The 56088-nt window shown below is 48.4% G+C and carries 62 protein-coding genes, 1 tRNA gene and 2 riboswitches (2 of these 65 only partly in view); of the genes, 27 read left to right on the plus strand and 36 right to left on the minus strand.

All coding sequences use genetic code 11. The features are described 5' to 3' along the window. The 4 genes from AC3QL0_RS09205 to AC3QL0_RS09220 all read left to right on the plus strand — a co-directional run. Positions 1–122, plus strand: partial view of an XdhC family protein gene (locus AC3QL0_RS09205; RefSeq protein WP_493008210.1) — the 3' portion only. The gene continues 844 nt to the left of window position 1, outside the view; 122 of the gene's 966 nt are visible here — the last part of the coding sequence; the start codon falls outside the window, past its left edge; it ends in the stop codon at positions 120–122. Positions 123–193: 71 nt separating this feature from the next. After that, positions 194–270 (plus strand) — tRNA-Val (locus AC3QL0_RS09210). Between the two features lie 266 nt (positions 271–536). Continuing rightward, complete coding sequence (locus AC3QL0_RS09215; RefSeq protein ID WP_493008211.1) at positions 537–1043, plus strand: tetratricopeptide repeat protein; 507 nt, start codon at positions 537–539, stop codon at positions 1041–1043. A gap of 369 nt (positions 1044–1412) precedes the next feature. Beyond that, a complete protein-coding gene (locus tag AC3QL0_RS09220) occupies positions 1413–1757 on the plus strand; it encodes a hypothetical protein (protein WP_493008212.1) in 345 nt (114 codons plus the stop codon). 179 nt (positions 1758–1936) lie between these two features. Here AC3QL0_RS09220 and AC3QL0_RS09225 read toward each other — a convergent pair whose 3' ends face one another. From AC3QL0_RS09225 to AC3QL0_RS09235, 3 genes are all read right to left on the minus strand, one after another. After that, the gene (locus AC3QL0_RS09225; protein ID WP_493008213.1) at positions 1937–2137 is read right to left on the minus strand and encodes a hypothetical protein; all 201 of its coding nucleotides are present in this window, start codon (positions 2135–2137) and stop codon (positions 1937–1939) included. A 280-nt stretch (positions 2138–2417) separates the two neighbouring features. Then, positions 2418–2630 carry a cold-shock protein gene (locus AC3QL0_RS09230; RefSeq protein ID WP_493010969.1) on the minus strand — a complete coding sequence of 71 codons (213 nt, stop codon included), beginning with the start codon at positions 2628–2630 and terminating at the stop codon, positions 2418–2420. Positions 2631–3414: 784 nt separating this feature from the next. After that, positions 3415–3639 carry a hypothetical protein gene (locus tag AC3QL0_RS09235; protein WP_493008214.1) on the minus strand — a complete coding sequence of 75 codons (225 nt, stop codon included), beginning with the start codon at positions 3637–3639 and terminating at the stop codon, positions 3415–3417. A gap of 568 nt (positions 3640–4207) precedes the next feature. Between AC3QL0_RS09235 and AC3QL0_RS09240 the strand changes: the two genes are divergently transcribed. The 3 genes from AC3QL0_RS09240 (at position 4208) to AC3QL0_RS09250 (ending at position 7816) form a co-directional block, all read left to right on the plus strand. Further along, complete coding sequence (locus tag AC3QL0_RS09240; protein ID WP_493008215.1) at positions 4208–4489, plus strand: hypothetical protein; 282 nt, start codon at positions 4208–4210, stop codon at positions 4487–4489. Between the two features lie 1001 nt (positions 4490–5490). Then, complete coding sequence (locus AC3QL0_RS09245; RefSeq protein ID WP_493008216.1) at positions 5491–6564, plus strand: YkvI family membrane protein; 1074 nt, start codon at positions 5491–5493, stop codon at positions 6562–6564. 70 nt (positions 6565–6634) lie between these two features. Next, the gene (locus AC3QL0_RS09250; RefSeq protein ID WP_493008217.1) at positions 6635–7816 is read left to right on the plus strand and encodes an HPP family protein; all 1182 of its coding nucleotides are present in this window, start codon (positions 6635–6637) and stop codon (positions 7814–7816) included. Here AC3QL0_RS09250 and AC3QL0_RS09255 read toward each other — a convergent pair. After that, positions 7806–8126: a hypothetical protein gene (locus AC3QL0_RS09255; RefSeq protein ID WP_493008218.1), complete on the minus strand. Its 321-nt coding sequence runs from the start codon at positions 8124–8126 to the stop codon at positions 7806–7808. The two genes, AC3QL0_RS09250 and AC3QL0_RS09255, sit on opposite strands and share 11 nt — an antisense overlap. Positions 8127–8203: 77 nt before the next feature. Here AC3QL0_RS09255 and AC3QL0_RS09260 point away from each other — a divergent pair, with 77 nt between their 5' ends. From AC3QL0_RS09260 to AC3QL0_RS09285, 6 genes are all read left to right on the plus strand, one after another. Next, positions 8204–8383: a hypothetical protein gene (locus tag AC3QL0_RS09260; protein WP_493008219.1), complete on the plus strand. Its 180-nt coding sequence runs from the start codon at positions 8204–8206 to the stop codon at positions 8381–8383. 289 nt (positions 8384–8672) lie between these two features. Beyond that, positions 8673–9047 (plus strand): COG4315 family predicted lipoprotein, encoded by a 375-nt coding sequence (locus tag AC3QL0_RS09265; RefSeq protein ID WP_493008220.1) that lies wholly within the window; start codon positions 8673–8675, stop codon positions 9045–9047. A 21-nt stretch (positions 9048–9068) separates the two neighbouring features. Then, positions 9069–9584 (plus strand): RNA polymerase sigma factor, encoded by a 516-nt coding sequence (locus tag AC3QL0_RS09270; protein WP_493008221.1) that lies wholly within the window; start codon positions 9069–9071, stop codon positions 9582–9584. 2 nt (positions 9585–9586) lie between these two features. Further along, a complete protein-coding gene (locus AC3QL0_RS09275; RefSeq protein ID WP_493008222.1) occupies positions 9587–10444 on the plus strand; it encodes an anti-sigma factor family protein in 858 nt (285 codons plus the stop codon). Between the two features lie 177 nt (positions 10445–10621). Beyond that, positions 10622–10894: a hypothetical protein gene (locus tag AC3QL0_RS09280; RefSeq protein ID WP_493008223.1), complete on the plus strand. Its 273-nt coding sequence runs from the start codon at positions 10622–10624 to the stop codon at positions 10892–10894. 238 nt (positions 10895–11132) lie between these two features. Continuing rightward, positions 11133–11309 carry a hypothetical protein gene (locus AC3QL0_RS09285; RefSeq protein ID WP_493008224.1) on the plus strand — a complete coding sequence of 59 codons (177 nt, stop codon included), beginning with the start codon at positions 11133–11135 and terminating at the stop codon, positions 11307–11309. Here AC3QL0_RS09285 and AC3QL0_RS09290 read toward each other — a convergent pair. From AC3QL0_RS09290 to AC3QL0_RS09310, 5 genes are all read right to left on the minus strand, one after another. After that, on the minus strand, positions 11306–12031 hold the full coding sequence (locus AC3QL0_RS09290; RefSeq protein ID WP_493008225.1) for an LrgB family protein: 726 nt from the start codon (positions 12029–12031) through the stop codon (positions 11306–11308). The genes AC3QL0_RS09285 and AC3QL0_RS09290 overlap by 4 nt on opposite strands. Then, positions 12024–12401 (minus strand): CidA/LrgA family protein, encoded by a 378-nt coding sequence (locus AC3QL0_RS09295; RefSeq protein ID WP_493008226.1) that lies wholly within the window; start codon positions 12399–12401, stop codon positions 12024–12026. The genes AC3QL0_RS09290 and AC3QL0_RS09295 overlap by 8 nt, the downstream gene beginning before the upstream one ends. A gap of 147 nt (positions 12402–12548) precedes the next feature. Next, entirely contained in the window at positions 12549–13169 is a 621-nt protein-coding gene (gene ycaC / locus AC3QL0_RS09300) for an isochorismate family cysteine hydrolase YcaC (RefSeq protein ID WP_493008227.1), read from the minus strand. A 223-nt stretch (positions 13170–13392) separates the two neighbouring features. After that, positions 13393–13950, minus strand: coding sequence for a cysteine hydrolase family protein (locus tag AC3QL0_RS09305; RefSeq protein ID WP_493008228.1), 558 nt, complete (start codon positions 13948–13950; stop codon positions 13393–13395). 140 nt (positions 13951–14090) lie between these two features. Further along, complete coding sequence (locus tag AC3QL0_RS09310; protein WP_493008229.1) at positions 14091–15074, minus strand: GlxA family transcriptional regulator; 984 nt, start codon at positions 15072–15074, stop codon at positions 14091–14093. Between the two features lie 203 nt (positions 15075–15277). On the opposite strand from AC3QL0_RS09310, the gene AC3QL0_RS09315 reads away from it, so the two are divergent. Further along, positions 15278–15667, plus strand: a complete 390-nt coding sequence (locus AC3QL0_RS09315) for a tetratricopeptide repeat protein (protein ID WP_493008230.1) — start codon at positions 15278–15280, stop codon at positions 15665–15667. A 98-nt stretch (positions 15668–15765) separates the two neighbouring features. Here AC3QL0_RS09315 and AC3QL0_RS09320 read toward each other — a convergent pair whose 3' ends face one another. The 5 genes from AC3QL0_RS09320 to AC3QL0_RS09340 all read right to left on the minus strand — a co-directional run bounded on the left by AC3QL0_RS09320 (position 15766) and on the right by AC3QL0_RS09340 (position 18207). Continuing rightward, entirely contained in the window at positions 15766–16239 is a 474-nt protein-coding gene (locus AC3QL0_RS09320) for a DUF2501 domain-containing protein (RefSeq protein WP_493008231.1), read from the minus strand. 168 nt (positions 16240–16407) lie between these two features. After that, the gene (locus tag AC3QL0_RS09325; RefSeq protein WP_493008232.1) at positions 16408–16782 is read right to left on the minus strand and encodes a DUF488 domain-containing protein; all 375 of its coding nucleotides are present in this window, start codon (positions 16780–16782) and stop codon (positions 16408–16410) included. 97 nt (positions 16783–16879) lie between these two features. Continuing rightward, positions 16880–17044, minus strand: a complete 165-nt coding sequence (locus tag AC3QL0_RS09330) for a DUF3955 domain-containing protein (protein ID WP_493010970.1) — start codon at positions 17042–17044, stop codon at positions 16880–16882. A gap of 80 nt (positions 17045–17124) precedes the next feature. Then, positions 17125–17751 (minus strand): CatB-related O-acetyltransferase, encoded by a 627-nt coding sequence (locus AC3QL0_RS09335; RefSeq protein ID WP_493008233.1) that lies wholly within the window; start codon positions 17749–17751, stop codon positions 17125–17127. A gap of 99 nt (positions 17752–17850) precedes the next feature. Next, positions 17851–18207, minus strand: coding sequence for a hypothetical protein (locus AC3QL0_RS09340; RefSeq protein ID WP_493008234.1), 357 nt, complete (start codon positions 18205–18207; stop codon positions 17851–17853). A gap of 403 nt (positions 18208–18610) precedes the next feature. Here AC3QL0_RS09340 and AC3QL0_RS09345 point away from each other — a divergent pair, with 403 nt between their 5' ends. Next, positions 18611–18775, plus strand: a complete 165-nt coding sequence (locus tag AC3QL0_RS09345) for a hypothetical protein (protein ID WP_493008235.1) — start codon at positions 18611–18613, stop codon at positions 18773–18775. 85 nt (positions 18776–18860) lie between these two features. Here the strand turns inward: AC3QL0_RS09345 and AC3QL0_RS09350 are convergent, their stop codons facing one another. After that, a complete protein-coding gene (locus tag AC3QL0_RS09350) occupies positions 18861–19706 on the minus strand; it encodes a hypothetical protein (protein ID WP_493008236.1) in 846 nt (281 codons plus the stop codon). A 347-nt stretch (positions 19707–20053) separates the two neighbouring features. On the opposite strand from AC3QL0_RS09350, the gene AC3QL0_RS09355 reads away from it, so the two are divergent. The 4 genes from AC3QL0_RS09355 to AC3QL0_RS09370 all read left to right on the plus strand — a co-directional run bounded on the left by AC3QL0_RS09355 (position 20054) and on the right by AC3QL0_RS09370 (position 23884). Next, the gene (locus tag AC3QL0_RS09355) at positions 20054–21199 is read left to right on the plus strand and encodes an MFS transporter (protein ID WP_493008237.1); all 1146 of its coding nucleotides are present in this window, start codon (positions 20054–20056) and stop codon (positions 21197–21199) included. Positions 21200–21334: 135 nt separating this feature from the next. Then, positions 21335–21592: a DUF2164 domain-containing protein gene (locus AC3QL0_RS09360; RefSeq protein WP_493008238.1), complete on the plus strand. Its 258-nt coding sequence runs from the start codon at positions 21335–21337 to the stop codon at positions 21590–21592. A 302-nt stretch (positions 21593–21894) separates the two neighbouring features. Then, the gene (locus tag AC3QL0_RS09365) at positions 21895–22344 is read left to right on the plus strand and encodes a YkgJ family cysteine cluster protein (RefSeq protein ID WP_493008239.1); all 450 of its coding nucleotides are present in this window, start codon (positions 21895–21897) and stop codon (positions 22342–22344) included. A gap of 72 nt (positions 22345–22416) precedes the next feature. Continuing rightward, a riboswitch (glycine riboswitch) is annotated at positions 22417–22502 on the plus strand. 143 nt (positions 22503–22645) lie between these two features. Next, positions 22646–23884 carry a D-amino acid dehydrogenase gene (locus AC3QL0_RS09370; protein WP_493008240.1) on the plus strand — a complete coding sequence of 413 codons (1239 nt, stop codon included), beginning with the start codon at positions 22646–22648 and terminating at the stop codon, positions 23882–23884. Positions 23885–24018: 134 nt separating this feature from the next. Here AC3QL0_RS09370 and AC3QL0_RS09375 read toward each other — a convergent pair whose 3' ends face one another. The 5 genes from AC3QL0_RS09375 to AC3QL0_RS09395 form a co-directional block, all read right to left on the minus strand. Next, complete coding sequence (locus AC3QL0_RS09375) at positions 24019–24792, minus strand: cache domain-containing protein (RefSeq protein ID WP_493008241.1); 774 nt, start codon at positions 24790–24792, stop codon at positions 24019–24021. A gap of 31 nt (positions 24793–24823) precedes the next feature. Then, the gene (locus AC3QL0_RS09380) at positions 24824–25576 is read right to left on the minus strand and encodes a FadR/GntR family transcriptional regulator (protein ID WP_493008242.1); all 753 of its coding nucleotides are present in this window, start codon (positions 25574–25576) and stop codon (positions 24824–24826) included. Between the two features lie 50 nt (positions 25577–25626). After that, positions 25627–26397, minus strand: a complete 771-nt coding sequence (locus tag AC3QL0_RS09385; RefSeq protein ID WP_493008243.1) for a nuclear transport factor 2 family protein — start codon at positions 26395–26397, stop codon at positions 25627–25629. 10 nt (positions 26398–26407) lie between these two features. Beyond that, on the minus strand, positions 26408–27838 hold the full coding sequence (locus tag AC3QL0_RS09390; RefSeq protein WP_493008244.1) for a gamma-aminobutyraldehyde dehydrogenase: 1431 nt from the start codon (positions 27836–27838) through the stop codon (positions 26408–26410). Positions 27839–27985: 147 nt separating this feature from the next. Further along, entirely contained in the window at positions 27986–29920 is a 1935-nt protein-coding gene (locus AC3QL0_RS09395) for a methyl-accepting chemotaxis protein (RefSeq protein WP_493008245.1), read from the minus strand. A gap of 142 nt (positions 29921–30062) precedes the next feature. After that, a riboswitch (glycine riboswitch) is annotated at positions 30063–30153 on the plus strand. A 387-nt stretch (positions 30154–30540) separates the two neighbouring features. Here AC3QL0_RS09395 and AC3QL0_RS09400 point away from each other — a divergent pair. From AC3QL0_RS09400 to AC3QL0_RS09425, 6 genes are all read left to right on the plus strand, one after another. Then, entirely contained in the window at positions 30541–31950 is a 1410-nt protein-coding gene (locus AC3QL0_RS09400; RefSeq protein WP_493008246.1) for an amino acid permease, read from the plus strand. A gap of 370 nt (positions 31951–32320) precedes the next feature. Then, on the plus strand, positions 32321–33742 hold the full coding sequence (locus tag AC3QL0_RS09405) for a cytochrome ubiquinol oxidase subunit I (RefSeq protein ID WP_493008247.1): 1422 nt from the start codon (positions 32321–32323) through the stop codon (positions 33740–33742). Between the two features lie 2 nt (positions 33743–33744). After that, positions 33745–34743, plus strand: a complete 999-nt coding sequence (cydB, locus tag AC3QL0_RS09410; RefSeq protein WP_493008248.1) for a cytochrome d ubiquinol oxidase subunit II — start codon at positions 33745–33747, stop codon at positions 34741–34743. Further along, positions 34740–34895, plus strand: coding sequence for a DUF2474 domain-containing protein (locus AC3QL0_RS09415; protein WP_493008249.1), 156 nt, complete (start codon positions 34740–34742; stop codon positions 34893–34895). Before cydB (AC3QL0_RS09410) ends, AC3QL0_RS09415 begins: the two co-directional genes overlap by 4 nt. A 102-nt stretch (positions 34896–34997) precedes the next feature. Further along, positions 34998–36416, plus strand: coding sequence for a pre-peptidase C-terminal domain-containing protein (locus tag AC3QL0_RS09420; RefSeq protein WP_493008250.1), 1419 nt, complete (start codon positions 34998–35000; stop codon positions 36414–36416). A gap of 283 nt (positions 36417–36699) precedes the next feature. Next, positions 36700–38091 carry a hypothetical protein gene (locus AC3QL0_RS09425; protein ID WP_493008251.1) on the plus strand — a complete coding sequence of 464 codons (1392 nt, stop codon included), beginning with the start codon at positions 36700–36702 and terminating at the stop codon, positions 38089–38091. 105 nt (positions 38092–38196) lie between these two features. Here AC3QL0_RS09425 and AC3QL0_RS09430 read toward each other — a convergent pair whose 3' ends face one another. The 4 genes from AC3QL0_RS09430 to AC3QL0_RS09445 all read right to left on the minus strand — a co-directional run bounded on the left by AC3QL0_RS09430 (position 38197) and on the right by AC3QL0_RS09445 (position 41413). Further along, positions 38197–39405, minus strand: coding sequence for a cyanate transporter (locus AC3QL0_RS09430; protein WP_493008252.1), 1209 nt, complete (start codon positions 39403–39405; stop codon positions 38197–38199). 9 nt (positions 39406–39414) lie between these two features. Then, complete coding sequence (locus tag AC3QL0_RS09435) at positions 39415–39888, minus strand: nucleoside deaminase (RefSeq protein ID WP_493008253.1); 474 nt, start codon at positions 39886–39888, stop codon at positions 39415–39417. Between the two features lie 12 nt (positions 39889–39900). Further along, positions 39901–40569, minus strand: coding sequence for an ankyrin repeat domain-containing protein (locus AC3QL0_RS09440; RefSeq protein ID WP_493008254.1), 669 nt, complete (start codon positions 40567–40569; stop codon positions 39901–39903). Between the two features lie 142 nt (positions 40570–40711). After that, a complete protein-coding gene (locus AC3QL0_RS09445; protein WP_493008255.1) occupies positions 40712–41413 on the minus strand; it encodes a DUF421 domain-containing protein in 702 nt (233 codons plus the stop codon). Between the two features lie 164 nt (positions 41414–41577). Between AC3QL0_RS09445 and AC3QL0_RS09450 the strand changes: the two genes are divergently transcribed. Then, positions 41578–41880: an antibiotic biosynthesis monooxygenase family protein gene (locus AC3QL0_RS09450; RefSeq protein WP_493008256.1), complete on the plus strand. Its 303-nt coding sequence runs from the start codon at positions 41578–41580 to the stop codon at positions 41878–41880. A gap of 5 nt (positions 41881–41885) precedes the next feature. Here the strand turns inward: AC3QL0_RS09450 and AC3QL0_RS09455 are convergent, their stop codons facing one another. The 6 genes from AC3QL0_RS09455 to AC3QL0_RS09480 all read right to left on the minus strand — a co-directional run bounded on the left by AC3QL0_RS09455 (position 41886) and on the right by AC3QL0_RS09480 (position 48621). Continuing rightward, a complete protein-coding gene (locus AC3QL0_RS09455; RefSeq protein WP_493008257.1) occupies positions 41886–42107 on the minus strand; it encodes a hypothetical protein in 222 nt (73 codons plus the stop codon). A 13-nt stretch (positions 42108–42120) separates the two neighbouring features. Next, positions 42121–43254 (minus strand): cytochrome d ubiquinol oxidase subunit II, encoded by a 1134-nt coding sequence (gene cydB, locus AC3QL0_RS09460; protein ID WP_493008258.1) that lies wholly within the window; start codon positions 43252–43254, stop codon positions 42121–42123. A 15-nt stretch (positions 43255–43269) separates the two neighbouring features. Continuing rightward, positions 43270–44844, minus strand: coding sequence for a cytochrome ubiquinol oxidase subunit I (locus AC3QL0_RS09465; protein WP_493008259.1), 1575 nt, complete (start codon positions 44842–44844; stop codon positions 43270–43272). Positions 44845–44962: 118 nt separating this feature from the next. Beyond that, the gene (poxB, locus tag AC3QL0_RS09470) at positions 44963–46696 is read right to left on the minus strand and encodes a ubiquinone-dependent pyruvate dehydrogenase (protein WP_493008260.1); all 1734 of its coding nucleotides are present in this window, start codon (positions 46694–46696) and stop codon (positions 44963–44965) included. A gap of 12 nt (positions 46697–46708) precedes the next feature. Then, complete coding sequence (gene mqo, locus AC3QL0_RS09475) at positions 46709–48211, minus strand: malate dehydrogenase (quinone) (protein WP_493008261.1); 1503 nt, start codon at positions 48209–48211, stop codon at positions 46709–46711. 23 nt (positions 48212–48234) lie between these two features. Continuing rightward, a complete protein-coding gene (locus AC3QL0_RS09480; RefSeq protein ID WP_135866221.1) occupies positions 48235–48621 on the minus strand; it encodes a cupin domain-containing protein in 387 nt (128 codons plus the stop codon). Between the two features lie 298 nt (positions 48622–48919). Between AC3QL0_RS09480 and AC3QL0_RS09485 the strand changes: the two genes are divergently transcribed. Beyond that, complete coding sequence (locus AC3QL0_RS09485) at positions 48920–49849, plus strand: AEC family transporter (protein WP_493008262.1); 930 nt, start codon at positions 48920–48922, stop codon at positions 49847–49849. 94 nt (positions 49850–49943) lie between these two features. Here AC3QL0_RS09485 and AC3QL0_RS09490 read toward each other — a convergent pair whose 3' ends face one another. From AC3QL0_RS09490 to AC3QL0_RS09515, 6 genes are all read right to left on the minus strand, one after another. Then, a complete protein-coding gene (locus tag AC3QL0_RS09490; protein ID WP_493008263.1) occupies positions 49944–51140 on the minus strand; it encodes a benzoate/H(+) symporter BenE family transporter in 1197 nt (398 codons plus the stop codon). Positions 51141–51332: 192 nt separating this feature from the next. Continuing rightward, entirely contained in the window at positions 51333–52148 is an 816-nt protein-coding gene (gene hutG / locus AC3QL0_RS09495) for an N-formylglutamate deformylase (RefSeq protein ID WP_493008264.1), read from the minus strand. A 19-nt stretch (positions 52149–52167) separates the two neighbouring features. After that, on the minus strand, positions 52168–52992 hold the full coding sequence (locus tag AC3QL0_RS09500) for a carbon-nitrogen hydrolase family protein (RefSeq protein ID WP_135864608.1): 825 nt from the start codon (positions 52990–52992) through the stop codon (positions 52168–52170). A 65-nt stretch (positions 52993–53057) separates the two neighbouring features. Continuing rightward, entirely contained in the window at positions 53058–53903 is an 846-nt protein-coding gene (locus AC3QL0_RS09505) for a serine hydrolase (protein ID WP_135864610.1), read from the minus strand. Between the two features lie 16 nt (positions 53904–53919). Next, positions 53920–55326, minus strand: coding sequence for a gluconate:proton symporter (locus tag AC3QL0_RS09510; RefSeq protein ID WP_493008265.1), 1407 nt, complete (start codon positions 55324–55326; stop codon positions 53920–53922). Positions 55327–55458: 132 nt separating this feature from the next. Continuing rightward, on the minus strand, positions 55459–56088 hold the final stretch of the coding sequence (locus tag AC3QL0_RS09515) for an N-acyl-D-amino-acid deacylase family protein (protein ID WP_493008266.1). It continues 846 nt past the right edge of the window; 630 of the gene's 1476 nt are visible here — the last part of the coding sequence; the start codon falls outside the window, past its right edge; it ends in the stop codon at positions 55459–55461.

Below are 56088 nucleotides of genomic sequence, written 5' to 3' on the forward strand. Positions count from 1 at the left end.
ACGGCCCTGTTGGGTTGCCTATCTCTAGTCGCACACCCGCAGAAATAGCCGTTGCCATTGCAGCAGAACTTATACAAGTACGAAATAGGTTGCCGGTAGAGTCACAGAAATCTGGCACTTAGCGTCAAGAGGGAATGATTAATCCCCCATCACTTGACGCCGTTACAAAAACCGTCGTATTATTACGTTCTTTAGGCGGTTAGCTCAGTTGGTTAGAGCGCTACGTTGACATCGTAGAGGTCGCTGGTTCGACTCCAGTACCGCCTACCAAAGCACTTCCAAACAGTGCCTAGGACTGCCAAGCAAAGCCGCATATCACAATGATCTGCGGCTTTTTTGTTGCTCAGAGCTACCAGCCTTGCCCAGAACTTTTAGGGGCATCCTAAACCGGCAAAACATCACCAACCCACTGATCCATACCTATCTGAACGCGGCAGCCCCCTATCATCCTGGAACTAAATCTCACTTTACTCCGTCACGTAAATTGCTATGATCGGGCTTTGTCGAATATCTGTTCAGTGCTTCTGGAATCAATAATGAAAAAACAGGGACGCAACTTCTCACTTGTTTGCTTATTGCTACTCTCTCTTGGTGTCAGTTCTTTTTCTATCGCTGAGTCTAGAGCTATAGATGAAGATTTTTTTAAAAGCATTCGACTTGAAGCAGAACAAAGAAGCAGCCCTAATGCACAATACAATCTAGGCCTACTTTATTACTGGATGAACTACTACGAAAATGCACGCGAGTGGTTCGAGAAAGCCGCTGAACAAGGACTTGCCCAAGCACAGTTTAGTCTAGGGGTTATGTACGACCAAGGTCGGGGAGTTCCTCAAAACGACGCAAAAGCGTTTGAGTGGTACGAAAAAGCTGCCCAACAAGGGGATGTTGATGCTCAGTTGAGTCTAGGGGTTATGTACATGATCGGTCAGGGGGTTGCTCAGAACCAAGCCACTGCAAAAGAGCTTTTCAAACAAGCTTGTGATAACGGTGACAAAACTGGTTGTAATAACTATCGCCTCCTGATGAATAAGCTTGCTGAGTAACCCCCTTGAGACGATACTCATTTCAAACATCTTGTCGTCTTAGTAGCGCATCAAAGCCCCTTATCGGGGCTTTTCCTTTATCACCCCCCACCTAATCAAAAGACACTTCATACGTTAATCCAGAGACTCTCGCAGCATCCCCGTACTCAGCCAACTCTCCAGCAACTTCGCTAAGCCTGCCGAGCATGTAGCCAGACATAGAGTTTAAAGACAGTCGGGAGCTGGGGGTAATGACTTAAATCCTGATTAATGGATACGTCACTATCCATTACATTTTAAAAACCTATTTTTCTCTTAACGTAATATAGTTCTAAAGGTGATAGCTTCCCTCATGCTGGAACACAATACTATTCTGACGGAGAACTACCGATGACACTCAACAGAACCATAGTAAAAAAACTTCTCACCTCAACAGAGCTAGAGTTATTTGATGTAGCGTCCTCTCCTACAGAAATAGAAAAGCTCACCAAACCACAATTACGAAGCATGCTTGAGCGCAGCCGTAAGCTACGTGATAAATACCGTGACCTTTATCGCCACCAACGACTCGCTACACGCTCAGAGGAAGGAGGGAAAGATGGAGTGACAGGTAACGCAAACGAACGAACCAGCCAAAAAGAAGAGCTTATGGCTGAGGTTGTTATCAAGTTTGAGGCTCGTATGGCACATATAGAATCAGCTGAAGATATAGAGTTTGCCAAAACACAACCGTAACGGGCATTTTCGTTTCAAAAGAAAACTCGCCGATCCTTCGACTGGACGACGCCAAGGGCTGGAGTGAATCTTGGCGAAAAACACCCATTAGCTGGGCAGGTGAGAAATGCCAAGAAACCTGAACCAAGCAAAAGCCGCCTAAAAAGGCGGCTTGGTGGCAAGCTGTTCTTACTTGCTAACTAGTAGGGCAGTCCTGGGAACCTGTTTTTGAGGTTGCGGACAAAGTTACGGCGGATTTCAGTAAGTCGCCTTTCTTGAGCTTGTTCTTCTTGCTGTTTAGCAGTTTGTTTAGGTTCAAGCAAAGGGGATACGTGCAGGGGGCTCATGCCACCCTGATTCAGTTTTTGGTAAATCATTAAGATCTCCAACGCTTCTTTCATATTGATCATTGAGAGCGGTCGGGAGCTGGTGCTGCCAAAAGCGTAGCGTAGAAAAAAGTGAACGCGTAGTAAAAGTTATAGGCGAGCGAGGGTGCTGGCCTTTTTATGATTGTTGTAGTTGTGTGTTAACGCACTAAGCCACTATGAGGCCTAGGGCCATCAAAGTACACCTATACTTTGTAACAGTGTTCTGAGTAGTAAGCACAAAAAAACCGGCACTTTGTAAAGTTACCGGTCTTTGCTCTTTTATGTTCTTGCTGTGTTACGCAAGAACAGCTGTTTAGACAGCTTGAATCCTTGTAGCACATGGCCCTTTTTGACCTTGGCCAACAACGTATGATACCCGTTGGTTTTCATCAAGCGATTTGTGATATCCATCACCTTGGATTTCACTATGGTGTGCGAAGAGGTCTTTACTCCCATCTTCTGGAGCAATAAAGCCGAAGCCTTTTTCGTTACTAAACCACTTCACAATACCGATTTCTGTTTTCAATATAAATCCTAAATAATCAGGGAAAAATATCCCTGCATTCATAGTGTCATGTATGAGCAGTTAAAGATAGGTATAGTTTGTAACAACACAATCTCACCTGACACTACTCTATCTACCCCTGCCTGAGCCCCGATTAACTGGCTTACGGGAATGAGCAAAATTTGCTCTTTTTATACCAGTGCTAGGCGGTTGTGCAGGCCAACCTGACTTGTTCGGGACAAGGCCTGAGCCTTGTACTCGCGCCTTCTTCGGCGCCTTATCGCTTTTGTTCATTACAACCCTTATTAGTAAAACTCTGCACCAGTAAAACTGCTGAAAGCCACTTACAGCATAGGACACTTCGCATCAAATAGCTCGTTAAAACTGGCGACACTAAGCAATCAAACCGTTTCGTCTAGGTTTTGCGCTGAGGCGCACCAGGAATCCACCTAAACCCCTTCTCTGGGATTTTTTTGAGTCTATTGATTCTGAAAAGGTGCGTGACGCACTGCGTAAACGGATCAACAAATCCATTCGCGATCTAGCCAAAGAGACTGTCGATGCAATGGACGCAGGCGAAATTCGGGAGCTTATCTATGGATGACTACCCCATCAAAGGCGGGGCTGAAAAGCACGAGAGGTTGGCGACCTTGATACTGAAACCATCAGCCCTCAACAATTGGCCAACTCGGAGTCTGAACAATGAAAAACAAGTAGGAAAACAGTAACTAAAAAAACAATACAAAATAGTTTAGTAAATCACTGCTTCCTAGCTCCCATATAAAACATCAATCAAATAAAAACTTTACGTTTCTATCTCATTCTTTATTTTTTTATTTAATATTAAATTTTGGATTTTCTCTTTGTATGCATAGTATGTTGATAGGCAATCATCAGAATTCAGCTCCCTTCCTGCAAGCTCCTCTAGGCTTCCCCTAGAAATCCAGCCCCAAACTTTTTCATCTGAATGAAAAAAATTAAAAACCACCCCTCTAAGGTCTTCCTCGTATCTAGCAATTGATGTATGCAAATCAATCTCCTATAAAGATCCCCCCTTATAGTCGACACTTTCATCAAAGAAGTGTTTTTTACACTTTACAAACATCATACCCAGCGGCAGCAATCGACACATGGGTGTAAACACTTAGGGTTTACAGAGAGCTTCCCTGTACCACGCACCCACGGCACACCGAATTCCAAATGGGATGCAACACAGAATCAGTACGTGATATTCTGGCTTGCTCTGACGTGTTACCAATCTCTGGAACTGCCTGACGTAGACATATAGCAGAACGCAAGGCTCCCTCGCCTATTACGCTCAGTAGACGTTGCACTTTATGGCGCGGCTGCTGTATTGGAAGCGTTAAAATATCCAGTGCCCATCACATAAAATCATTCAAAAAACAATAAAACACATCAAATTAATCTTATTTTCCTGTTATTTACAAAAACAGAATAAGTTACAAAATATGATGGTGCGTATTTTCAAAACAAGTCTAGTATGAAGTTGTGCTTTCAGGTTCATACCTAAAGCACCTGACGCCGCTAAAGATCAGATTTTCTGAAAATTACTGCGTCAGTATATTTAGGAGTACCGTATGACACGTAGTCTCCAAAGCACAGGAAGGCAAACAGAAATCCCCCACTTCCCTGCACAACTCATGTCCTCAAGCTCTGATCCTGATACAACGGACCCGCGGGATAAGCGTCCTACAGAAATAGAACGGATCAATGACGCAGATCAGTCATCTCCACCAACCGAACCTCCTATTGGTGACCAAGAGCCTCAGACTCCCGCCTCTTCTCCCTTCGTGGGAAAAACTGAAGCATTCAATGTGTGGAAAAAAGAAAATACTGAAAAGCCAAGCCAAGACAAGTAAATAGCAATCTTTTCCTCACGTAAACTAAGTTTCAGCCCGCCTAGAGCGGGCAATGACCGTTAGATTAAGTAATAGAACAACTCAGGAAAAACCCACCTCTCACGTAGGAATCCTGAACCATAAAAGCCGACTCACAGGTCAACCCAACTGCTCTATGGCAGTAGTGGCAAGTGCAACGTCCCGCACGCGCTGAAACTCACTCAAAACCTGCCAATCAGAATCCATACTGCCCCTTGGCATTCATAGCTCCCGAACTAAAAGCATAAGCCTCTAACCTCTAACGTTACGTCATACATCGTGGCTGTACTTCTTATATTTACGATATGGAATACTGCATTGAATTTCTATAACAGCCTACGTTCTTCTGCTCTACGTGTAAACCCTGACACTCCTCTTACTCCCCGAAAAAATCAGTCGGTTATTAAACGCATCTGGTTTTCAGGTAAGAGAGGATTAGAGCCCTCAAGATCTCAACCACCGTTATTTCTCTTTGCGTAAAGAAGGGTTGGTTGCAAATTACTAGGTCAGGGTTTTGTTACACTGCTCAACCAAGCAATAAAAAAAAACGTCACCAGGCTCAGATAAACCATGGTGACGTAAGGCTTTCTCATTCTCTTAAGTATGAAAAAACATGCATTCAGAAGATAGCTCGAAAACCACGCCAAAAAAATAAGAAACTTCTGATTATCTCTTTTCCTCTGTACTTGTTCACCTAATCGTACACATGTCCACATACCTGACACACAAAACTTAAACCATCAACAACGTCATATATCCCAATAATCTGCGTCTTCTTTATTGTCTAGGGTCTTAGCTCTCAGCAAGGTGGTGGTGGCATTCAAGCACTAGCATTGGTATGCTTACCAGCTACGTATTTTTGCAGAACCTTGTCTCCCTTTACCACACTCCGAAACGCCTGAAGATTATCCCTAACCTACAGCACTCATTCAGTCGCCTCCACTTACGCTAACAATCACAATTAACTCCTCGGAGAAAAATGCATGTCAAATATTAAAAACATCCTAGGCATAGCAATGGCTTTTGTAGGAGTCGTTGTGGGTGCTGGTTTTGCTTCAGGGCAAGAGGTATTGCAATTCTTTAGTAGTTTTGGCTATTGGGGACTTCTGGGTGGAGTGATCAGTGGCTTGTGTTTTGCTGTACTGGGAATGGCGGTTGGTGAGTTAAGCCAAGTGTCGGTATCGCATTCTTTTAAAGAAGGTTTGTATTTAATCTGTGGGCCACGACTAGGAGTTGTAGCTGACATCATGATCACCTTCTTTATGTATGCCATTGCCGTGGTGATGTTTGCAGGTGGCGGCTCGTTGATGGAACAGCAATGGGGAATACCTGCAGAATACGGCAGCATCGCGGTGATGTTGGTCACGGTATTAATAGTATTTTTGCGAGTAAACCGGGTCTTAGCTTTTATTGGTAGCATCACTCCTCTATTGGTGTTGATGGTGATTTTTCTGTGTATTTACAGTTTGAATACACGCAGCCTACCTTTAGAAGAGCTGGATATTATTGCCAACACAAAACCCCAAGGAGCAGGTAATTGGCTAGTAGCCGCCCTACTCTATGTGTCTTACAACATGGTGGTGGGCGCACCGTTTCTGATGATTGCGTGTTCGCAAGCCACATCTAAACGCAATGCGTTGCTGGGCGGTCTGGTGGGTGGTTTGCTGCTAGGTGGGTTGATTGTTTTGATTAGCGTAAGCGTATTTGGACGTATTGATACCATTGGGTCAGCGGCTTTGCCTATGTTGATGTTAGCTACTGAACAATCCACTCTGTTAGGTACGCTGATCTCTATCGTGATTTTTGCGATGATTCTTACCACATCGGTGGGCGTTTTATATTCTTTCTCAGCACGAATTTTTACTCCCAACACGCTTAAGTTCAATATTGGTACGGCAGTTGCCGCTGGCTTAGGCCTAATAGGCACAAAAGTTGGTTTCATTAACTTGGTAGGCACGGTCTATCCATTTTTTGGCTACTTTGGCTTTGTGCTAATGGCCTGGATTCTGATTGCCTGGATACGCTTGCGTTACGTACGTCGTACAACTGGCTCATAGTTAACGACAGAGCCTCCTACGATTCCACTCTGCACTCCATAGTTTTTTTGGCACAATAGCCTATTTCCAAATGCAACATCCCGTGGGCAGTGATCTTACTTGCTCGCCCACAACCAACTTTATGCTCTTCATTCAAACACTGTGGCAGCGATTGGGACCAGTGGCCTCACGTCCCTCTTGGAAGGAGCTGATACGCTCCAGCATTGGAGTTGGGTTAGGCGTTGCACTCGCCTGCTTGCTGGTAGTGCTGGCCGATTATGCTCACCCCCACCTTCTGTTTTTGTTTGCCCCACTAGGCGCCAGCGCAGTGCTGGTGTTTGCTGTGCCCAGCAGTCCGTTGGCACAACCGTGGAACTGCATTATTGGTAACAGCGTATCCGCGCTTTATACCTTACTGCTACTCTGGGCGTTTCCCTTTCTGCCTCATACCTTCTTGGCCACACTGGCCGTAGCGGGTGCGGTAGCGTTGATGCTTCTGCTGCGCGCCCTGCATCCGCCCGGTGGTGCTGTTGCTTTGATGATGGTGTTAGCTGCAGAACAGCTTTTACCCGTAGATTGCCTGCTGCTACTCTCCGTGACAATGCTTTCGGCTGCTGTAGTCGCTGTAGGTGTGATCTATCATCGCACTTGCGGTCGTAGCTATCTGCAGCACTCCTTCGCTGCAACCAAAAATCAACGCCCCAGCACTCGCCTAGCGCTAAGCGAGGATGATCTTCAACAACTGCTACAACGCTTTGAGCAAAGCTACAACCTGACCCCTGAAGACTTAGGTGATCTGCTTGCCGCCGCCGAAGAAGATGCAATCAAACGCCGCATGTCCAGTGTGAACTGTGGCACGGTGATGTCCGCCACCCTACTAACCATCAATGTAGAGACTCCGCTTGAAGAAGTCGCTGAGCTATTTCATCGTCATCTGATTAAAAGCTTACCCGTGATTGATGATCAGGGAGAATTGATTGGGCGTGTGCTGCGAGCCGACCTGTTCGACTGGCTCTGGCAAGACCATTATGCGCGTAAGCAGCAAACCCTGTGGAAACGTCTGCGCAATAGATCATCTAAAGAACAAGCAACCGCCAAGGATCTGATGCGCATGCCTGAGATGAGTGTGCAAGAGGACACTCCTATGGGTGATCTTTTGCAAGAACTGGCATCGCATGATGTGCAGTTCATTGCCGTATTACGCGAGAAAGTTCTGGTTGGTGTGATCACCCGCTCTGATGTTATTCGTACGCTGCTGGCTCTTAACCAATAGATTGACACTTGGTAGGCGTAAACACCACCTTACTAAACAAAACCCAAAACATTCCAAATGCGACTACGGCTACACCAATTACTGCTATAGCCACAACATAAGCATCAGACGTGGCCAGCATCAACGCCGTAATAGTACTCACCCAATATGTAAGCACTGCCGCAGCCACGATAAACGCCATCTGCATTGCTGCTTTTGCTTTGCCGGTTTTCCAAAGAACTAGCGCTAGCAGCGCTACCACCGCAGAAAGCAAAATAGGCGCTACGAATGCGGCAACACATACAAGCACTAGAAGAATAGCTACCTGCATACGATCCCCTTGAGAGTTATTTCTACTCGTTCATTCCCCAAAACACTCTATCCCATAGCACAATGGCACGTCCAATCATGACAGACCTCACTCTCCTAATGGCCCGTTTTCCTAGCGATCACCCCGCAGCATTTGAGATTTTTAGAGAGTACGTCAAAAGCCCTCAGCAAAATCTGTCCTACCAAAATTTTGAGGCAGAGTTTGCCTTGCTGTCAGGCGACTATGCAGAACCTGCTGGTCGTATTCTCTTAGCGTAGCACAAGGGTAATGTCGTTGGATGTGATGCCTGAGTTTCTTACTACACAAAAACTCTACGAATCCTTGGTTTTCTTGCCTGCTAATCCCGTTCCTGGCACTAAATTTTTAGCTTTAGAACGATAAGCATAACGTTGGTACGCCATTCAGAACAGGCCATTTACTGAACTAGCAGAACCTTTTGTTCACACTACAGAACTGCGATTTTCTGTTTTTTTCAAACCCTATGGAATAAACGCATAAACCCATACGTCTATAGAAGTGGAAGTTCATTTTTTGGAGAAAATTGCTATGACTGCCCGCTTGATATCTACTCTAACGCTATTACTGGCTACCGCACTTAGTACTTCTGTTCACGCTGAACCCGTAGTTAAGATGTCTAACAATATTCTGGTTAACGCCGACGGAATGACGCTCTATACTTTTGACAATGATGTCGCCAATAGTGGTAAAAGTGTATGCAATGGTCCATGTGCAACTCTTTGGCCGCCTGCTTTAGTCGCGGATGACGCTCAAACTGAAGGTGAGCTCAGCATCGTTATTCGTGATGATGGTGGCAAACAATGGGCCTACAAAGGTATGCCGATTTATACCTATGCCGAAGATAAAGTAGCGGGTGACATAAATGGTGATAACTTCAAAGAGGTTTGGCACGTTATTAAGTAAACACAACGTCCTCACGCACTAATGCGAGCTCAAGACGAAGCTGCTATTATTGCCTGCATCCCCAGCCTACGGCGTTATGCTCGTGGGCTGGTAGGTGATCGCGATCGTGCTGATGATTTGGTACAAGACACTCTGGAACGAGCATGGGGCAGTTTCTCCATGTGGCAAAAGCGTAGCAATATTAGAGCGTGGATGTTTGGCATCATGCACAATCGCTTCATTGATGATTTACGCGCACAACACAGCAGGCCTGAAGACTATGTAGGCGACGACCTTCCTGAAATACCACAACGTCCGTTACAAACCGATGTGTTGGAACTACGTGATCTGAACAACGCCCTTCAACGTTTACCCATTAGCCATCGCGAGGTGCTATTGCTGGTAGGCGTAGAAGAGCTACGCTATGAAGAAGTATCCACGGTGCTGAACATTCCCATCGGCACAGTTATGTCTCGCCTATCTCGCGCTCGTGCTCGTTTGCGTGAGGAGCTGCAAGGCCAGACCGTCTCCGAGCCTAAGATTCAGCGCATAAAATAACTATGGACGACCGCACACTCAAAACGCTTAGCTCAGGCACAGGAACTGATGGAGCCAAGCCAGTAACGGAAGCTGATCTACATGCCTATGCCGATCAGCTCTTGCCTTCTGAGCGCATCGCACAAGTCGAAAAATTTCTTGCTACGCATCCTGCTGAGCAAGCTCGTGTACGCGACTGGCAGCAGCAAAACCGTATGCTGCACAACTTTCTAGACCCAGTGATGGATGAGCCAATCCCATTACATTTACCGTTAAAAGCCACCGCCAAGCGCTTCCCATGGAGTGTTCTGGCTGCTTGCGTGGTAGTGGGTATTATGAGTGGCGGATCAGCATGGTTCTTACGTGGGCACATTGATGCACAAGCGCTTCAACTCGCGCTTGCAGAAGCACCTGACGCCGCCCCCATTATGATGTCAGACGATGGCCGCTTATCTGGCTTTGCTCAACGAGCCGCTGTCGCTCATGTGGTGTATAGCCCTGATGTACGCAGACCTGTTGAAGTCAGCGCAGACCAAGAGCAAGCGCTAATAACCTGGCTCACAAAAAGGATGGGCACCGAAATAAAAGCACCTTCGCTGTCGCACGTAGGCTATGAACTTATTGGTGGTCGCTTGCTACCCGGTGAGCGGGGCTCTGTTGCCCAATTCATGTACGGCTCACCAAGCGGACAACGACTGACACTGTATGTCACACGAGAAATCCCCAGCGAAGCCAATACGGCCTTTCAATTTGGCAACTATGGTCCCGTCAATGTGTTCTATTGGGTAGAAAATAACTTTGGCTATGCAATCTCTGCGGGTGCTGACAGAGCTGAATTACTGCGTGTGTCACAAGCCGTCTATGCCCAGATGAAACCGTAGTCATTTACGCGTAACCCACATATTCGACATGCATGCATGAAACCAAAGGGTTGGGCTTTCATGCCAATACAATAATGCAGCTTAACGAGCTAGCCCATCACTTCCCACCCTCTTTTTACTACTACCCTAGGTTATTTCAGATAGACGACTACAATGTAGGTTCATTTAAGGAGTCTTATGTTGAAATTTCAGCCCAATGAACGGGCGTATCTGTCAGAAATCCGTGCCCTGTCTACCGATCAGGACGACAATGAAATCTTTGTAGGCATGACGGTCAGTGAATCCGTCTGGTATGCCAACTACGTACAAGAGTCATTCAACGGCACGGTTACTCGAGATGATGCAGCGCAAGATCGCTATATCTCACTACACACTCAACATGAAGAAATGCGTAGAACCATCTTGGCAGCAGAGTCTTTGGCATGGCCATCAAGCACTGCTTCGTCATAAGTTCTGTTACGCGTAGGCAATCTATGCCTAACCTACAAAAACGCCACCATACACAATTATGGTGGCGTTTTTTATGCCCTGATAAGTAAAGTCGTACCACTATAAAAGATGTTTTCTTAGCGCATAGATCATTAAAAACCTATAGGCATAACGCCTAGATGCTACAAACTCATACAAGTTATAAACGCCATTCTCTAGTCTGCTATAGTTTCCAAAAAACGACCTAAAAGGTGAGGGGATGATTGAACTTAGTCTTGTTAATCAAGAACACTTTGCTCATGTGCGAATCATTATTGGCATGGTCTTGGGGATTAGTGTTGCCCGCCTTGTCGTAGGAGTATCTGAGTTCCTACAACATCCTGAGCGTAAGAAGATTTATGCCGTACACCTAGGTTTATCACTCACACCCTACTAGAACCACTGCGCAATCAATGGCATCAACAATGCAGCCAGCAGCACTTGTAGGCTTAATGCCAGCCCTGCAAACGCCCCAGCATCCGCATTGACCTGCAAAGCACGAGCAGCACCAATACCGTGTGACGCGGTACCTAGACTAAAGCCACGCGCAACCCAGTCTGCATCTTTAGTACCTACGCCCAAGAACCGGAATAGGAAACTACCCGACAATGCGCCCACCAAGCCGGTTAACACAGCAAAAACAGCCGCCAACGCTGGCACGCCGCCTATTTTTTCAGCGATACCCATAGCAACTGGAGCCGTCACTGACTTAGGTGCTAAGGAGCGCAATACATCTTCTGGTAAGCCCAGTGCCCAGCCCAATACTACGGCAACTATCGCCGCTGTTGCTCCACCGACTAAGGCGGCTATGACATAGCGCCCCCAACCTCGGCGCAACTCTTCACGACGTTCCCATAAAGGGAATCCCAGCGCAACAACAGCAGGCCCTAGCAAAAAGTGTATAAATTGCGCACCCGCAAAATAGGTGGGATATGGCACTTGTGTAATCATCAGGCCAGAACCCAGCACGATCACAGACCACAACACAGGGTTCGCCAACGGCGCCTGGCCTAAACGCACATACACACTGTGCGCCAACACATAAACCGTAATAGTAGAGGTTAGGCCAAACAGCGGCTCTGATGAAAGATAGACCCAAAGCTCAACAAAATTAGGCATCACGGTTCAGCTCCTCTTCAGTAGTTTCGTACTGATTACGAATCAAACCGCGCACCAACAGCACTGTCACGACCATACCTGCCCACGTTGACAGCAAAATAACCAAGCCTAGTTTGAAACCATGATCGCGTATCAAGCCTAAGTGCGTGATGACCCCCACTCCTACCGGCACAAACAATAAAGACAGGTGCGACAACAAAAAACTCGCTGCCACTTTGACTGGTTCTCGTATTAGAGGAAAGTGCAGAGCAAAAACTAGCAGCAACATGCCGACCACAGGCCCAGGAAACGGCAACTGTAATACACGAGCTAAGGCTTCGCCCGCCAGTTGCAGCAACATCAACCACATGATTCCTTTTAACGCTTGCATAGAATCCGCCCTTTACTTGTTATAAGACATTGGAGTAACGCGCTAAGACATGGATACTAGACCACCACCGAGCAGCCTCACTAAGCAGTCTAGGGCGACATTAAAAACACCATGTCGCCCTAGTCATCGTTCCTTATGCTTTTACCATTATTTCGCAAAAGTACTGTAGCTAGTCATCAGATTGCGGTAATCAGGGATATGTTTGGAGAATAACTGTCCCAAACCTTCCACGTCATTACGCCAGTCACGGTGCAATTCACACGCCACACCAAACCATGTCATCAACTGAGCGCCTGCTTGAGACATACGGTCCAAGGCGGAATCACGCGTTAGCGCATTGAAGGTACCGGAAGCGTCGGCCACCACAAATACATCAAAACCTGCTTCCAGTGCAGACAAGGCTGGGAAAGCCACACACACCTCAGTCACTACACCCGCGATGATCAATTGTTTTTTACCCGTGGCTTTTACTGCATCCACGAACTCTTGGTTGTCCCATGCATTGATTTGGCCTGGACGAGCAATATACGGTGCATCAGGAAACTGAGCTTTGAGTTCTGGCACCAGTGGGCCATTAGGGCCTTGTTCAAAACTGGTGGTCAAAATAGTAGGCAAATTGAAGTACTTTGCCAAATCACCCAACGCCAATACGTTGTTTTTGAACTTGTCTGGATCTATATCGCGTACCAAGGACAACAAACCAGCTTGATGGTCTACCAACAATACAGCAGCGTTGTCTTTATCTAAACGTACATAAGGTTTGCTCATGAGAAACTCCTCAAGTTAACGTGGAAGTAGAGCCTTTACTCAATGTCTTGCACACTCATATTGATGTGCGGGTTTTGAATAAAAGTGCCATGTACTCATAGTAAAAGCCACTACACTGCTGCACTAGTCGTTCATTTTGAGCATCATCGTCCTATTTTTGGAACGACAAACACTAATCTATAGACCACTAGCCTGTTTCACGTCTATGTATAGATCTGAAAAACTAGCCTTCAGCATCTGCCAGATACGCTTGTGTGGATGTCACCTTACCGTATCCAAACACAAATGCTGCCATCAGCGTTGCATGCACATGTTCTGCTGGCACAATAACCTCACCAAACCGCAGCTCTAGCGTAGCGCACGCATCATGCAACACGGTGACAGGATATCCCATATCCACGGCAGCACGTACCACGGCATCCACACACATGTGGCTCATTGCCCCCACCACAATTAACTCGTCCACGCCCTGCGCATCCAATTGCTGCTTAAGGTCGGTTTCTCTAAACGCATTGATGTAGTGCTTCACAATCACCAGTTCGCCAGCCATGGGTGCTACGACCGTTTGAATGTCCGCACCGTCAGAGCCAGGCACAAAAATAGGAGCCGTTGCACTAGCCGCTTCGTGACGTATATGAAAAATAGGCATCGCTTTTTGCCTCGCATCAGCGATTACACGCGCTGCATTCGCTGCAGCTGCTTCAATGCCCGATAAAGGGAGTTTGCCAGTTGGTAGATATTCGTTTTGTAGGTCAACAACGATCAGGCCGCGTTTTGTCATGGTTTCATGCTCCGTAGGTAATCACTTCTGAAGCTCTATGATCGTCAAAAACACGCTATGTGCGAAGTGGCGGTACTGATAATATAGAGGTCAATAACGACATCTCTCTATGTTCAACGTAGCCATAACCATCTCACAACCTACGCTTCAGAGGTTGATGTAGTTGTAGTACTAAACCGGCGTCTATAGTCGCTGGGCGCTAAGCCCACAATGCGTGTAAATACCTTACGAAAAGCGCCGGGATCGCTATACCCTACATCCCACGCGACTCTATCTATGGATGCATTGCCAAACTGCAGTAACTCCCGTGCCCTGCCCACCCGTAAACGCTGGCAATACTCGGTGGTGGTCATCCCCGTTGCTTTCTGGAATCGGCGTAAAAAGGTACGTTCTTCTAAACAAGCTTCGCGCGCTAACACGGCTAGAGTCGTATCACGTGCTTGCGTTGCTTGCAGCCAATGCTGCACCTTCAACACAGCAGCATCACCATGCGTCAGCCTAGGTGAGAACACACTATAGAAACGCTGCTCACGCCCTGCTGGATCTACCAATAAAATACGAGCAGTAGCAATCATCACAGATGATCCTAGTAGCCTATCGACTAATCGCAGCCCTAGATCTGTCCATGCCATTAAGCCGCCTGCGGTGATGATGTCCCCATCATCAATGATGAGTTGATCGGCATCCACCACCACATTGCCAAACCGTTGACGCAGCAATTCAGCATGAGACCAATGTGTAGTCATACGCCTATTAGCCATCAAGCCAGTCGCTGCCAACGGAAACGCTCCCGCACACACCGACGCCAACACGACGCCCTCTGCGTGCCGTTCACGTAGCCACGTCAGCAACGTAGGCATGTCTTGCGATAACAAGGGATCGCCCAATGCGGGAGGCAAAATCAATGCTGCTAATGCATCAGAAGCGATAGCAGCATAGCTATCAAACGCTTTCTGAGGTACCGCTGCTGTTGCCTCGCAATGCCAGTGCGTGACTTTAATGGCGGGAACGTCTGTTTCAGCATGTGCAGCAGCGACTCGGTTTGCTACTGCAAACAAGTCCGTGAGCCCCAAGATGGCTGCTTGTTGTGATCCTGGATACACCACAATTCCAATTTCTTGCACGCTGTAGCTCCTACTGCTCCGCACGTTATAGAACCGATAGTATAAATTGGCTACCTACCAACCTGTGACATCACACTTGCTGCCCCAGCTAGAAAGGCCAGCGACTGCCTCAACATAGAAAAGGTACGCTGATCATGCCTTGTATAACCAGCCACTACGCTAGTTATAATCATGACCAAGTCGAATTAAACAGGGAATCATCCATGCGTAAAACACTGGCTCAGTTGGGACTGCTACTGACTCTCTTTATAGGTGGGTTTGCGACGTCACATGCGCAAACGCATCGCTATTCCCCAGAGCAACTGGAAGAAATGAAGCAGTTAGCCAAAGACGGTGTAGCAGTAGCGCAAGCCACATTAGGCATGGTTTATTCAGACGGCAAAGACCTACCCCAAGATTATGAAAAAGCCCGTCATTGGTTAACCTTGGCCTCAGATCAAGACTACGCCTTAGCACATGTACAGTTGGGCTTTATCTACCTACAAGGCTTAGGCGTCGACGCTGATCAAACCAAAGCGTTAGAGTGGTTTAACAAAGCCTGTACAGCGGGTCTTGATGGTGGTTGCAAACTGTATGAACGCTACTCAAAGTAGCGCTAACGGGCGCTTCGCTCTCTGTAATACGTCAGCAAACCCAATTAAAAAAGCCGCAACCAAGTAGGTATGCGGCTTTTCTATTAACTGTATAGAAATTACAGCAGAGACGACGCGTTATCCAGCACGTAATCGCAGGCTTTTTCTTTAAGATCGTCTTTAACTTTACTGATATCAAAAGAGGAACCATCACTACCTGACAACATACCAGTCAGACCTTGCTGGTAACCGGCATCTTGTTGTTGCTTAGCAGGAGTATCCATACCTAACTTACCCATCAACTGACCTTTAATATTGTCAGCATTCGTCGCTTTCAGGTATTTGTTTTTCAGGCAATATTCCAAAATACCTGCCACGTTACTGGCTGCACCACTACCGATGCTGGGTAGGCCCATTGATGCACCAAGGCTTCCTAGACCGGCAGCACCAGAACTTCCACCGCCTAGGCTACTGCCAAGGCTTTCTGTGGCTTGGCTTTTCAAACCGCCCAACATATCTGCTGATACTGGTGCGGAAAGAACCATGCCGACTGCAGCGGCTGCCAGCAGTTTTACCCCTAAGAATTGACGCATTAGTTTCTCCTGAGTTTATGGTTTTCTACCGGCCTACCCGGTATGTAAAATCGTACCCCAAGCTTTATGGCTACAGGAAAAAGTATGCGACTATTTGTTAATTCTTAGCATTTCATCCGCAGACACTAATGAATAGCAAGACGCTACTTTCACTATGCTGCTTTGACGTTATGGCTGATGGGTAGCGCGATCTAGCAGTACAGCTTTTAAGACCCTTAAATATGAGGTGCTGGCATCTTTGGTAGCCGTTAACAGTGTGACATCACCATTATTTAGTAATGTCAGCAACGGATCCAAACATGACGCCTCATCCAGCAACTGCTTTGTATACGCTATTTGAAATGCCGGCACATCCAACTCTCCAGCATGAAAAGCCTTACGTAGTTCGGTACTTGGGCTGGCCTCTTTGTACCACTGTATATCGCCTAACGCCTCTTTACGTAAGCCTCGCGGCCAAAGCCTATCGGTCAGCACCCGTGGGTGATCTGCAGCGGGCTGATATACTGCACTTTGGATACGATCCAAAAAAATCTTCCCAGCCATAGGTTCTCCTTTTACTTTCCTAATTCAGGTCAAACTATTACCTATCATAGTAAAAGTATCTAGCTCCGAACTGCCATCGCTATCACTTACTTAATAGCTACTGCTTTGCACGACCATATCGCAAGCACATCACAACAATAGCGACCACTAGCCCTATAAACAAAAAGGCGTAACCTAACACAACTAAAAAGAATGGTTCATGCACAAAACCTTGCTCATCCACACTATCACCCAACCATGCTCGTAGCCCAAAGCACAGCATTGACAAGGCTAAACATACTCTATACACATATCTACACACGCTTAAATACCTCACAACCAACTCACTCCTCACACCGTAACTTAGGACACAAGCGCTGATTCCAACGCATCAATATCAGCGTCACACAACAAAGGTTTAATACGCTCAAACTGCTCAGTAGAGAGCTCGTATACGCGCAATGCCAATAGGCGCTCAATGGTGGTATCACTAAAGCGTTTTTTAACAACCTTGGCTGGATTACCCGCAACAATGGCGTAGGGTTCTACGTCTTTGGTCACAATAGCGCCTGACGCAATAATGGCTCCTTCACCTATACGAATTCCTGGCATAATCATGGCGCGCATACCTATCCATGCACCATCACCAATGATCGTATCGCCCTTACCTTGATAAGAGCGCTCAATGTTTTCTATAAACGGGTATAATGAGAACCAGTCTGTACGGTGCGTATGATTGCCGCCCATTAAAATGACTGCCTCTGCCCCTATGCATACATAGTCGCCCACATAGAGTTGGTCAACGTCCCAGGCGGGTTGCCAAGCTTGCAAACTATAGGCATCACCATACAGATACCGCACCACACTATGCTCAAAGCTCTCTGACCATGCATTGCTATAATAGCTATGCGTACCCGTGTGATGAATATTAGGATTGCTATGGGTTTGGTGCAAAAGTTCAACTTTTGACCAATGCTTGATATCTGACATATGCACAAAGACCTTTTACGTATTTTTATACGTATGCAGTGTACTTGTGCAGCATCACAGCAAGCAATGTTGTCACGAACGTTTAAACGCTATCTGTAATTACCCACGGATCCCGGTAATATTTGTCGTGTTATTGATCTTGAATAGCGTTGCTGTATTTTCTAGATCAGGCGTCACAGGCAAGGAATCGCTCACGCCACCCAACCCACGTGTTGTCATAAGCTGATTATTCACATGGTTTTGCTGATTCATCCACTCATCGTTACTGGCCACATCTGCATGTTGCGCTCGTAATGCAATACCCCATGGGCTATTACTTGCCCATAAAAGTAATAACAAAATAAAAAAAGAGATACGGTTTGTACTAACGGTTTGCTTCCAGCCATACAAACACTCACTAACTACACTCCACAAAACACACCCAGATTCACTTCTGGATTTATATACGTTATGCATTGGTACTCCCAGATAGCGATAAATAACGGTTTTTTACACTACTATTTACATGATACGTAAGCAAATGTCGTTGCGCTATCACTGAAAACTGGTAGTTCCTGCGTTTGTACCTCACTGTTTTTCATTGAGTGATTTACGTTTCCCTAAGATATCTAGGGATAATCCTTTCTTTACATAATTGCAAATTAATTGCTAAATAGTTACATACTCAGCATATACATCAGGCCCATAAAGCCTCATAGTTCTGAACTGAAAACCAATTCATAAAAAAATCACAAACAAAAGCTAGTATTGATTACTCGCTTATAACTTTTAAACGCATTTATTTTATATATGCTACGCAAGGGAAATTAACCCAACCATTGCTCAGAGCAAGCAAATTAAAGATGCGTTGGAGATCATCATGATTTACCAAAAATGCAATCAAGAAACCAATAAAACCCTGCATGTATCTTCTGTCATCAGCGCCGACAAACGCTCACCAGAACAAAAACAGGCCCAAGAACAACAGCTCACAGAAATACGCAGAAATTTTGTGCGAAATATCAAATACAGAGCATCTAGATAAATAAAAAAACCGCTAACTATAGCGGTTTTTTTTATTTCTATATATTTAGCGAAACGTTCAGCCTATAACTGTATAGTCACCCAACTTAGAATCGGTATGTCAGCCCCAGAGCAGGTCCTTTCATACGTACATCGTATACATGGCCGCGATGCTGGTAATCCACATCCAGCACTTTATAGCCTGCTGAAACAGATAGACTATCCGAGAATACATAATTCACGGTTCCCAAGACAGACCATGTATGTTTGGAACTCATGCCAAAGCCCCCTATATCCGCTTGCATTTGCAGCGACCAGTGATCTGTAACGGGCACAAATGCTCGTACGCCTAACAGCGGATCTACCCAATTAAAGCTTTCTTTTTGGCTGGCTGACATTGTGCCTATACCCGGATGGCTAGCGGTCACCCTAACATCTGTAGAGATATGCCAAAAACGAACACCGCCCAATGCATCCAAGGTAAAGCCTGGTGTATCTAACACCCTATAACCAGCTTGTAGGGTGGCCATAAACTGTTTGCTTTTTACTTTGGCTTTAGTATCTGCACCAGCAGGAATCGTCACTCCAAAACCCGGTAGTTGAAATGCTGATAATGGACCACTGGCTTCAGCGCTTCTCGTGCTGATGTACATCATATCGCCCGAGAACACGAAGCGATCACGACGCCCCCACGCATTAATAAAGCCCCCCATGCTGACGTCACTCATCACATCAGAGAACGACTTTTCTACACTCATCGTAGGTCCATGCTTAAACGGTGACATATGACCTTTGAGCCCTGCCGCCCACACATAAGGCGTAATCTGCCATGTCCAAGCACTATTATTTTCGCCCAGCCACGGTGATGACTCTATATTGTCCGCAGCCAGACTTGGCGCAGAAGCAGCCGTACTACATAACGCTATCACCAAAGAATGAAGGTATTTATTCACCGTGCGGAATTCCTGAAAGGTAGGGAGTTCTTTTTATACCTTGATCGACTTTCTCAGAGCAAACATCTGCATCAGGATTAGGGCTACAGCATGTGTTTAGCTGTAGCCCTCTGCCTACAAACACACACCACATAGCTATTAGGCATAAAAACCTATTAGGCGTTCTTGTTCACCGTCATAAACGAGTGCTATTATCATTTCATAGTTCTATGGAAGGCACCTTCTTGTGCCTTACTACATACTGTAGAACCGTAAGCGTTTACGTTAACCAACGCGCACTGCTTTTTAGTTAGCAGGGCGTCCGTATGCGTAATCGATTCGGTGCCCTGCTCTTATTTGGGTACCACATGCAATCTGCTCGCTCCACCTTACTAGACCTCATCCGCATACAAGGCGCTATTGTCTGCTGCTTTTTCGTGGTGGGTTTATCATTGGGCGCCCTACCGCTCTATATCTCTAAAGACCTTGCTGCCAGCGACACCATCGTAGGCGTCGTCATTGGCTCGCAGTTTATTGCCTCGTTAGTCAGCCGTGTTTTTGTAGGGCAGCTATTAAGCACCATAGGTGTGCGGCGTTGCGTGATGATCAGTTTGGTTGGACTAAGCCTATATGGCCTGATCCTCGGCACCACTAGCTTTATGTCTAGCGGCACCATAACAATTTTAATCGTCGCCCGGTTAATGCAGGGTTTGGCTGTAGGCGTACTGACGACTGGCGCCATTATGTGGGCCATACATAAACTGGGCGAATCCAGCACAGCACGCGTGCTGTCCATGACGGGTATCTCTATCTATGGTGCGGTAGCATGCGGCGCACCTATAGGTATTTTGCTATTCACCTACGTAGGATTAGGCGGTGTGGCACTATGTATTGTCATACTCGCTATTGCATCGGCCTTATCGCTCCTAAGTGTAGAAAACAGCCAAGCCCCTACCAACAAGAAAGCGGCAGGGAAAGCTGTATTGGCTAAGGTGGCTCTACCTGGCAGTATCTTGTTTTTGCATGGCGTGGGATTTGTATCTATAGAAGCGTTTATCTCGCTGTACTTCTCTGTATCAGGATGGTCTGCCGTCACGCTCGCTCTCTCCTTATTTGGTATTTCCTTTGTGGTGGTGCGATTAGCGGTAGGCCACTTACTGCAAGGCCAGCACCTAGCCAGACTGGTGATGGTGTCCTTAAGTGTGCAAGCAATAGGTCTAGTCGCACTGGCTTTTGCACCCACCCAGTATTTGGCATTGTTGTGTGTAGCGGTTATTGGCGGTAGCTGCTCACTCACCTTTCCTGCATTAGGAGCTATCGCTGCTGGACGCTGCGCCGTACATGAACGCGGTACAGCGATGGGTTTTTATTCTGGTTTTCAGGATGCTTCGTATGCGGTGACAGCACCCGTAATCGGGATGGCTATTCATCAGTTTGGTTATAGCACTGGCTTCATACTTTCCGGCGTATGCGCATTGATTGGCCTACTATTGTTAAGCAAAATGAATCGCTAGAGCCTGCTGCCACTGCTACACACCATGCTAGGTCTACGTACTGTCATCCTATGACTGTTTGGTGCCGACTTACCCTTACTACGGCGTATGGTGTAGTGTAATGACTCTCCACTGCGTTTTTTTCACACTGTAGTTATGACTATTGAACTTGACCGAGAAACCAAGGCTAGAGCCATCGAATCCATCCAACGATACTTCGATGAAAACATGGAAGAATCTATAGGCAACATTACAGCGAATGCGTTGCTGAACTTTTTCCTGCAGGATATAGCGCCAAGCGTCTACAACCAAGCGGTACAAGACGTACAAGCCAAAATGCAGCAACACGTAGAAGACGTAGACATTGAAGTTCACGCTGAAGAGTTCCAGTATTGGCCCAGCCAAAAACGCTAAGCACTGCGCCATCATCGTAGACAACACCTACCCGCAGCATTCTGGCTACCAGATTGCTGCGGAGCATTGCACTACACGGCTTAGGTAACCTTTATCTAGCCGTGTCTTCAGCCACTTTCCGGCTGTTGCAAATTTCACAGCAAGCGCCCCTATTTCTCTCTACCCAATACAAAAAAATATTTTCGTGAATTTCGCTTTTCTATAAAATTAATTTTGCTATTTTTTGACACTCACAGACCTGTCCCTGACTTTCAAAAAGTAGAGTAATTACTCTTTTGACTTATAAAGTACGGACCTCATTCATGAGTACTCTCACTACCTCTTTGCTTGATTTCCAAGAAGAGCGTCAAAAACTGCAGAGCGACACTTCGCAGTCCAAACCTGAACGCCAAAACCCCTGTTACGCCTGTGGTGTATGCTGTCAGCATTTCCGCATTTCTTTTTACAGCGGAGAACTGATGGGCGAAACAGGCGGCTGGGTTCCTGTAGAGCTGACTACCCAGATCGGGCCACTGCGCGCCTGTATGAAGGGAACCGAAAAAGGTTCAGGTCGCTGCATTGGTTTACGTGGTGAAATTGGCGATCCCTCTATACGGTGTGGTGTATACGAGCAACGCCCTTCAGTATGCAGAGAATTTCAAGCCTACGATGCACATGGCACCCCTAATCCAGACTGCCAACGCTTACGTTTAGCGGCTGGATTACCTCCATTGGATGATATTCCTCCTAACGATAGCGATTTAGCAGCGTAATAATTAATCGTTATTCGGGTTTGCTAGAGTTGTAATTTTTTATAAAGCCCGTAAACTTGAGGCCGTCATTCTAAATGGTTCAGGAAAGAGACTTCTTACGAAGCGCCGACGGAGCAACCGCCCCGGAATCTCTCAGGCAAAAGGATCCTGAAACCATGACAATCTGGAGAGAGGCAAACATAGTTTTGCCCACCGAAGGGGACCACGATCTCAGTGGAACAAGCTCTCAGGTAACCGGACAGATGGGGTGTAGCCGCTATGTAGCGGGCTACCCCTATTTCTATATCTGGAGCATTAACCCATGACTACCATTGCTGTTATTGGTGCCGGTATTACTGGCGTGACCACAGCGTACGCCCTTAGAGAACAAGGCTATGACGTTATTGTCATGGACCGCCAACGTTACCCAGCCATGGAAACCTCGTTTGCTAACGGTGGTCAATTGTCGGCATGTAACGCTGAAGTCTGGAACAACACTGGTACCGTACTTAAAGGTCTAAAATGGATGTTCAAGCGCGACGCTCCGTTGCTGCTGAACCCAGCCCCTACATGGCACAAATACTCGTGGATGGGTGAGTTTCTCTACAACATCCGCAACTACGAAAAAAACACTATAGACACAGTCAAACTGGCTATTGCGGCACGTGAGCCTTTCAATCGTTGGGCTAAACAAGAAAACATCGAATACGATTTGGAAGAACGCGGCATCTTGCACGTGTACCAAAGCAAAAAAGGCTTTGAGGCAGGCATTAAAGTGAGCGAGCTACTGGCTAAAGGTGGCCTAGAGCGTAGCACCGTCACACCTGAAGAAATCCGCACTATCGAGCCTACATTGCAAGGTAAATACTACGGTGGTTTCTTTACACCTAGCGACTCTACTGGCGATATTCACAAGTACACCCGTGGCTTGGCTGAGGCGTGCGAGCGCAAAGGTGTAACGTTCATGATGGACGTGGAAGTGAGCAACATTGCTCAAGCTGGTTCCAAACATCGCATTCAATACATCTCTAAACTCACAGGCGCGCCACAACACCCTGAGTCTATTGAAGTAGATGCTTTGGTAATTTGTGCAGGTGTGGGCAGCCGTAAATTGGCCGCCATGGTGGGCGACCGCATCAACATTTACCCTGTTAAAGGCTACTCCATCACCATACCTTTGGAAGATGAAATCAGCCAGACTTCTGCCCCTTGGGTCAGCTTGCTGGATGAAGAAGCCAAGATTGTGACTAGCCGCTTAGGTAACTCCCGTTTCCGTATTGCTGGTACAGCTGAATACAACGGTGAGAACCGTAATATTCGTGCTGACCGCGTAAACCCGCTGACTGAATGGGTACGCTACAACTTCTCGGGTGTAAGCACAGAAAACGCTATTCCTTGGGCTGGTTTGCGCCCAATGATGCCTGACATGATGCCGCGCATTCAACCAGGCAAACAACCTGGCGTGTTCTACAACACAGGCCACGGCCACTTAGGCTGGACCTTGTCTGCCGCTACAGCTGAAGCCGTTACTGCTTTGGTACACAGCAGCATCAAACCCTAAGCCTGTCGTTAGATACAAAAAAGCCCTGCTTCATTATGATGCAGGGCTTTTTTCCATGGCGCCAATACCCTACTAAGAGAGGCACAGACAACTCTCTAGGAATCTGAGCGCATAAAAAGCACTACGCTACAGGTTCAGGATACGGACAATGCCGTATAGCTATCAAAACGCAGCGTTTGTGATGAAGCTGATGCAGATACAGCGGATGAAGCTTGCGGCACTTTCAGCAAATGCAAGATGCGCCCTTGCTGTAAGGGCTGGCCATCGCGGTGTAATGTACCCACGCGCACGCCAGGCGCTGTTGACAGCACCACCCTACGATCAGTATTCACCACCACGACCGGATTGTTTATCGCTGCTAATAACGGCGCTAACAAGCGATCCAAGGAGGACACTAACACATCGACCGCCGCAACACCCACAAAAACACCGTTTACTAGCACCGGATGTGCAGTGGTAATGGTGTAGTCACCATTACACACGTAATCCACATAGGGACCGTCTACGTAGGCTTGATGATCATTGGCTGGCTGACCAAACCAATCAAACACACGAAAATCTAAGCGTTTACGTATTTCTTGGTTGCGATCTAGTTCCGCGTGCTCAATGGCACCCGCTTCTTGGTACCACCACTCCAACGACCAGACCTCTTCTCCGCCCTGAACATTACTGTAGCTGGCAAACCCTGCTCCATTGCACCACGGAAGATCGTGCAAGATAGCTTGTATAGGTGCTTGCAACTGCTGTCGCTGCTCGGCACCTAGCTGTATGCCTTCTTTGTTTACAGACACGGTATGCGCCAAAATGTGCTGCGTTTGTTCTGCAAGATTGGCCGCTGCACTACACGCGGATTGCGTAATATCGTGCAGTATGGCCTTTGCTTTTTCTACTGGAGTATCGCTATACATGGTTATCTCCTGCAGGCTATGCCACCTAGGATCAAGCCAGATGGGACTGTTGTAAGGATGTGTCGGCATCTAGCTTTACTTTACAGGCCAGCAGTTGATCTGTCAGCAGATAAATCATGTATTGAGCCTGCATACAGGCTTGATCTGCATCGTATTGTCGTAACGCCAATACCAATTTCTGATACGCTGCTAGCACTTGTTCATGCGCGTTTGTGTATTGGTATAGCGCGGCTACCAAAGGGGCCCACTCCGCTTGTATCATCAATACTTGATTGGCCAAACGAGCCGATTGCGCATTCGCCGCCAATGCTAATAAACAGCGCATATCGGCGTGCGCCCGTTCTTCGGCTTGTTCGGTAGCAGCAAACGCATCTACTGCTTTTTCAAAACGCAGTAGGTCTTGATTGGTAGAGCGCTGTGCAGCCAGCCTCGCACTGTGGCTAATCACTGCACAGTGCCACTCTCCCAAGTCAGCCAGATACGCCGAACTGGCCAGCTTCAGTGGGTGCTGCGCCAGCAATATACCCGCCGACATTTTGCAGACAAAGCTTCCACCATTACGGCCACGGCGCGTATCAATCAGGTTACGCATGCGCAAGGTGTTTAACGCCTCGCGCACCGTCACCGGAGACACACCCAACATGCGCGACAAATCTGCCTCGTTGGGCAACTGCTCATCAGCTTCAAGCAAACCAGCCAGAATGGCGTTACTTAACCGTTCCACTACCAGCTCAGACCGGCTTGCCTGACCTATGGGCGCGTAAACAATGGCATGCGCCGTCATGCTGCTACTCTCCAATTCCGTAGATAAGTCGGGAATCGTAGCACTTCTGATCAGAAAATCCCATGCTTATGCAAGGCTTGATCATCTTCTGGCACTGGAGCGATAGCATCCCACAACTCGGCCACTTTGCCATTTTCAACACGCCACAGCTCAAAATACGCATGACGCCCACCCGCAATACTGCCTTCAGAGTGTGTCAGCACAAACTCACCTTCCGCTACACTGCGGTGAATATGTGAGTACTCTAAACCATGCCCGTCTGTGCGTAGTTGCTCCAGGAACGCAATCACTGCTTTTACGCCGTCGGCAATATCAGGGCTATGCTGATGGAAGTCTTCGCCATTGGCGTAACGCTCAAATCCCGTGTAATCCCCCTTTATGAGAGTCTCGGTAAAGAACCGCAACACCAACTCACGGTTCTTTTCCTTGTCACCCTTGCCAGGTTCTACAGGGCCATCCAACTGCGTGCGACCGCTTGCATTGGGCGCCGCTTCTGGCACCAAGCCGTCCCAATGCTCAACGATTTTTCCGTCGCGTACACGGTATAAATCAAAACCCACCAAGGGCTGCTCATCCAAGCCTACAAAACGCCCATGAATAGCCACTAAGTCACCATCATGCAGTACACGACGGGCTTCATGCTTTAGATCAGGGCACGATTGCACAAGCTCTCGTAACCCACTTAGCCCATCAGCCACTAGCGGTGAGTGCTCAATAAAGTCTGTCGCAAAGTACTTCTCTAGTGCGCTGATGTCACGTAACGTAAAGAGCTCATAGTGCGCCTTCGCCACCAGATCTCGGTTTGACAATGTTTGGCTCATAACTCCTCCCTTATTCGTGTGCGCTCATCACATGTTTAACGCGGGTGTACTCTTCAAAACCGTAGGCCGACAAGTCTTTACCGTAGCCGGATTTTTTGAAGCCACCGTGCGGCATTTCTGCTGTCAATGGAATGTGAGTGTTGATCCATACCGTACCGAAATCCAACTCACGAGACAGGCGTTGTGTGCGGGCATGGTTAGTGGTCCACACGCTAGAGGCCAAACCATATTCCACGCCGTTAGCTTTGGCGATCGCATCGGCCTCGTCGCTAAAGGTTTGTACGGTGATCACTGGCCCGAAGATTTCTGTTTGGATTGCCTCGTCGTCTTGCTTCAAACCGGTGATCACAGTAGGTTCAAAGTAGAAGCCATCACGATCAGCTGCTTTACCACCTGTTTGGATTTTGGCGTGTGCCGGCAAGCGTTTCATAAAGCCACTCACACGCTCTAATTGGCTGGCATTATTCAATGCACCGTACAAGGCCTCGGTATCGTCTGGATCACCAAACCTGATGGCTTTCACGTGCTCTACCAATTTTTGTACAAATTTGTCATGCACAGAAGCCGCCACCAACACGCGCGTAGCTGCCGTGCAGTCTTGACCTGCATTGAACAGACCGGCGATGGAAATTGTGCTGGCTGCCTTATCCAGATCAGCGTCTTCAAACACCACCACCGGGGCCTTACCGCCCAACTCCAAGTGAGCACGAGCAAGATTAGCAGCAGCCGATGCAGCAACTTGCAAACCTGCACGCACTGAGCCTGTAATGGAAACCAGTGCAGGTGTAGGATGCGATACTACCATTGAGCCAGCATTCGCCTGACCCAGTACCACGTTAAACACACCTTCAGGGAACAACGGTGCGACCAACTCAGCCAATAGCAAGGTACTTTCTGGTGTGGTATCGCTAGGTTTTAGAACAATGGTGTTACCGGCAGCCAGTGCTGGGGCAATTTTCCATACAGCCATCATCAATGGGTAGTTCCATGGCGTTACCTGCCCCACTACACCCAACGGCTCGCGGCGGATACTGGAGGTCAAACCTTCCATGTACTCTGCAGTGGCTTTACCTTCCAAGAAGCGTGCTGCGCCCGCAAAGAAACGAATCTGGTCTGCACAAACGGCTACTTCCTCAGAAGCAATCAGATGCTTAAGCTGACCGGTGTTACGGCTTTGTGCCTCTACCAGTCTGTCACTGTTTTTCTCAATTTGATCAGCCAACGCCAACAAGGCTTTTTGGCGTGCTGATGGTGTGGTACGCCCCCATACTTTGAACGCAGCACGCGCTGCAGCATATGCCGCATCCACATCTTGTTGTGTCGCGTTAGGTGAGCGTGCGTAGACTTTTCCAGTCACTGGACTGATCAGGTCAAAAGTGTCTGTGCCAGTGGATGCCACAAACTTGCCATTAATGAAGTGTTTAAGTGTTGGGTAAGTCATCACAATCTCCTTGGTGAACGGAATATAAATATATCCTATGAAGTTATAGGTATTAGCAGTATCCGTAATTACCCTAGCTCAGAAAAGAAACAGCCGTTTCCACTACTGTGAAAACGGCTGCTTACTGCGCTACAACTGTTGTAAAGATTAGGTTCTGAATACCGAAACAGCTTCAGACAATTGACGCGCTTGCTCTTGCAATGATGAAGCTGCTGCAGAGGCCTCTTCGACCATGGCAGCATTTTGCTGTGTCACTGCGTCCATTTGCACAATGGCTGTATTGATCTGTGCGAGACCATCACTTTGCTGGCTGGATGCTGACGCGATCTCGTCCATCAGTCTGGCCACATCAGTAATCGCACCTGCTGCTTGGCGGATAATGCCACTGGCCCTATCCACTTTCTGCGTACTGCCTTGTGCTAACTGCACCGAATTTTCGATCAGCTCTTTGATCTCGTGTGCAGATACGGCACTACGCTGAGCCAAAGTACGTACCTCCGCTGCCACGACGGCAAAGCCCCTACCATTTTCGCCGGCTCTAGCAGCTTCTACCGCCGCATTCAGCGCCAAAATATTGGTTTGGAAAGCAATACTTTCAATCGTCGTAATGATGTCATTCATCTTCTGCGAGCTTTGGCTAAGCGCAGTCATAGATTGCACAATCTCACCCACAGCACCATCACTGGCAACCGCCAACGACGAAGCGTCTGCCGCCAAGTCATTCGCTTGATGCGCGTGATCCGCATTCTGTTTAACGGTTACTGACAGTTCTTCTAGGCTCGCCGCCGTTTCTTGCAACGCCGCCGCCTGTTCCTCGGTGCGCTGAGACAAATCGATGTTGCCTTGTGCGATTTGGTAGGCTGCCTGCGAAACGGACTCACTGTTTTCACGAATGCCACTAATAATGCCCACCAACTGCGTTTGCATACTATCCATAGCATGTAGCACGCTATATTCGTCGCCTTCACGCAAACGAATATCAGAACGCAAATCGCCTTGAGCAATGCTTTCCGCCACATGCAAGGCTTGCGCAGGCTCTCCACCTAATGGACGAATCACCATGCGGTTTAACGCCACACCCAGCACCAACGACACCACCACAATACTGATTGCACCCAAGATCAGTGACGTGTTACGCAGTTCGTACACCTCAGCCAGTACGCGTTCTTGCGGCACAGTCACCGATAGCGCCCATTTTCCCTCTGTAGTTGGCAAGGCAATAGGTACTACCACCGTATAGCTGTCCTCTCCAAGCAGCGGGTCTATACTTTCAAAACTTTGCGTTTTACCTGCCCTTGCTGCATCCAGACTTTGCTTCTGGTCAGCATCCATTCTCGCACCTACACGTTCTGCATCGCGATGACCGATGTAAATACCGCCTTCTGAAAACAAACTGGCATAACCGATTTCATAAGGACGAATCTGGCTAATCTGGTTCTGGAAGGCCGACAGTGCAATGTCTACCCCAACTACAGCAATCACTTGGTCGTTATGCAGTATAGGTACGGAAATACTTGTCAGTAGCGTAGAAATACCGCCTATGTAATCGCGGTAAGGCTCAGACAGAATGGTTCGTTTGGTATTGCGGGCATTGAGGTAGTAATCGCCCTCGCCTGCCTGGTGGTAGTTACGGATGACATCTACCGACAAGGCACCATCTGTGCGGCTCCAGTAGGGGGTAAACCTACCTGTGCCATCGTGTGCATCAGCATGGGCAAAATCTTCGTCCCGGCCATCAAAGGCGTTGGGTTCCCATACAGCCCACACGGTTAAGAAATTGGAATTATTCGCGAGAATTTCGCGCATCATAGCCATAGCGGCATAGCGATCTGTAATACCGCTTTGGCGAACACCATATAACATTTGGGCTAACGTTCGTGCGGCATTTAAGGCTTTCTCAGTTTCCTTCATCACCTCTTGCGCTTCGCCTTTTACCGCTTCTTCAACATACATATGAGCAGCTTTGGTCTGCATCGCAGAGCCTTGCTGCACCACTACTCCGATGATGGCCGTAAACCCAACTACGATCATACCCACCACAACCATCAACATACGAGCACGTAGGCTCAAGTTTGAAAACATCAAGTTCTCCAATCATATAAATACAGCGCAAAAGGGTTTACGGCCTGATCTCGGAGAAATTTATTGATGCTTCAAAAGTTCAAATACTGGTTAACGCTTATAGAAGGGCTTTTTCACTTACTTATAAAATGCTCCAGTCAATAAATGGTTCAGGAGAGAGTCTTCATTCTCCATGAGGCGCCGACGGAGCAACCACCCCGGAAACTCTCAGGCAAAAGAATCCTGAAACCGTGACAATCTGGAGAGAGGCATTACAATATGCCCACCGAAGGGGATCATGACACAATCATGGATAAGCTCTCAGGTAAACGGACAGATGGGGTACAGCTGCTGCATGGCAACTGTTCACCTTATACGTCCGGAGAGTCTGACATGACCATTTCCTCACTGTACGCGTAATAGCTGGGCGGCTATTTACGTCTACCACAGCATACTTTCTGGCACACACATTCTGTGTTGATACGCGCAATCAACATAGATCGTTATGTCGTGCGCTTGTGAGCTTACTCTGGTTTGCAACTGTTACTACCGCTTCTGCAGAACGGTGGTATGCCCGTGTTTTTTTCTTGTAGCACAGTAACACCCACTTCATAGTGATATAACAAATTACGGAGAAACGCGTGAGTCAACAACACTCATCAGGATTGCAACGTTCGTTAAAAAACCGACACCTGCAACTTATCGCGATTGGAGGCGCGATTGGTACAGGTCTATTCATGGGTTCTGGCCGCACCATCAGCTTGGCCGGCCCTTCGGTTTTATTTACCTACATCATCATCGGTTTTTTCCTCTTTTTCGTGATGCGAGCAATGGGAGAATTGCTACTTCACAATCTGGAATACAAATCTTTCGTTGATTTTGCTACAGATATTCTTGGCCCTACGATGGGGTATTTCACCGGCTGGAGCTATTGGTTCTGCTGGGTAGTTATTGGTGTGGCCGATATTGTTGCCATCACCGGATACACCCAGTTCTGGTGGCCTGACGTACCGCTTTGGCTACCCGGCATACTTTGTATCGCCTTCTTACTGGCCTTTAACCTGCTATCTGCCAAGCTTTTTGGTGAGCTGGAATTCTGGTTTGCCTTGATCAAAATCGTCGCTATTCTGGCCTTGATCGCTGTAGGTGCGTATTTGCTGTTTACCGGCTTTGTTGGCCCTACAGGCGATAAAGCGAGTTTTTCCCATCTATGGGATAGAGGCGGTGTATTTCCTAACGGCATCATGGGCTTTTTTGCGGCATTCCAGATTGCGATCTTTGCCTTCGTAGGGATTGAACTGGTAGGTACAGCGTCTGCCGAAACCGCAGACCCTACAAAAAACCTGCCTAAAGCCATCAACAAAATCCCCGTGCGTGTGATTATTTTCTACGTGCTGGCGCTGACGGTAATCATGACCGTTACACCGTGGGATGTAGTCGCTCCCAACAAGAGCCCATTTGTGAACATGTTCTTGTTGATTGGCGTAGGTGCAGCGGCTGCGATTATTAACTTTGTGGTGCTAACTTCTGCCCTGTCATCAGCAAACAGCGGCATGTTCTCGACGGGCCGTATGTTGTATGGCTTGTCTAAAAACGATCTAGCACCAGAGTCATTTGGCAAACTGTCACGCAGCGGTACACCACGCAATGGCTTGCTATACTCATGCGCCCTACTATTAAGTAGCGTGTTCCTGTTGTATGCAGAAGGCGACGTGATGCGCGTGTTCACCATCGTGACCACCGTATCCAGTATTTGCTTTATTTTTGTGTGGGCTGTGATTTTGGTGTCTTACCTGAAATACCGTCGCACTCGCCCTGAAGCACATGCAAAATCCAGCTACAAAATGCCTTTTGCTATTCCTATGTGCTACGCCACCTTAGTGTTCTTTGCCTTCGCGCTGTACCTATTCAGCCAAGAAGAAGAGACATTAATTGGTTTGATCGCTACTCCTTTCTGGTTCTTAGCCTTATTTTTGTGCTTGCCTCTGTACAAAAAACGCTTGAAACGCATTCAGCAACAACCTGCTGCAGTGCCTCACGCTGCAGAATAAGTACCGTAGGCACTACCCTTTCTAGGGGTAGTGCCTTTCTTGATGGTTTGCAATAATAATTCCATACAAAAAACCATACAAGAAAAACTCTCCCATCACTTCCCCCATACAAACAAAACATCTGAATCTTATGCGTAGTTCTCGCTAAGATCGTATTATCTTTGCCGTAAACCTCCTAACCCCCACACAACACCCATACAAAACAAGATTGATAATCCATACAAAATAACCTATATTACGCATACAAATTAATGTTATGTATGCATACAATATAAATCTTGTATGGTTTACAGCTTTCATGGGTTGTTGCTGAACTCACACTGTTATGCGGCAGCCCCTTCTTCCATTGGCTGTACTCGGAGGTTTGCGCATGTTCGGCCTAGATGCACTAGAACTGGCCCGCATTCAGTTCGGCTTTACCATAAGCTTTCATATTATTTTCCCCGCGATCACCATAGGATTGGCTTCGTACCTCGCTGTACTGGAAGGCATGTGGTTATGGAAAAAGAATCCGGTTTATCAAACGCTCTACCATTTCTGGTCCAAAGTTTTTGCCGTTAACTTCGGTATGGGTGTGGTGTCTGGCTTAGTCATGGCCTACCAATTCGGCACCAACTGGAGCTTTTACTCTGAATTCGCCGGTAGCATCACTGGCCCACTATTAACCTATGAAGTACTCACCGCCTTTTTCCTAGAGGCTGGTTTCTTAGGTGTCATGCTGTTTGGCTGGAATAAAGTAGGCCCTAGACTGCACTGGTTTGCCACCATCATGGTTGCCATAGGTACGCTGATTTCCGCCACATGGATTCTGGCCTCTAATAGCTGGATGCAAACGCCCCAAGGCTACGAAATCGTGAATAACGTGGTCATTCCTACAGATTGGATTGCGATCATTTTCAACCCTTCCTTCCCGTACCGTTTGGCCCACATGGTATTGGCAGCCTTTATCTGTACGGCCTTGTTGGTAGGGGCTTCTGCCGCGTGGCATCTGCTTAAAGGCAAACAAGAACCTGCTATACGCACCATGTTCTCCATGGCGATGTGGATGCTGTTGGCGACAATTCCAGTGCAGATCTTCGTCGGCGACTTGCATGGTCTGAACACACTGAAACATCAGCCTGCCAAAATTGCAGCCATTGAGGGCCACTGGGAAAACAAACCCGGAGAAGGTGTTCCGCTGATCCTGTTTGGTTTACCTGATATGGAAACCGAAACCACGCGTTACGCCCTCTCTATCCCTAATTTGGGTGGCTTAATCCTTACCCATGAATGGGATGGCCAATACCCTGGCTTAAAAGAATTCCCAGCCGCCGATAGACCTCCTGCTGCCGTTGTGTTCTGGACTTTCCGCATCATGGTGGGTCTGGGCCTATTGATGCTGCTCTTAGCACTGTGGAGCGCCACCGCCTTATGGCGTCGCAAAGCCTTTCAATCAAAAGCATTGCAGCGCTTTGCTCTATGGATGGGGCCGTCTGGGTTAATCGCCTTACTTGCCGGTTGGTACACCACTGAAATAGGCCGACAGCCTTGGATAGTCTATGGACTGATGCGCACCAAAGATGCGGTATCCAATCACTCTACCGCCACTATGTCGGTCACCTTATTAGTCTTAGTAGTGATGTATATGGCGGTATTTGGTCTAGGCATTCTCTATATGCTGCGCCTGATTGGCCGTGGCCCTGATGACCCCTCCACACAAAAAGAAACACCCATAAAACCGCTGCGCGCGAGCCACCTTGCCACGACTGGAGCAACGTCCGCACACTCTTCCTCTACACATAACAAGGAGTAGTCATGGGCATAGATTTACCCTTGATCTGGTTATTGATCATTGGCTTCGGCATCATGATGTACGTGATTACCGATGGCTTTGACTTGGGCATAGGCATCTTGTTTGCCTTTATTCCCGATCGCCAACATCGCGATACCATGGTGAATAGTGTCGCCCCCGTTTGGGATGGTAATGAAACCTGGTTGGTGCTGGGTGGTGCCGCTTTAATGGCTGCCTTTCCTAAGGCATACGCCGTGGTGTTGAGCGCACTGTATATACCGCTGCTGTTGATGCTGGCAGGACTAATTTGGCGCGGCGTTTCGTTTGAGTTCCGATTCAAAGCCGATGAAGCACACAAAGCCTTTTGGGACAAAGCCTTCATGTTGGGCTCCATTGTGGCCACCTTTTTCCAAGGTGTGACATTGGGTGCCTTTATTGACGGTATACCACTGGATGACAGCAGCTATGCCGTCGCAGGATGGATTACTCCCTTCTCTATCTTCACTGGCATCGGCACCCTCATTGCCTATGCGCTGCTGGGAGTAACCTGGTTAATACTGAAAACCAGCGGCCCACTACAACAAAGCATGATACGCATCACCCGCCCTATTACGCTGGCCTTACTAGCCTCTATCGCCATAGTTAGCTTCTGGACACCTTTGCGTCACCCCGACATTGCCGAGCGCTGGTTTAGCTTTCCTAATCTCTGGTTTTTCTTGCCTGTGCCGTTTTTAGTATTGCTGGCCTGTTTCGCTATTTTCCGCTGCCTGCGTGGTGCCCCGCATGCTGGGCCATTTGTCTGGTCATTGCTATTGATATTCTTAGGCTATACCGGCTTTGTGATCAGCGTATGGCCTCATATTATTCCGCCGGATCTCACCATTTATGACGCAGCAGCTCCTGTACAAAGTTTGGGCTTTACCTTAGTAGGTGCGTTGCTGATTATCCCCATTATTTTGTGCTATTCAGCATGGTCTTACTACGTATTTCGCGGCAAAACACAAGAGGGGTATCACGAATGAAAGCCACGACCAACACCAACACCCCAGGCACGTTGACGCAACGCTTAGGCTGGCTAGTCCTCATTTGGATATGCAGTATTGCCAGCTTAGGTGCAGTTGCTGGGCTAATGAGATTACTGATGGGCTTCGCTGGCATGACACCCAGCGCCTAAATACCCAAACGTTTTCTGTACTCCTAACAATTCATTATATTTTTTTGCCAATGCCTGAGTACAATATGCACACTTTCTTACTACTCAGAGAACCTTAACATAATGAAGCTCTCGACTATTTTTGCAGCCATTCTTGGCGCAGCCATCGCTGGTGGTGGTACTGCTTACTATTACCAGCAAAACCAAGGCACAACACAGCAAGCAGCTTTTACTGCCTTGCCGTTGGACACAGCTAAAGCCGGTGAAATCAACAGCACCAGCTTGGTCAACTTGAGCAACGGTGTACGTAGCGTACCGTACACATTGACCGCTGAAGCCGGCCAGTTCTACAAAATTGCTGTAGCTGGTGCGTTGCGTGCTCAGATCAGTGTGCTGCAAAATGGTCTGCTGATTGCCAGCTCCACAACAAACAGCAGTAGTTGCAATGAGTGCAGCAGTAGCTCTAACGCTGCTGCTCCTGCGGTGTTGGCATTTAAAGCCGAAACAGCTGGTAAATACGACGTAGTAGTAAGCGGCTTAGATTCCAATGCCTACGGCCCATTCAGTGTTACTGCAACACCATTGAAAAGCTACGTAGGTGGCATAGTTAAAGCCGGTATGGACATTACCGAAATTGCTATGGGCCGTCAGCAAAGTTTCACTCTGGAAGTAGAAGAAAACGCGATTTACACCATCGACATGAAAGCCGACCAAGGCCGACTGGACCCTTATCTGACTCTGTTGGATAAAAACGGCCAAGAATTGGTTGCTGACGATGACGGTGGCGATAACTACGATGCCAAGATTCAAGCGTACTTGGAGGCCGGCACTTACACCATTCAGGCTAGTTCTGCTGTAGGCGCTGAAACCTTCCAAGGTACTTACCGTCTAATGATCGCTAAAGAAGCCTTAACAAGCGAAATTACTCTGGAATCTGGCGCAACCTTGCATACCGATGGAGCAAAACAAACAGGCTTGCATAACGGTCAAGCACAAGAGTTCAGCTTTGAACTGCCAGAAACCATGTTGGTTAACCTTGATGTTCGTGCATTGGGCTTTGATCCAGACGTCACGCTAGACGGCGCTAACATCAACTACCAAAGCCGTGGTGTGTACACACTACGTGCCGTATTGGAAGCAGGCACCCACACTATAGGCATTGAGAGCCAACAAGGTGGTGTGTTTGACCTGACATTGGCTGCCAGCGCTGTACCGGCTAACGCTGGTGGTGGCGCCATTCGTGTAGGCGACAGCCGCCAAGCTGTAATGTTGTCGGGCGTTACCCGTATCAACTACAGCCTGAACATTACTCAAGCTGGTACCTATGTTATCGATATGGCTTCGCCTGTTTTCGATACATCGCTGTCCCTGAACCAAAATGGTTACACCATTGCTGAAAACGACGATATCGATTACAGCAACGGCAACACTAACTCCCGCATTGAAATGTCGCTGGAGCCAGGTCAGTACCAAATCCAAGCTATGGCACTGAGCGAAGCTTCTCGCAACCGTGACTACAGCTTGAGCGTAAAACGTAAATAAGCGTTTTATACGTCGAAATAAAAAAGCTGCTCTACGGAGCAGCTTTTTTTATCCCTACGAGATACGAGTAGCCCCTCTCATGCCACCACACTGTCTGTCATACATTGACTATGACCGTATAGCAATCCGTTCTTGCGCGGCCAAAAACAGCTTAATTCGAAAATACTTACAACTAATTACACAGTAACGCACTGAATTCACGCTTCTTAACAATACAGCGCGTTGTTTAGGGAATGCCCTAGTACAATGAAGCCACTCATACTACTTAGAGATCCCTATACACATGAAGCTCTCGACTATCTTTGCCGCCATTCTTGGGGCGGTTATCGCTGGTGGTGGTACCGCTTACTATTATCAACAAGACCAAAATCCTGCAGTCTCTCAGTCTGCTTTCCCAGTACTGGCCTTAGATAAAGCCCACCCAGGTGAAATCAACAGCACAAGTTTGGTTAACTTGAGCAACGGCGTACGTAGCGTTCCTTACACCTTGGATGCTGAAGCCGGTTTGTTCTACAAAATTGACGTAACTGGCGCATTACGCGCACAGATCAGCGTGCTGCAAAATGGCATGCTGGTAGCCAATTCCAAACAAGGTGATGCCAAAGCATCAGCCTCTGTATTGGCTTTCAAAGCCGAAACAGGTGGTAAGTACGACGTTATCGTCAGCGGTATAGACGCTAATGCTTATGGCCCATTCAGCGTTACTGCTACACCACTGAAGAGCTACGTAGGTGGCGTGGTTGAAACTGGCATGGATATCACTGAAATTGCGATGGGTCGCAAGCAAAGCTTCACCCTAGAAGTGAAAGAGCCAGCCATCTACACCATCGACATGAAAGCCGACCAAGGTCAGGTTGACCCTTACTTGGATCTGCTGGATCGCTCTGGTCGTGAAATCGCCTCGGATGATGATGGCGGCGACAACTATGACGCCAAGATCCAAACATACCTAGAGCCTGGTACCTACACCATCCAAACTAGCTCTGCTTTGGGCGCTGATACCTTTAACGGTACCTACCGCTTGATCATCAATAAAGCAGACATCCCTGAAGTCAGCCTGAAATCCGGTGATGTACTGACCGTTAATGGTGAAAAACAAGCTGGTTTGTACATTGGTGAACAGCAAAACTTCAGCTTTGTCTTGGCACAACCTACTTTCGTGCACCTGAAAGTAGATGCGCTAGGTTTCGACGCTGATGTAGAACTAGACGGTTTGCCTATTAGCTTCCCACGTCGCCAAAACGATGGCAGCACACGTGCAATCCTACCTGCTGGTACACACACTGTGTCTATTGATGGCTCACAGCAAGGTGTATACGAGCTGACATTAGGTGGCAACAACCTGCCTCCTAACGTTGATGACCCACGTATCACCCCCGGTCAATCTATACACGCCATCATGCAATCCGGCGCAGATCGTGTTACCCATAACTTGACTATCGCACAAGCGGGTAACTATGTGATTGATCTAGGCTCTCCTTCTTTTGACACGTACCTGTCATTGCAAAAAGACGGTTATGTGATTGCTGAGAATGATGACATTGACTACAACAATGACAATCTGGATTCTCGCGTAGAAGTAGCGTTGCAACCTGGTGAGTACCAAATTCAGGTCACCATGTGGAACCAACCTAATCGCAGCCGTGATTACACATTGGCTGTAGAACGCAAGTAATGCTGTAGTAATGGCATACGAAAAAAGCAGCTCAATTGAGCTGCTTTTTTCATGCCCAGTGGTGAGGTATAGCTACCACCTAGCTGCGACACTTACTGTGCTGGCTTATTCTGCTGACGCCGAAACGCCCATTGCCTGCGCATAGCCTTTAGGTGCGAACTGCCACACCAGAACACTCACTACCGTTACACAGCCTACATGCCACACCCAACCGGCCATATAACTTTCTGTGGCATCGTACAAGGTGGCCACGATCCATGGCGCCACAGCGGCTAACAAGAAACCTCCACCTTGCATCAAAGCGGCCAATGCACCCGCTTGTGCAGGATCTTTTAAATGCTCTAAAGCCACCACCATCGTGAGCGAGAAGCAACCTCCCAAACCCGCTCCCACTACAATCGCCCACAATAACGGGGCTGCTGCAGGCCAAAATGCTAAGCCAGCAAAGCCCACTAGCTGCAAACCTAATGTAAACCACAACCACGGTCTGAAGTCAGGCTTCCTGCAAGCGATAGCAGGAAGCACCAGAGCAGCTACCGCTTGAGCAATCGCCATCACGGCCAATAAACTACCGCTGTACGCTGCACTCCACCCCAAGCTTTGATACGCTGGCGCAAGCCACGCCACGGCAGACGAATAACCGCCATTCACCAAGCCAAAACACAACATCAATAACCATGTTCTACGGCGGCGCAATAAGGGTTGTATAGAGACTCGCTTACCTGCACTACGCGGTGGATCCATAGGCAACAATTTCATGGCTAACAACAGTGCAAGTAACGCTGGCACCACTAACCACGCCAAGCCTATTTGCCAACTACCTGTAGCTTGCGCCACCCAAGGCGATAACTGTGCTCCCAATGCACCGCCACCCATCATCATCGCTGAATACAAGCCCATCACAACGCTACTGCGCTGCATAAATTGGCGTTTGATAATACCTGGGAATACAGCCTGAATAATGGCCACTCCAAAGCCCATGATGGCAGCCGTAAGTAGCAGCACCCCGCCCGAACTTGTGACCCAACGCAATAACGCCCCTATGGCGATCACCAACAAGGCCAATAGCACAAGTAATCTCGCACCTAACTTACCTTGCAACGCAGGCCCAGCAAAGGCGACCACCCCCATCAAGGCCATAGGAATTAAGGTCAGCATAGATAACCCCTGCTGACTTAGCCCCGTGACATCACGCAAGGATTCGGCCAACGGCCCAATCCCTGTCATAAACGGACGTAAATTTAATCCTATGATGGCCACTACCACCAACAACCACGCTGTAGATTGGTGTTTATGCGTTACGGTTACATCCATGCTGCCCTACTACTTTTGTTTTGATTTCCACTCTGTATACAAGCCTGTATAAGACTCAGGACGCAATGGTTCATACTGTATATGCATGCTTTGTTCCGAGAAAGGCAAGGCTAATTCTGCATAAATGGCTGCAGTAGAGAGCCCATATCGCTCGGCCTCCTCGTTGGAATAGGCATATATCACTTCCCCTACCCCTGCCATGCGCATGGCTGCCATGCACATCGGGCAAGGATGCCCACTGGCAAAAACACTGCATCCCGATAAATTAGGGGATTGCAGCTTCTGGCTGGCGGCTCGTAATGCAGTCAATTCTGCATGTGCGGTTGGGTCGTGTGTGGCATGAATTTCATTAACGCCGGTTGCCACTATACGCCCATCTTTTACTACTACCGCACCAAAAGGCCTACCGCCTTGCTGTTGGTTGGCATAGGCCAACGCAATTGCCTCACGTAAAAACTCTGCTTTTTCTGTGCTTATGGTCATGTTCTAGGCTCCTTATCGCGCACCGGCTGCGAGCAACAATGCAGCGATTTTGTTATACCCTCGGCGTTCCGCATGCTGCAAGGGTGTCACACCCTTGTCATCAGGCAAATTCACATCGGCACCGCCTTCAATCAGACGTTGGACAATGTCCTGATGCACAGGGCCACCATTACTAAGCACGATGGCTTCCAATAATGCCGTCCACCCCAAACGGTTAACGTGGTCGACTTCCACGCCAGCATCTAGCAAGATACTTACCGTATCGGCATGACCTTTTTCAGCGGCAGGAATCAGCGCTGTACCACCATATCTATTGATGCTTTGCAGATCAGCGCCATGCGCAAGGGTTAACAAGAGAATATCATTTAAGCCTTGGGCACCCGCATACAAATATGGACTATCCTCTATATTGTCTTTTGCATTGACATCAGCGCCCGCCTCTATCAGAACCGTAGCAGCCTGCACATGATTAGCGCGTGTAGCACGCATTAACGCTGTTCTGCCTTGCCCATCACGGGCTTCTAAATCAGCACCGTCAGCGAGTAGTTGCTGAAGCTCAGCCATGTCACCTTGCGCTACAGCACTCAGCAACGATGCGGCCGACGACGCCCCCAGTGCTGGCTTTTGCATCATCACCACTGCCAACGACAACACCATTCCAACCGTCAAAAATCTACGCATTTCTACACCTTATCAAACAGGTTTCCACTCACACTGCACACAAGGCAGTGGCACAAGCGTATATAGGGTAGCGCGCTCAGCCCATGACTCGCAAAGGTAAGACTGACTAGAAATTCCGTAGTTCTACGTAGTATGCCAACGCTCAAGGCGCTGCTTTAATGGTTTTGACCATGCCATTGTCACACACCACAGTCAAAGACTCTTGCCACCATTCCACCATAAAAATGGTGTGTAACTGTTCGAAGCCAGCTTGATGTAACTGCGTCTCTAGCCATGCGGCATCTTTGTCTAGACTTTCAAGCAGACTAGAGAAAATAGTGCCATTCATCAGCACAATAAACGCCGGTCTAGGCCCACCCTCTTTTTTCTCGATGACGGTTAACTGCCCGCCAGGTTCTATTTGCAAGAACTCTAATCCCGAGAATGAGAAGTGCCCCATGCTACGCAATAAGCTAGCGACGATGCTGAGATCAATTTTATTTTTCTTGTCATTAATCGCCGCCACACAAAACTTACCTTCTGCAATCAACGTGATCGGACAACCCACTGCAAATGATCTAAAGAAATTGGTACGGTTCACGAGGTAATTCAAACCATCAATCAACCCTATACCAATTAACAAGCACACTATATAGGTCAGAAAGCTGATGTCTTTGTTATAGATAATGCCACCCACTACACCACCCAGCACAAAATTACCCACCAAGTCGATGGCATTCATCTGCGACAGTTTGGTTTTACCCGTCCAATTCATGTTGGCAATAATAATGACCAACCCCACCAGTAATTTCACAGCCAGCACCACATAGACCAGCAGCGACTCAGCGTAAAAATTCCATTCCATCAATAGTTCCTCGATGTGGGTTGTACTGTAAGACTGATAGCCTCGGCCACTACTGCTACGCTAGAATCAACAATGCTTTGACAGCTATCCCACTCACGTAATGGGCGTGCGGCTTTAGCCATTATGCCCACTTCTATTTCTAATTATTGTTAGCAAGGATTACTATGATTCACGAACTCACCAGTATCCAGATTCAACCTGGTAAGCAAAAAGAATTTGAGGCAGCTGTAGCACAAGGCGTTGAGAGCGTAATCCGCCACTCCAAAGGCTACATTCGTTACAACCTTAACCATAGCCTAGCTAAGCCTGAACACTACCTGCTACATATAGAATGGGAGACTCTGGAAAACCACATGGTGGATTTCCGTGAGTCTCCCGCTTTTCCTAAGTGGAGAGGTTATATCAGCGAATTCTTCGCTGAAGCCCCCTCCACAGAGCACTTCGAAACGGTTACAACCTCAGCCTAAGCTGATTAGTAACCTGAGGACGACCTGCTTTTTACTTCAGCAGGTCTGTCCAACGCGTCCTCTTGCTCTTCATACAAGACGCCGCCCATTGCCGCTACCAGTATCATAAAACCTGTACCTAGCAACCACGACAAATACCAAGGGCCGTAATCTCCGAGGATGACCGTCAGCAAAATAGCGATAACAGCCAAAATCAGGAGCACAATAAAACGCATAAGCACCGACATAATGTGACTCCTCTTATAAAGCGTGTTCTGAACTATCGACTTGCTCAGTCGTCACTTTGCCGCGCATCACCCAGAATGCCCAGCTGGTATAAGCAATAATCAGCGGCATAAAAATGATGGTGAAGCCAAGCATCCAGCTCATGGTCAATGAGCTAGCACCCGAGTTCCACACTGTCAGACTGTGCGAAGGGTTAGTGCTGGAAGGCATAATGAATGGGAACATGGCTGCACCAGCAGTACCCAATACACCGATCCATGCCAACGCGCCCATCCACCAGCCTACTACCGAGCGGCCCGCTTTCAGCGCTAGCATACCTACGATCAAACCTACGTAGCCCAATGCAGGCACTATCCACAAAATAGGATAGTTATGGAAGTTTCTCAACAAGCCACCTTCCACTACTTCTACAGTTTGATGCAAGGGGATCTGTGCCAAACCAGGTTCAGGTGAGGATACGATACGGAAGAAGTCCATGTTGGCTACCCAGATACCGCACAGAGTAAACAACACAACCGCTAAAATACCACCCAGCAAAGATGCTTTACGAGCACGTTTAGCGATATCGCCTACGCTACCATTCATCAAAATGGCACCGCCCATGTAAATGGACAAGGACACCGACACCAAACCACACAAAACGGCAAATGGGTTCAGCAGTTCCCAGAAGCTACCAGTGTAGTACGACGTCATGCGCCAGTCGAAATGGAAAGGCACGCCTTGCAGTACGTTACCGATCGCAGCACCGTAAATCACCATAGGGATCAAACCGGACGCAAACAAGCTCCAATCCCAGGCGTTACGCCATGCAGCATGAGGCAACTTACTGCGGTACTCAAAACCCAGTGGGCGAATGATCATGCTCCACAACAGCACCAGCATCACAATGTAGAAGCCGGAGAATGCCGTGGCGTATACCAGTGGCCAAGCTGCGAAAATAGCACCGCCGCCCAGAATGAACCACACCTGATTACCATCCCAGTGTGGGCCGATAATGTTCAGGGCTACACGACGTTCAGCATCAGTACGACCCACATAGCGTAGTAATGTACCTACGCCCATGTCCATACCAACCATCACCCCTAGCCCCATCAGCAGCACCCCTAAGAGTAGCCACCAGACTATTTGAAGTACGTAATAAAGTTCCATGGTTGACTCCCTAGATTATGACGCTGTCGCGGCAGATGTTTGGGTAGCCGGAGCGTTGCCTGTTGGGGCATCTTCCGGTCCTTTACGAATGCTGCGGATCATCAAGTACATCTCGATCAGCGCGAAAATCGTATAGAACAACAAGAAACCTACCAACGAAACAATCATGTAAGTCACGCTGTGTGTGGATGCCGACAACCATGTTGGCAACATTTCATACACGGTCCATGGCTGTCTACCCATTTCCGCTACGATCCAACCCATTTCGCATGCGATAAACGGTATAGGAATCATCCATACAGAACAACGCAGGAACCAGCGATTGTTTTGTACTTTGTTGGACAACGTAAGAACCAATGCCGCCACGAAGTACACCAACATCACTAGACCCAACGCCACCATGATACGGAATGACCAGAAGATCACCCATACCTCAGGAATGGTGTCATTGGCTGCTTTAGCGATATCTGCCTCGGTCAACAAGGAGAAGTCGCCATCAGGTGCGTAGCGTTGTACCAATAAGCCATAACCCACATCAACTTTGTGCGCTTCAAACTGAGCAAGCGCCTCTACATCCAGTGGATTAGCACTTAAGGTTTTCATCGCTTCTACCGCAGGAATACCATTGCGAATACGTACCTTAGCCTGTTCTTCTAACTGATCTATGGCAGGTACTGTGCCATCCAACGAGTGGGTAACCAGAATAGAGAGCAAGGCCGGGATTTGTACTTCGCCAAGGTTGCGCTGCTCTTCTTGCGAAGGGAAGGCAATAGCGTTAAATGGCATTGGTGCTTTTTCTTCTTTCCAAAGCGCTTCCATTGCGGCTAGTTTGGTAGGCTGTGCGTGGCCACCAATTAAGCCTAAGGCATCGCCCAGGGTCAGAACACCAGCGGTACCCAATACACCGAACAACGCGGCAATACGGAAAGAGCGACGCGCAAGATCCATATGTCGATTACGCAGCATATAGAACGCGCTCACACCACAGACGAATACCGCTGCAGTCACGTAGCCTGCTAATACGGTGTGCACGAACTTGGCTTGTGCATCAGGGTTGAAGAACATGGATGAGAAGCTGGACAACTCCATACGCATGGTAATGGGGTTGAACTCAGCACCCAGTGGGCTTTGCATAAAGCTGTTGGCCACCAGAATCCACAAAGCCGACAGGTTAGAACCCAGTGCAACCAAGTAAGTCACCACCAAGTGTTTACCTTTGGACATGCGATCCCAGCCCAATACCATCAGACCGATAAAGGTAGACTCCATGAAGAACGCCATTAGGCCTTCTACCGCCAGTAAGGTACCGAACGCATCCCCTACGAAGCTGGAGTAAAAAGACCAGTTCGTCCCAAACTGAACTTCCATGGTCAACCCTGTTGCTACACCTAGCGCAAAGTTGATCATGAAAAGCTTGGCCCAGAACTGGGTCATACGTCTGTATATCTCACGCCCGGTGGTGACGTATACCGTCTCCATCACAGCGATCAAAATGGACAGACCAAGAGTTAAAGGGACAAATAAGAAGTGATAAAGTGCTGTAGCCGCAAACTGCAAGCGGGACAGATCAACGACGGTTTCATTTACCATAATAATTATCTAGGTGAAAACCAACTGTTTTATCCTGCACCACGTCTTTTGCTGCAACAACCAAAACGTGGGACAGAACAGAAAAACCAGCAAACCACACCAGCCTGGCACCAGATTATTAGCGGTCCAAAAGATTGGTTTTAGCCAAGTCCAGCACATTGTGCATTTGGCCATCCATCACCGCCCTTAACCCCCACAGCCCAAAACCTTTCACTTGTTCTAGACCAATGGTAGGAGGTAGCACCAACTCCTGCTTCGCCGTTACTACATCTAGCAAAGCAGGCCCCTCGTGCTGTAGAACTTCTTCTATCGCTGCAGGAAGATCATCAGGATGCTCGACGCGCACCCCATGAATGCCTACGGCACGAGCCACAGCAGAAAAATCTGGATTATCCAGATCAACCCCTGTATTCACAAAGCCAGCCGCTTTCATTTCCAGTGCCACAAAACCTAGCACACCGTTATTGAAAACTACTACTTTCACAGGAATATTGTGTTGTTTCAGGCTGATCAAATCCCCCATCAGCATGGACAAGCCACCGTCTCCTGAAAATGTAATTACTTGACGCTCTGGCAATGCGTGCTTAATACCCAAAGCCTGGGGCATCGCATTGGCCATAGAACCGTGTGTTAAAGAACCCACTAAACGGCGTTTGCCATTCATTTTCAAATAGCGGGCAGCCCACACGGTCGCAGTACCCACGTCGGCAGTGAAGATCGCATCTTCAGACGCTTTCTCACTCAACATACGTGCTAGATACTGCGGGTGTATTACTCCATGTTTACCTGGCTGCGCCAACTCATCTAAGCCTTTACGGGCTTCTTGATAATGTTTGCGCGCGGCATCCAGGAAACTATTGTCTGTACGTGCTTTAAGCTTAGGCAACAGGCGCTGAATAGTCAGTTTGACGTCGCCCACTACACCCAACTCCAATTTCGCACGTCTACCCAGGTTTTCTGGGCGTATATCGACTTGCACCACTTTAACGTGGCTAGGCAGGAATTGTTTATAGGGAAAATCAGTGCCTAGCATTAGCAAGGTATCGCACGCGTGCATGGCAGCATAGCCAGATGAAAACCCGATAAAGCCGGTCATCCCTACATCGTAAGGATTGTCGTATTCCACATGCTCTTTACCGCCCAAAGCATGAACCATAGGGCTTTTCAGCGCATCAGCCAGTTTCAGCAACTCATCGTGTGCACCGGCGCAACCTCGACCAGTAAACAAGGCAACGCGGCCAGAATTATTCAACAACTCTGCCAAGGCATCAATTTGAGCCGCGGCAGGCTGTACTTCCGGCACAGGAGGAATCAAGCCCAAATGTGGTGTTACCGTGCTCACTGGCGATGCTGCCAATGCTACGTCACCCGGCAAGACGATAACAGCCACCCCTTTTTGGCCTACTGCCGCACGAATGGCATTATCCAATACGTAAGGCAACTGTTTAGGGTCTGACACCATTTCGCAGTAATGACTGCACTCTTGGAACAAATTTTGTGGATGCGTTTCTTGGAAGTAGCCACTACCAATTTCCGCAGAGGGAATGTGTGCAGCAATCGCCAACACCGGAGTACGGCTACGGTGCGCATCAAACAAACCGTTAATCAAGTGCAAGTTACCTGGCCCGCACGACCCTGCGCACACAGCCAATTCACCAGTTACTTGTGACTCGCCACTAGCAGCAAATGCTGCCACTTCTTCGTGACGTACACCTACCCATTCCAACTCAGGGCGTTGACGGATGGACTCAGTCACCCCGTTCAGACTATCCCCCACCACGCCATAAATGCGCTTCACCCCAGCTTCAATGAGGGTTTCGGTCAACAAATCGGCAACATTCTTAATCTTCATGGAGGAACTTCCTTAGATATTTTCCAGTTTCAACACAGCAGCCGTTTCGGCACGAATGGCTTTACATGCAGCAGCATCCACTTTCAGGTCAATGCCATAGGTAGGAATAATGCTCTTCAGTTTGTTCAGCCAACCATCGGGAGTCAGTTTGTCCGCAAAACACTTCTGCAGAATTTCCAATGCAATAAACGCCGCTGTTGACGCACCTGGGGACGCACCCAACAGCGCCGCAATAGAGCTATCAGATGCCGTGATCAGCTCAGTACCGAACTCCAGCATCCCGCCATCGTGGTGGTGTGTGGGCTTGATGATCTGAACGCGCTGACCAGCCACCGCTTTGGTCCACTGGTGTGGTCGCACTTCAGGATAGAATTCGCGCAGCATTTCAAATTGGTGCGCTTCGCTTTGCAGCACTTGGGACACCAAGTACTCGCACAGTTGCCAGTTATCTTTGGCCACATCCAACATAGGCACCACGTTGCCTGGGCGTACGGACTTCGCCAAATCCAGCAAAGAGCCGTGTTTCAGGAAGCGAGAAGAAAAGCCCGCGTACGGCCCGAACAAAATGGATTTTTTGCCACCAATAATGCGTGTATCCAAGTGTGGAACCGACATAGGTGGCGAACCGTGTGGCGCTTTACCGTAGACCTTAGCGTGATGGCGCTCGCTGACATCATCAACGTCACAACGTAACCAGATACCGCTAACCGGGAAGCCGCCATAACCGTGGCCTTCAGGAATACCGGATTTTTGCAGCAACTCTAATGCGCCACCACCTGCACCGATAAACACAAACCTGGCTGTCACCGATTGTTTTTCACCACTGTGTGCATTACGTACATCTACCTGCCATTTACCGTCTGCGGCGCGTTTCAAATCGTGCACACGGCTGAGGTAGTTCACTGAAACACCCGTTTCTTGGGCCAGGCTTTTAAACAAAATGTGCGTCAACGCACCGTAGTCCACATCAGAACCAGTAATAATGCGTGTCGCTGCAATAGGCTCACTAGGATCACGCCCTTCCATTACCAGAGGTACCCATTCAGCGATCTGTTTAGGGTCTTCGCTGTATTCCATACCGTAATAGCAGTGGTGCGCCGACATTTGCTTGAAACGTTCGCGCAAATACTTCACGTTATCGTCGCCCCACACAAAGCTCATGTGCGGGCAAGGATGAATGAAGGCACGAGGGTCAGGAATGGATCCTTTGCGGATCAGGTATGTCCACAACTGGCGGGACAAATCGAATTCAGTGTTGACTTCCAACGCTTTGGAAATATCCACACTGCCATCTGGGCGCTGTGGTGTGTAATTCATTTCGCAGTTGGCCGCGTGACCAGTACCTGCGTTATTCCAGCCATCAGAACTTTCTTGCGCGCAGTCTTCCAGCGCTTCCAACACAACAATGTTCAGTGAGGGTTCCAGCTCTTTTAGCAATGTTCCCAGCGTGGCACTCATGATGCCTGCGCCAATCATCACTATATCGGCATTAGCAGGCAAACGTTGATTCGTCATAACTACTCCTGTTCAGCAACTTCTTATTTAGCAGGTACAAACGGTACGGTCTCACCCAACGGGAGAATCACGTACGCACGACGCCACGGGTCGTTATTTAATAAGCGCCACTTATGACCACCGCCTACGGTATCTTCAGCTAACAATACGTCGCCGGGGCTTAATTGAAAGCACTCACCTGTGCGAGTTTCAAACTCCAGCACACCACTGAGGGTCAGCACATATTGGCGAGCGGGTGCAGTATGCCAGTCAAAGCTACCGCCTTCGCTGGTTTCTCTAAACGAAATGCTCACTGCATTCGTTGGCACGCCCACCAAATCCCCACGCTCACCGCCAGGCAAGTCTATGAAACCTTCTTCGATTTTTGATTGACCATGCTCATCTGTTGAGAGCCTTACACAACGAATCATTTTTTCCCCTTGAGCTTAAATTTCCCATCAGATTTCGGTGCAATTTAAATCATAATCCACTTATGAAAAATAAAACTAAAACCATTGAAATGGGATCCAGAAAAACCACTATTTAACCCCATATTAAATACTTCTTTACAATTGTTTTACCCAGTAACATAGGAATATGATCAAGTATTTATTTTTACCCAAATCAGAAAGCTATAATTAATTTTTCCAACCAAAAACCCAACTTTTTATTTCATAAATATTTCTTTTATTTATTTAACAAACTCGTTTGGAATAGGATCATAAAAATATGTTAATGCACACCATTCTGGAGGCGTTAGGCCCTATCACGCTGGGCATAGCGGTTGGTTGGGGATGCGGGAAAACAGGTTTTGTAAAACAAGACTACTCGCAGGCTTTTGCGGATTACGTCGTAAAAATCGCCCTGCCCTTGGCGTTATTTTTGGCTGCTCTTAGTTCATCACCCAAAAATATTCTGAATATTGATTACGCCTTAGCGTTAGCGATAGGTTTAATTGTTACGTATATATTGGGCTATATTGCGGGTCGCGTGATGTTCAAACACAACAAGGCCGATGCCACCATGCAAGCGCTGGCGGTGTCGTTCCCTGATATGGCGTACTGCGGGCCACCAGTGCTGATCGCCGCTGTGGGTTCATCTGGCTTGATCGCAATGGTAATCGGCAACCTGATTTACACCGTTTTGATTCTGCCGTTGGCATTGGCATTGTTAGGTGGCGGTGCCGCCGGTAGCAGCCCTGTCAAAGCACTAGCAAAAGCGGTATCCCAACCCTTGGTCATTCTGCCTATTCTGGGCGCTGTACTGGCGGTGTGCGGCGTACGTTTACCCGAGATTCTGAGCTCTTCCATTAATGAACTGGGTAAAACGGCGGGTGGTGTAGCGCTGTTCTTCTTGGGTTTATTTATTTCTAAATCCAAGTTCTCACTGAACAAAGAAATTATCTTTAACGTGGTGGTAAAGAACATCGTCCAAGCGCTTTTAATTCTTGGGGTAGGGATTGCCCTAGGATTACGCGGTGAACTATTAGCATCGGCCTTTTTGATTGGTGTTATTCCTACTGCTACTGCCGTTCCTGCTTTAGCCGTTGGCAATAAAGCTTATATGGATGAATCGGCATCTACCGTCGTAATTAGTACTTTTTGCGCCCTAATTTCCATTCCAGCGGGTTTAGCGTTAGTTTCCACTTTCTACCCGTAATTTTCATTTAAAATCTTTTATCCTCTCCCATCATGTAACAACCACATGATGGGATTTTTTATACCTACCCGTAGGCGAAAGCCGCCTCCCTACATTAGCGTGAACGTCTAAACGGCGCATGCAATGCAACGTGGGCAAACAAGCCTATCACTAGCCCCCAAAACGCCCCACCTATGCCCAAAAATTGAATGTTGGCAGCCGCAGCTAAAAAAGTGATGAGCGATGCTTCCCGGGTTTTGGGTTCCGCCAATGCACTGGCCAAACTGCCGCCAATGGTGCCCAGTAACGCCAACCCTGCCAACGTCGTAATGAAGGTAGCTGGCAAGGCCATAAATACGGCCGCTAAGGTCACACCAAACACCCCCACCAAAATATAGAAAATACCGGCAGCCACCCCTGCTATCCAGCGCTTAGAAGGATTTTCGTGTGCTTCTGGCCCCGTACAGATGGCGGCAGTAATGGCCGCTAAGTTAAAGGCGTGTGAACCAAATGGAGCCATCAACAATGAACCAAAGCCGGTCATGCTGACTATAGGGCTAGCCTTAGTGTGATAACCATCGTTACGCAGCACCAACATCCCTGGCATGTATTGCCCCGTCAACGTAATCAAAAATAGCGGCAAGGCCACACTTAACAGCGCATTCACCGAAAAGGCAGGCATCGTGAATACGGGCGTCGCAAACTGCAGGCTTACCCCTTGCAGCTCTACCCTATCCAGCACAAACAGCAAGCCCAGCCCCAGTACCAACAACCCCACCACGGCATACCGTGCCGTGAATCGCTTCAGAAGCACGTAGGCAACGACTAAGGTGCCCACTAACCATGGATCCACACTCATGCCACCAAAAGCTTGTATGCCGAACTGCAGCAAGATACCTGCCAACAAACCAGCCGCAATACCAGGCGGAATCCAGCGTATCAATCGCTCGAACCAGCCTGACAAGCCCAACAGCACAAACAAGGCAGCAGAGATCACATAGGCGCCTACCGCTTGCTCATAAGGGGTTGTGGCGAGAGCCGTCACCAAGAACGCCGCAGCGGGCGTAGACCACGCCGTAATGACCGGTACTTTGGTACGCCAGCTTAAGACTAGGCCTGTCACCCCCACCCCTATAGACACCGACCATACCCAAGACGCTGTGAGCTCAGGACTCAAGCCTGCCACCTTGGCGGCTTGGAACACCAAAATAAAGGTGCCCCCATAATTCACTAACACAGAAATTAAACCGGCCACTACTGGGTGCACCCAGTCACGCCAAGCAAAAGAGGAAGAATATGTCGCGGTAGACATGCGTAGCTCCAGCACCTAAAAGAATAAAAACAGCAGAGCTTCTTTTATAGCGGCAGAATGGTCTACTTTGACCTACCACTTTTTAGAGTATAGCTAGACCACTTGGTAGACACACACAACTGATTTGATCTGCAGTACCCCAAAAAAAAAGCACCCCATCAGGGGTGCAAACTTGTTGTGGCAAGGGATTGCTTAATCGCGCTTGTCCTGAGCAAAGGCTAGTGCTTCGTTCAACAGTGACTTGATTAAGGGTTGCACATTCACGGCAACTTCTTCTTGATACTCAAATGGCCACTTTTCTTCCATGTAGCAACACTGTGCCATTTCCAGCTGTACCGCGTGGATATTTCTGGCTGGGTTGCCATAGTTTCGGGTGATATAACCACCTTTAAAGCGGCCATTCAGAACACTGCTATAGCGTTCATCTTGCTGCGCTACGCTCAGCAAGCGTTGTGCTAATTCTGGATCACAACTAGCACCGTCAGCTGTACCAAAGTTCAAATCAGGTAATTTCCCATCAAAAAACCTAGGCACAATTGAGCGTATAGAATGCGCATCCCACAGCACTACACGACCAAACTGGGCATGCAAACGCTCAAGTTCCTGCTGCAATTGCTGGTGATAAGGGCGCCAAATCGCTTCACGTCGTGCAGCAACTTCTGCATCGTTTGGCTCAGCACCTGGTTGGTATAACGGCTCATCACCAAAGGTATCTAACGGGCATAGGCTAGTAACGCTTTGCCCAGGATACAAACTGGCGTTATCAGGTGGACGGTTCTGGTCCACCACATAACGGGAGTACTTAGCAATTAGGATGGAAGCGCCCAGCTCACGGGCACATGCGTACAAGCGTGGCAGATGCCAGTCAGTGTCTTGCAACTGACGGGCTTCCGGGCTCATGCGCGCCAACACGTCGTCTGGCACATAGGTGCCCACGTGCGGCATAGAAATCAGCAAAGGGCTAGTCCCTGCATGAAACTCAAAAACGGCATTGGTTGCTTCAGTCATCCTTTACTCCACTATCTTTTTACTGCTGAATTGGGTACAAATCACCGCGGCGGTGATCCCAAGCAGGCAACGACTCACGCAGACGAGCTACACGAGCAGGATCAATGTCTGCACAGATATAGCCGGACTGATCTGGCATACATGCCAGAACGGTGCCCCAAGGATCAATAATCATGCTGCGGCCTAAACACGGCATGGCTGGGCCTGGCCCACCAATTTGTGCTGCTGCCAATACGTAACACTGATTTTCGATCGCTCGGGCACGCAACAACACTTCCCAATGATCTCTGCCAGTATGTACATTGAAGGCAGCAGGAACAACCAACACATTTGCACCGCGCGCACGAAGCGTACGGAAAAGCTCTGCAAAACGCATGTCGTAGCAAATACTCAACCCTAAATTCAGATCCCCGATTTGTACGTTTTGCAGATGCTCGCCGTGACAAAACTCGTCCGATTCGCGATACGTCACGCCATTCACTACAGCGTCATACAAGTGCATTTTTCGGTAGGTAGCAGCAATGCTGCCATCTGGCGAAAACACCACACTGGTGTTGCCTAGACGTTGGCCATCTGCACCTTTTTCGTGCATAGAACCCAACTGTATCCAAGCACCCGTTTGGCGTGCCAATGCGGCGAAACGTTCTGTGACCATGCCAGGGATAGGTGTTGCCTGTGCACTCACCCACTCTTTGTCACCGCGCACATCGCTGTACTCCGGTGTAATGATCAACTTGGCACCATCGTTGGCTGCCGCTAGTACCCAACGCTCTAGCTCAACCAGATTGGCCTCACGATCTCGTCCACTATCGACTTGAACCAATGCGACGCGTGTTGTTGTCATGGCTATTCCTTATCTTTAGACCCGGCTTCATCCTGCAAGCCGGGTAATTCATCATTACTACAAGCTCAGGCTCTGAGTACATCCGCCACGGTTGCTGCCAGCTTGGACAGCACAGCCGCACCTTCACCACCATACAAAGTGGAGCTAGTACGCGCATCCGTAAAACCATCAGCCAACACAGCCAATACCACGCTGCGTTTGCCTACGGTCATGATGCCGGCGTCGTGACGCAAGCCAGGCAAAGAGCCTGTTTTATGGGCCAGCTCTACGTCGGCAGGCAATATAGCCGCAAAGTGACCGCGCTCGCGCTGATCGGCCAACATTTGCAAACCTTCCTGACGCAGTGCCTCTGGCAGCACTGGCGACTGCAGCAAGTACAACAAGGTCGTACATGCATCAGCAGCACTGGTCCAGTTGTCTTTGCCTTGCGCACGAGCTTGCGCATCCATCATGTGACGTTGCAGTTCGGTGTACGCCAAGCCAGCCTGCCTGCACCATTGATTAATGCGGTCCATACCTAAAACATCAATCAGAGCGTTGGTAGCGACGTTATCGCTCAACACAATCATCAAGTGCGCCAGTTCGCGCAGGCTTAACGCCTGCACGCCAGGCAATTGGCTCAAAATACCTGTACCACCCGCACGATTGCTGTCAGGCAATGCCCGTACATCGTCCAAGCTCACACGCCCTTTGGCCACTTCTTCCAGCAAACAAAGCAACATGGGTACCTTGATTAAGCTGGCAGACGGCATCGCGCGCTGTACATGCCAATCAAACAGGCTAACGCCATCCAGAGTCCGCACCGCCATAGAAATGCGTGCAGGCTCTTTTTCCAACAATGGTGTCAGGCTACTCTCTAGTTGCAGACGTACTTCCTGCACATCCAGTGTTTCGCTACCCAAAGTAAACATCGTTACGCCTCGCTTCTTACTCTAGAATCATGAACAAGCCAGCGAACATCAACAAGTTGATTGCCATGACTGCCCAACCGTTATAGAGCATGTATTTAAGTTGTGTGGATCGAGCCAAGCCCATCTGACCAAACATGTCAGACGATGGGAAAGGACCAAACCAGTCAATCTGAGAACTCCCCAAAATCACAGCAGTAGTCGCTGCTGGGCCTACGCCGGCTGCTGCCAGCACTGGACCAAAGATTTTGGCAGTGAACGTCATCTGGGCTACCGCAGCACCAGGAATGTGACCAATCACGTTAAAGCCCACAATAATCATACATAGTGCAGCACCACTCACACCGATCAGGTACGGCTGAACCGCATCTAACAACGCGTGGTACGCATTCAACTGATCCACCAGCACCAACACAGGGTTGAACAACCAGAACAGGAAGAAAATCCAGATCAGTTTGCCTGCACCTTTGTACATGGCTTCCAAAATTTCACGTGGGTTCAAACCACCGGCCAAACCAGTTACTGCACCCAAAGACACCATCACGATAATCGCAAACGCAAAACCCGCTTTAGCCAACACACCTACTACAGCCAATGTGATGATGGTCAAGCAGAAACCCCATGCCGCACGAACCGCTTTAGGAGAGGCTTTTGCATTGATATCAAAAGCGGCTGCACCTTGTGCTGCTTCTTCGTACTGGAAGTCGTCTGCCGTCATTTTCTGGATACGGCCAGACATAAACCAACCCGTCAACAGCGTGGCAGCTGCCATAGGCAGACCAGCAACCATCAAGTAGTCACCGTAGCTCAAACCTGTCAAACCCGTCACGGTCACAACGTTAGGGGTGAATGGCCCCAACACCAGACCAGCAGAACCAGCGCTCTGGAACAATGCCGCTACAGCAGGTGGAGACAAACGTACCGCAGCAGCGATAGGGATCACCACAGCAGCAATAATGGCGTTACCACCAGCCAGCGTACCCAAGGCACCACAGATCAGCGTAGACGCGACCATGATCCCCAAACGTACACGCACTGGGTTAGACAAACCAATACGCTTCACAATAGCGCGTACCAGCTGTTCCGCAGCACCAGTTCTGGAGGCTACTTCACCTACACCAGCACCCAGCACAATGATCAAACCCACTACGGCAATAAAAGAACCCAGTGAGTCAGCCAGCAATTTGCCCATCGCAATAGGCGTGGTGCTGGTCATAATAGCGCCCAGCACAATTGCACCGATGGTCGCCAATACAATATCAACACCCAGCAAGGCGATGACAGCAAACACTACTACCGGTGTCAAACCCCACAAGGAGGTCTCACCAGGCAAGTAGAAATGTGTATAAAGAGCTACTGCTAGCCCCAGTAAGTACACCAGCATCGCGGCATTGCGCTTGCCAGTGGGTTGTTGCGTGAAGGTCATGGAGTCTCCTTAACTGTCCTTCGGGAGCGGCGTTTCAACCTGTACCGTTCCTATTGTGATGCTGATAGTCATGATCACGCATGTAAAAACATCACAGGTCATGACTAGATAATGAAATTAGAACGACGGCAATTAACTGCCTTGTTCCACACTTTTTGCTTTGGCGGCAAAGGCCCGGTTCAACACCTGACCAGGTCGTTGTGCTGGCGCCTGAGGAAACACCTGTACGCCATTCACAAATACAGCTTCTACACCCTCTGAAGGCAGTGTTGGCTGCTCCCAGGTTGCGCAGTCTGTGACGGTTTCCGGATCGAAAACCACCACATCGGCCCACGCACCCTCTTGAAGTACGCCACGGTCTTTCAGGCCAAATACCGATGCGGGCAACGCTGTCATTTTGGCGACAGCCTGCTCCAACGGCATCAATCTAGCTTCACGCACATACGGTCCTAAAATGCGTGTAAAGCTACCCCACAAACGTGGGTGCGGCTGCGCATCTGCTGGCAAACCATCAGAACCCACCATGCAACATGGGTGACTGAAAATGCGGTGTACTTCGGACTCATCCATTGCAAAATAGATGGCACCGGCAGGCAGTAATTTACGGGCAGCCGTTTCACGATCACATCCCCACTGCTCTGCAACGTCAGACAAATCCATGCCGTTGCACTCAGGGTGTGGTTCTGACCAAGTGATACGAATACGATCAATAGTGTGGGCACGCTCAGGAATCAAGATGGTGGAACTGCCCGAGTACGGGTA

This window comes from Paenalcaligenes sp. GW821-LYS-B07-1 (assembly GCF_058803365.1).

Bases quoted from the DNA above. Each gene is read 5' to 3' on its own strand.
- AC3QL0_RS09215 (WP_493008211.1), top strand. From the start codon at position 537: ATGAAAAAACAGGGACGCAACTTCTCACTTGTTTGCTTATTGCTACTC.
- AC3QL0_RS09220 (WP_493008212.1), top strand. From the start codon at position 1,413: ATGACACTCAACAGAACCATAGTAAAAAAACTTCTCACCTCAACAGAG.
- AC3QL0_RS09225 (WP_493008213.1), bottom strand. From the start codon at position 2,137: ATGAAAGAAGCGTTGGAGATCTTAATGATTTACCAAAAACTGAATCAG.
- AC3QL0_RS09240 (WP_493008215.1), top strand. From the start codon at position 4,208: ATGACACGTAGTCTCCAAAGCACAGGAAGGCAAACAGAAATCCCCCAC.
- AC3QL0_RS09245 (WP_493008216.1), top strand. From the start codon at position 5,491: ATGTCAAATATTAAAAACATCCTAGGCATAGCAATGGCTTTTGTAGGA.
- AC3QL0_RS09250 (WP_493008217.1), top strand. From the start codon at position 6,635: ATGCAACATCCCGTGGGCAGTGATCTTACTTGCTCGCCCACAACCAAC.
- AC3QL0_RS09255 (WP_493008218.1), bottom strand. From the start codon at position 8,126: ATGCAGGTAGCTATTCTTCTAGTGCTTGTATGTGTTGCCGCATTCGTA.
- AC3QL0_RS09260 (WP_493008219.1), top strand. From the start codon at position 8,204: ATGACAGACCTCACTCTCCTAATGGCCCGTTTTCCTAGCGATCACCCC.
- AC3QL0_RS09265 (WP_493008220.1), top strand. From the start codon at position 8,673: ATGACTGCCCGCTTGATATCTACTCTAACGCTATTACTGGCTACCGCA.
- AC3QL0_RS09270 (WP_493008221.1), top strand. From the start codon at position 9,069: ATGCGAGCTCAAGACGAAGCTGCTATTATTGCCTGCATCCCCAGCCTA.
- AC3QL0_RS09275 (WP_493008222.1), top strand. From the start codon at position 9,587: ATGGACGACCGCACACTCAAAACGCTTAGCTCAGGCACAGGAACTGAT.
- AC3QL0_RS09280 (WP_493008223.1), top strand. From the start codon at position 10,622: ATGTTGAAATTTCAGCCCAATGAACGGGCGTATCTGTCAGAAATCCGT.
- AC3QL0_RS09285 (WP_493008224.1), top strand. From the start codon at position 11,133: ATGATTGAACTTAGTCTTGTTAATCAAGAACACTTTGCTCATGTGCGA.
- AC3QL0_RS09290 (WP_493008225.1), bottom strand. From the start codon at position 12,031: ATGCCTAATTTTGTTGAGCTTTGGGTCTATCTTTCATCAGAGCCGCTG.
- AC3QL0_RS09295 (WP_493008226.1), bottom strand. From the start codon at position 12,401: ATGCAAGCGTTAAAAGGAATCATGTGGTTGATGTTGCTGCAACTGGCG.
- ycaC (WP_493008227.1), bottom strand. From the start codon at position 13,169: ATGAGCAAACCTTATGTACGTTTAGATAAAGACAACGCTGCTGTATTG.
- AC3QL0_RS09305 (WP_493008228.1), bottom strand. From the start codon at position 13,950: ATGACAAAACGCGGCCTGATCGTTGTTGACCTACAAAACGAATATCTA.
- AC3QL0_RS09315 (WP_493008230.1), top strand. From the start codon at position 15,278: ATGCGTAAAACACTGGCTCAGTTGGGACTGCTACTGACTCTCTTTATA.
- AC3QL0_RS09320 (WP_493008231.1), bottom strand. From the start codon at position 16,239: ATGCGTCAATTCTTAGGGGTAAAACTGCTGGCAGCCGCTGCAGTCGGC.
- AC3QL0_RS09325 (WP_493008232.1), bottom strand. From the start codon at position 16,782: ATGGCTGGGAAGATTTTTTTGGATCGTATCCAAAGTGCAGTATATCAG.
- AC3QL0_RS09330 (WP_493010970.1), bottom strand. From the start codon at position 17,044: ATGCTGTGCTTTGGGCTACGAGCATGGTTGGGTGATAGTGTGGATGAG.
- AC3QL0_RS09335 (WP_493008233.1), bottom strand. From the start codon at position 17,751: ATGTCAGATATCAAGCATTGGTCAAAAGTTGAACTTTTGCACCAAACC.
- AC3QL0_RS09340 (WP_493008234.1), bottom strand. From the start codon at position 18,207: ATGCATAACGTATATAAATCCAGAAGTGAATCTGGGTGTGTTTTGTGG.
- AC3QL0_RS09345 (WP_493008235.1), top strand. From the start codon at position 18,611: ATGATTTACCAAAAATGCAATCAAGAAACCAATAAAACCCTGCATGTA.
- AC3QL0_RS09355 (WP_493008237.1), top strand. From the start codon at position 20,054: ATGCAATCTGCTCGCTCCACCTTACTAGACCTCATCCGCATACAAGGC.
- AC3QL0_RS09360 (WP_493008238.1), top strand. From the start codon at position 21,335: ATGACTATTGAACTTGACCGAGAAACCAAGGCTAGAGCCATCGAATCC.
- AC3QL0_RS09365 (WP_493008239.1), top strand. From the start codon at position 21,895: ATGAGTACTCTCACTACCTCTTTGCTTGATTTCCAAGAAGAGCGTCAA.
- AC3QL0_RS09370 (WP_493008240.1), top strand. From the start codon at position 22,646: ATGACTACCATTGCTGTTATTGGTGCCGGTATTACTGGCGTGACCACA.
- AC3QL0_RS09375 (WP_493008241.1), bottom strand. From the start codon at position 24,792: ATGTATAGCGATACTCCAGTAGAAAAAGCAAAGGCCATACTGCACGAT.
- AC3QL0_RS09380 (WP_493008242.1), bottom strand. From the start codon at position 25,576: ATGACGGCGCATGCCATTGTTTACGCGCCCATAGGTCAGGCAAGCCGG.
- AC3QL0_RS09385 (WP_493008243.1), bottom strand. From the start codon at position 26,397: ATGAGCCAAACATTGTCAAACCGAGATCTGGTGGCGAAGGCGCACTAT.
- AC3QL0_RS09390 (WP_493008244.1), bottom strand. From the start codon at position 27,838: ATGACTTACCCAACACTTAAACACTTCATTAATGGCAAGTTTGTGGCA.
- AC3QL0_RS09395 (WP_493008245.1), bottom strand. From the start codon at position 29,920: ATGTTTTCAAACTTGAGCCTACGTGCTCGTATGTTGATGGTTGTGGTG.
- AC3QL0_RS09405 (WP_493008247.1), top strand. From the start codon at position 32,321: ATGTTCGGCCTAGATGCACTAGAACTGGCCCGCATTCAGTTCGGCTTT.
- cydB (WP_493008248.1), top strand. From the start codon at position 33,745: ATGGGCATAGATTTACCCTTGATCTGGTTATTGATCATTGGCTTCGGC.
- AC3QL0_RS09415 (WP_493008249.1), top strand. From the start codon at position 34,740: ATGAAAGCCACGACCAACACCAACACCCCAGGCACGTTGACGCAACGC.
- AC3QL0_RS09420 (WP_493008250.1), top strand. From the start codon at position 34,998: ATGAAGCTCTCGACTATTTTTGCAGCCATTCTTGGCGCAGCCATCGCT.
- AC3QL0_RS09425 (WP_493008251.1), top strand. From the start codon at position 36,700: ATGAAGCTCTCGACTATCTTTGCCGCCATTCTTGGGGCGGTTATCGCT.
- AC3QL0_RS09430 (WP_493008252.1), bottom strand. From the start codon at position 39,405: ATGGATGTAACCGTAACGCATAAACACCAATCTACAGCGTGGTTGTTG.
- AC3QL0_RS09435 (WP_493008253.1), bottom strand. From the start codon at position 39,888: ATGACCATAAGCACAGAAAAAGCAGAGTTTTTACGTGAGGCAATTGCG.
- AC3QL0_RS09440 (WP_493008254.1), bottom strand. From the start codon at position 40,569: ATGCGTAGATTTTTGACGGTTGGAATGGTGTTGTCGTTGGCAGTGGTG.
- AC3QL0_RS09445 (WP_493008255.1), bottom strand. From the start codon at position 41,413: ATGGAATGGAATTTTTACGCTGAGTCGCTGCTGGTCTATGTGGTGCTG.
- AC3QL0_RS09450 (WP_493008256.1), top strand. From the start codon at position 41,578: ATGATTCACGAACTCACCAGTATCCAGATTCAACCTGGTAAGCAAAAA.
- AC3QL0_RS09455 (WP_493008257.1), bottom strand. From the start codon at position 42,107: ATGTCGGTGCTTATGCGTTTTATTGTGCTCCTGATTTTGGCTGTTATC.
- cydB (WP_493008258.1), bottom strand. From the start codon at position 43,254: ATGGAACTTTATTACGTACTTCAAATAGTCTGGTGGCTACTCTTAGGG.
- AC3QL0_RS09465 (WP_493008259.1), bottom strand. From the start codon at position 44,844: ATGGTAAATGAAACCGTCGTTGATCTGTCCCGCTTGCAGTTTGCGGCT.
- poxB (WP_493008260.1), bottom strand. From the start codon at position 46,696: ATGAAGATTAAGAATGTTGCCGATTTGTTGACCGAAACCCTCATTGAA.
- mqo (WP_493008261.1), bottom strand. From the start codon at position 48,211: ATGACGAATCAACGTTTGCCTGCTAATGCCGATATAGTGATGATTGGC.
- AC3QL0_RS09480 (WP_135866221.1), bottom strand. From the start codon at position 48,621: ATGATTCGTTGTGTAAGGCTCTCAACAGATGAGCATGGTCAATCAAAA.
- AC3QL0_RS09485 (WP_493008262.1), top strand. From the start codon at position 48,920: ATGTTAATGCACACCATTCTGGAGGCGTTAGGCCCTATCACGCTGGGC.
- AC3QL0_RS09490 (WP_493008263.1), bottom strand. From the start codon at position 51,140: ATGTCTACCGCGACATATTCTTCCTCTTTTGCTTGGCGTGACTGGGTG.
- hutG (WP_493008264.1), bottom strand. From the start codon at position 52,148: ATGACTGAAGCAACCAATGCCGTTTTTGAGTTTCATGCAGGGACTAGC.
- AC3QL0_RS09500 (WP_135864608.1), bottom strand. From the start codon at position 52,992: ATGACAACAACACGCGTCGCATTGGTTCAAGTCGATAGTGGACGAGAT.
- AC3QL0_RS09505 (WP_135864610.1), bottom strand. From the start codon at position 53,903: ATGTTTACTTTGGGTAGCGAAACACTGGATGTGCAGGAAGTACGTCTG.
- AC3QL0_RS09510 (WP_493008265.1), bottom strand. From the start codon at position 55,326: ATGACCTTCACGCAACAACCCACTGGCAAGCGCAATGCCGCGATGCTG.